Raw genomic sequence first — 56,085 nt, 5'->3', positions numbered from 1 at the left:
GGGGTTTGGTCTGTGCTTTTTGCATCTGCGGAACGTCAAAGGTTTTGGCTGGAACCACAAACGCGTGTACCGCATCTACCGCGAGTTGGAGCTGAACATGCGGATCAAGCCTCGGAAGCGGCTGCAGCGCGAGAAACCGGAACCGCTGGTCGTGCCTGAGGCCCCGAATGAGGTGTGGTCGATGGACTTTATGGCCGATCAGCTGGCTGACGGTCGGGCATTCCGCACATTGAACGTGCTTGATGACTTCAACCGCGAGGGCCTGGCCATCGAAGTGGACTTCTCACTGCCCGCCGAGCGCGTTGTTCGGGCGCTGGACCAGATCATCGCCTGGCGAGGCAAACCTCTGGCCATTCGCGTAGATAACGGCCCGGAATATGTCAGTGGCAGGCTCCAAACATGGGCCGAGAAGGCGGGGATCGGGCTGCTTTACATCCAGCCGGGCAAGCCCCAGCAGAACGCTTATATCGAGCGCTACAATCGGACAGTTCGCACCGAATGGCTCGGGCGATACCACTTCGAAAGCATTGAAGACGTGCAGGATCACGCAACGAAATGGCTCTGGACTTACAACAACGAAAGACCAAACATGGGCATCGGCGGCATGACCCCGATACAGAAACTGACAGCAGCTTAGATTCTACTGATACGCCCCTCTAAAAATGGGGGGATTACCGCAGGGGCGGCCGCTTCTGGTGCTCGGTGGAGAAAGTTTTGCCTGTCGCACGAGACTTGCCGCGCGGGCGGCCGAGGGGCGGCTCTTTAGCGCCAAACGGCCTTATAGTGCTGTGCCGGGCGAGGCGGGGGTGGCGCTCTTGCTCGATCCTGCGCCTCAGCTAGCGCCGCTTGCACACATCACCGGAACCGCGCACGAATTCGAGCCCATCGGCGCGCTCGAGGACGGCCACAGCACCTATGCTGCCCAGAGCGAGGCAGCGTATCAGGCACTCGAGTCTTCGGGTCGGGACGCAGTCGTCGATCACATCTGTACCGATTGGACGAATGGGCGCTATCGGGCCTCCGAGCTTGCGCATTGCTATCTGCGCCTTGGTGGACGGATTGCGCCGGAGTGCGAGTATCGCCATCTGGCGCTGACTTTTGGAGATACGGGCGTCGTCATGCTCGCTCTCGCTGTCGTACAAGCGCTGGCGCAGCCGGGGAGGCATTTATTCCTGGCCGGGTGTGACCGTACGAAGGCGCGTGTTGCGATGACGCTGACGGTGGCTGGGGCGTAAGCCTGTCGCTGATCCCGATTGGGCGATTTGGTTTCGAGGCCGCAGGTGCCGGAGCGGCAAACGGGCGCGTGGCCTCAGGAAATGGTTAATAGGTTTATCAATGGTGAATGCGGCCCGGGACTTTGGCAGAAAATGCGAAAAAACGCGGGGTGTACCGCGAGATGCACAGGTTTTCAGAGGTTGGGGGCGGCGGGCGACCGGCGCGCAGATCGGCTGCGACCGCAGGTTTCATGAAAAATCGAGCGATTGTCCGAATGAAAATATCCGGACTTAAATGAATCTTCACTCCTTGGCGGCATGGATCGTGAGGTACGGGGCACCTGTGCCCGAAAGCTGACCGATATATCGCTCGGGCCGCCTCTCACCGGAACGTGGAGCGGAACCGCGATGCCTGGAGACATGAGATGAAATTTTTTAGCAGGATCAAACTGGCGAAAAAGCTGCCGGCGATCATGATCGGACTGACCATCGTGACCATCGCGATTGCGAATCTCGTATCCTATCGCAATGCGTCGCAATCCTTGCTTGTCGAGGCGGAAGAGGCACTGATGACCGTGGCGGAAGCGCGGGCGCTCGAGTTGGAGGGCTGGCTCGAGGGGGTTGATATAGACCTGCGCAGCCAGGCGGAAAACCCGACGGTGCTTTCGGCGATCCGTGGCTTCGGGGAAGCCTGGGAGGCGCTCGACGGCGATCGCACGGCCTATCTCAAGGATTGGTACATCGACCGCAATCCCAGCGGGCAAGGCCTCAAGCAACAGCTCGATTACGCGCAGGACGGCTCGGCCTACAGCCAGGTGCACAAGCTCTATCACGGGTATTTTCGCAAGCTGGTCGAGGAAAAGGGCTATTACGATGTCTTCGTCTTCTCGCTCTCCGGCGATCTGATCTATTCGGTGTTCAAGGAACAGGATTTCGCCACCAATTTCCTGGAGGGAGAATATGCCGACACCGGGCTTGGGACGGTGCTGAAACAGGCCCTGGCTGCTGATGGGGCGGGCGTTTTCTTTGCCGATTTCGAGAAATACGCCCCCTCGCATGGCGCTCCGGCGGCTTTTCTGGCCGCCCCGGTTCTGGATCGTCGTGGCGAGATGCGCGGCGTGATCGCGTTCCAGATGCCTGTGGATCGGATCGACACGATCACCACGCGCCCGACGGGGCTCGGCAAGACCGGTGATTCCTATCTGGTCGGCACCGATCTTCTGTTGCGCTCCAACACGATCCACGGTGCGGGGAATGAGATTCTCAACGTCGCTCTGAGCACGGATTCGGCGAAAAAGGTGATCGCCGGAGAAACGGGCATTCTGCGCGAGAAAGATCAGGAGAGTGGCACCGGCAAGATTCACGAGCATCTCGCGGCTTTCTTTCCGGTCGACTACCACGGGGTGAGCTGGGGGCTGATCGCCGACCAGACCATCGAGGAAATCCTTGAGCCTGCGACGGCGCTGGCCCGGACCATGGCCTGGCAGGGCGCTCTGATGACTGCCGTGGTGGCGCTGATCGCCTATATGATCGCCCGGACCATTTCCCGCCCGCTGACCCGCGTGGAAACGGCGATGCGTACCGTTTCCGAAGGCAATTATTCGGTCGATGTTCCCGGCGTCGAGCGCGGCGACGAGATCGGGCAGATTGCCAACGCTCTGGACGATTTCCGCCATGCGCTCGGGCGTGCGGAACAGGCCACCCGTGACGGTCTGTTCAAGGGGGCGGCATTCGAAGGGTCGTCGGCGGCTCTGATGATGATCGACCAGAGTTTCACGATCACGTACATGAACAGCGCGGTGCATGACCTGCTCAAGCAGAATGAACCCGTCTTCCGGGAGATGTTCGGTAGCTTTGATGCGGATCACATCGTCGGTCAGAATATCGACATCTTCCACCACCATCCCGAGCGGATCCGCGCGCTCCTTTCCGATACGAGCAAGATGCCCTTCTCGACGGATATGAAGGTGGGGGACGTGCATTTCGCGCTGGATGTGAATGCGGTGGTCGATCTTGACGGCGAGCAGATCGGTTGCGTGATGGAATGGAAGGATGTCACCGACATCCGTACCAACGAGGCCGTCATCACGGCACTCGATGGCAATCAGGCCAAGGCCGAGTTCGGTGTCGATGGCAAACTCATGAAGGCGAATGCGAATTTTTCGCGTATGCTGGGGGTCGATCCGACCGAACTGGTCGGCATGAAACATGACGAAATCTTTGCCTTCAATGCCAAGATGGCCTCCGAGCGGGGTGATGTCTGGGAGCGCCTGAACAAGGGTGAAAGCATCTACGGACGATTCAAGCTGCTCGACAAGGAGGGCAACACCTCCATTCTGGAAGGCACGTTCAGCCCGGTGAAGGATTCCTCGGGGCGTCCGTTCCGCATCATTCTTCTCGGCACCGACATCACCGACAGTCAGGCGGCGCTGGTGGCGGCGGAAGCCGAACGCGAACGTATGAAGGAGCAACAGGACCGTGTCGTCGAAGGGCTTCGTGTCGGCCTCAAGAAACTGGCGCAGGGCGATCTGACCTCGCGCATCGACGAAAAATTCTCCGTCGAATACGAAACATTGCGTGGAGATTTCAACCAGGCGATCGAGAACCTCCTGTCGGCCATGCGCAATGTCGTCGAAAATGCCGACATGATCCGGGGCGAGGCCTCCGAGATATCGAACGCGGCGGACGACCTGTCGCGCCGGACCGAAAAACAGGCGGCGACACTTGAAGAAACCGCGACAGCGCTGGATGAATTGACCTCTTCGGTGCGCTCCGCCGCGGACGGAGCGAAACAGGCTTCCGAGATGGTGGAGACGGCCAAGGCCAACGCCGAAGCCTCCGGCAAGGTGGTGCAGGAAGCGGTCGAGGCGATGAGCCAGATCGAGACCTCCTCCGACCAGATCTCGAAAATCACCTCGGTGATCGACGACATTGCCTTCCAGACCAACCTTCTGGCGCTCAATGCGGGGGTCGAGGCGGCGCGGGCCGGTGAAGCGGGACGTGGATTCGCGGTCGTGGCCTCCGAAGTGCGGGCACTGGCGCAGCGGTCTTCCGAAGCGGCGCGGGAGATCAACGATCTGATTTCCAAATCCGGGACGCTGGTAAAACGCGGGGTGAGCCTGGTTGGCGAGACGGGCGAAGCGCTGCGCGGCATCGTGAAATCCGTGTCCGAAATTTCTCACAACGTGTCGGAAATCGCCATTTCTTCGCGCGAACAGTCCTCGGGTCTTGCGGAGATCAACGCGGCGGTCAATCAACTCGATCAGGTGACCCAGCAGAACGCCGCCATGTTCGAACAGACCACAGCCGCGAGCCACGCTCTGACCCGCGAGGCGGAGAATTTGAACGTTACCACGTCGCGTTTTGCCATCGGCAGCCTGCAGGGGCAGGCCCCGGAAGGCAACGCGCCCGTCCAGGTGGATTTCAAACGCCCGGCCAGCAAACCGGAACCGCGAAGCCCGAAGGCCGCTCCTGCCGCGACCCAGGCGCCGAAACCGCCCGCCAAACTTCCGGTCAAACAGGTTGTTAATGCCCCGGCGCCCGTTGCGCCGCCGATTGAGGACGATTGGGAAGATTTCTGAGCGACAGGCACACGCCATCCGGGCTGTTAAAAGGAGAATGGTTTGAAACCGTTACGTGTACTGATTGTAGACGACTCGGCCACGATGCGTCGCCTCATCCGGTCGATCCTCGAAGCCGACAGCCGCCTTGCCGTGGTGGCCGAGGCCGGGACGGCGCGCGAGGCACGGGATGCGGTGAACACGCATCGTCCGGATGTGATGACGCTCGATGTCGAAATGCCAAGCATGAGCGGGCTCGAGTTTCTCAAGCGCCTCATGCGGCATCGTCCGATGCCCGTGGTGATGGTCTCGACGCTGACCCGTCGGGGCAGCGATGTCGCGGTGGAAGCCATGGCCCTCGGGGCGGTCGATTGCGTAGAAAAACCCAAGCTCGGAGATGGGCTCGAAAATTTCTCGCAGCTCTCGGAAATGGTTGTTCTGGCGGCACGGGCGCGTCTTCCTGGGCCGCGCAGCGCCCAAGTGCCGCGGTCTCGACCGATCCGGGAGCAACAGTTTCACAGGATTTGCCTGATCGGAGGGTCGACGGGCGGGGTGGACGCAATTGAACGTGTGTTGCAACGCTTTCCCCCGGATTGTCCGCCGACCCTGATCACGCAACATATGCCCGAGCCGTTTCTGGTCAGCTTTGCCGCGCGGCTCGATCCTCTGGTTGCGCCCAGGGTTCGGCTGGCAACCGATGGCGCCGTATTGGAACCCGGGCTGGTGATGATCGCGCCGGGAGGGGCCACACATCTCAATCTGAGTGGTCCCGTCGATATGGGGGTCACCTTGCACAAGGGGCCACCGGTGTCCGGTCACCGCCCGTCTGTGGACTCGATGTTCCTCTCGGCCCTGCCGATGGCGCACCGGGTGGCGGCGGGCATCCTGACCGGTATGGGGCGCGACGGGGCGGAAGGCATGGCAGCGCTTCGCCAGGCCGGGGCCCGGACGCTTGGGCAGAGCGAGGAAAGCTGCATCGTATTCGGCATGCCGCGAGTGGCCGGAGAGCTGGGCGGTGTCGAACAATGGGCCGATCTCGACGTGTTCGGAGATGAGATCCTGCGTCTGTGCGAGAGCCCGGCACATGCGAGGGCGACATGACGACGATTTCCGAAAAACGTGCGTCCGGCAGCCGGACCTATATCGCTCAGGGGGAATATGCCATCGGGGATTGCGAGGCGGCGGTGATTTCCACCATTCTCGGCTCCTGCGTTGCCACCTGTCTCTGGGATCCGGTGGCGCGGGTCGGAGGGATGAACCATTTCCTGCTACCCGAAGGGCCACCCTCGCGCAGTGATGTCAGTTCCTTCGGAGCCAATGCCATGGAGCTTCTGATCAACGGGTTGATCCGGCACGGGGCACGGCGTGAAAGGCTCAGGGCCAAGGTGTTTGGCGGTGCAGAAATGTACAAGGGGCTGACGAATGCCGGGAACCAGAACGGCACCTTCGTGCTGTCCTATCTCGAGCGCGAGAACATTCCCTGTGACGGGCAGAGCCTTGGCGGGGCGCAGGCGCGGCGGGTCGAGTTTATGCCCGCGCTTGGCAAAGCCCGGCAAAAGCTGGTCTCCGATGCGTCGCAGATCGTTGAAAAACGGCCGACCCCGGAACGCACGAGCGATCTCGAACTGTTCTGAGGTCGCACCGTCAGGCGCCCTTTGCGCAGGGGGGGGGGCGATATTCCGCAGGCATAGGGGTGGGGTTGCCACAGGATTGCGGGGCGAGGCGTGTGGACGTGCCTCATTGAAGCGATGTGTCGGCGCGGGGGGCTTTGCGCGAGGATATGGCGCGGTGCAAGCGATGTGCGGAGCAAACGATGTGGTGTGGCGCAGTTTTACGACGGGCTGCGGCGGGTGTCAGGTCTGTGATCGGTCTGTCGTCCCGAAAACGAATGGCGCGATTTCGGTGTCTGTTGCCGCGGCAAGTGTGAGGCGGGGAAGCGAAGAGCGCAGAACGACATCCCGGCAGATCGGCCCGGTGAAAAAGGCCTTGGTCTTTGTCCTGAAGACGGGCAGGAACAGGGGATGAAACTGATCGATTCCATCCCCTTGTCGACATTTGTGATTGCGGCGCTGACGCTGGGGCTCGCGCCTTTCGTGCCGGAGCCGCATGTCTGGGAAAAGCTGAAAATGCTCGCCTCAGGGGCGCTGTCGCGCCCGATCGACATGTTCGATCTGGCGATGCACGGGCTGCCTTGGGTGTTGCTGATCGCAAAACTGCTCCACGGGGCGCGACCGGCGGAAGGCTGAGGCGTTTTTTTTGGGGGGGGCGCCGGTGCCATGCGTGTGGGCGGATGGTGCGAGGAGGCAGGCATCCGGGTGCCATGTTTTGACAGCGGCGCACAGGACGGCGCACAGAAATCTGCATAGAACGTGCCGTGTTCCCGGGCTGTTCCTGAGAGCCGTAGCTGGCTTTGATCTAAGGAGTTGCGGTGTCCGTTCCACGCGGTGGGGAAGGGAAAGCCTCCGGCACAGGATATGCCGGAGGCTTTTGAGTTTGTGGCCACAGGCAAGCGCCGCGGTCAGGCTTTCGATACCGCATCGAGAATGCGGGCCCAGCTTCGGATGCCCTTGTGGAAATTCTTGAGCCCGTATTTCTCGTTCGGCGAGTGAATGCGGTCGTCGTCGTCCGCATAGCCCACAAGCATGGAATCGAGGCCGAGAATGGTGGTGAAGAACCCGGCGATCGGGATCGAGCCACCCATGCCGGCAAACACCGCCTCGCGGTTCCATTCGTCCGAGAGCGCCTTACGGGCGGCTTCGAATTCCGGGCGCGCGGTGTTCATCACGGCGGCGGGGGAGCCTTCGAGATCCTGATCCCAGATGACTTTCGCATCGACCGGAAGGCGGGATTCGACATGAGCACGCAGGTTTTTGCGCATCTTGTCGGGGTCTTGTGTGCCGACCAGACGACAGGTGATTTTGCAATGCGCCTCCGCCGGGATCACGGTTTTCGAGCCGGGGCCCTGATAGCCGCCCCACAGCCCGTTGATCTCAAGTGTCGGGCGGGCCCATTGCTGCTCGAGGGCGGAATAGCCCGCCTCGCCATGGGCGACGGTCATGCCAGCGTTGCCGAGATATTCCGCCTCGTCGAAGCCGCAGCTTTCCCATTGTGCGAGCTGTTCCGCGGGGACTTCCTCGACACCCTCATAGAAATCCTTGACGGTGACGCGGCCTTGCTCGTCATGGAAGCTCGCGACAATTTGAGAGATTTCCTTGAGAGGGTTGAGCGCCGGGCCACCGTAATGGCCGGAATGCAGATCCATCGAGGGACCGATCAGGGTGAACTCGTCCTTCAGCATGCCGCGCAGTTGCGAGGCGATGGAAGGCACGCCCGGGGACACCATCGAGGTGTCGCAGATCAGGGCCAGATCGGCGGCAAGCTTGTCCTTGTTGGCTTCCATGAAAGGGATGAGCGAAGGCGAGCCGCTTTCCTCTTCGCCTTCGAAGAAGAAAGTGATGGTGCAGGGCAGGGTGCCATGTTCGGCGATCCAGGCGCGACAGGCCTCGACGAAGGTCATGAGCTGGCCTTTGTCGTCGGAGGCGCCGCGGCCACGGATCACTTTTCCGGTGTCGCGCTCTTCGATGAAGGGGGCAAACGGGTCGTGGTCCCAAAGCGACAGCGGATCGACCGGCTGGACGTCATAGTGGCCGTAGAACAGAAGGTGCGGCGCACCGGACCCGATCTTGCCCCAGACCATCGGATGGCCGGGGGTGTCGCAAAGCTCGGCCTCGGCACCAAGGGATTTCAGATCGGCGACAAGCCATTCCGCGGCAGTCCTGCAATCGGCCTTATGCGCCGGATCGGTGGAGATCGAGGGGATGCGCAGGAAGGACATCAGGCGTTCGAGAGTCGGTTCGAGGGTGTCGTCGATGCGCGACAGCACCGGATCGAGACGTGTGTTCATTATCGGAAACCTTTGATCGTGCTCTGGATGTTTTGCCGCAGCTTACGCCTCTCATTCCCGGTGTCCAGTCGAGACCATGGGTTGACATAGATCATTCAGAAGGGGTTTTTAGTCATTCTAAAAGGGCCGGACAGAATAAGGCTTGTTCAGCCCTTACGGGGTTTGGTGGCGGTATTATCTTGCGAATTGTGAATATGAGTCGCAATTTTCGTTTTATGCCGCTAAAAGAGGCAGACCCGAGACGCGCGAAAGGACAAAAAGTGGACTACACGGCGAAGCTTGACGAGGCGATTCAACGTTTGCACGACGAGGGGCGCTATCGCACCTTCATCGACATCGAGCGCAAGCGCGGGCAATTTCCGCACGCCACCTGGACCCGCCCCGATGGCACCGAGCAGCCCGTCACCGTCTGGTGCGGCAACGATTATCTCGGCATGGGGCAAAATCCCGTCGTGATCGAGGCCATGAAAGAAGCGGTGGATGCGACCGGTGCCGGGTCCGGCGGCACGCGCAACATCTCGGGCACCACGGTCTACCACAAACGTCTCGAAGCCGAACTGGCCGATCTGCATGGCAAGGAGGGCGCGCTTGTCTTCTCCTCGGCCTATATCGCGAATGATGCCACGCTTTCGACGCTCCCGACCCTGTTCCCGGGGCTGATCATCTATTCCGACGAGTTGAACCACGCGTCGATGATCGAAGGCATCCGCCGCAACGGTGGCGCCAAGCGGATCTTCCGCCACAACGATCTCGATCACCTGCGCGCGTTGCTGGCCGCCGACGATCCCGAGACGCCGAAACTGATCGCGTTCGAGTCGGTCTATTCGATGGACGGCGATTTCGGGCCGATCAAGGAATTGTGTGACATTGCCGACGAATTCAACGCGCTGACCTATCTCGACGAAGTGCACGCGGTGGGCATGTACGGCCCGCGCGGCGGCGGTGTGGCCGAGCGCGACGGTCTGATGGACCGGATCGACATCATCAACGGTACGCTGGGCAAGGCCTTCGGCGTGTTCGGCGGCTATATCGCGGCAAGCGCGAAAATGTGTGACGCCGTGCGCTCTTATGCGCCGGGCTTCATCTTCACGACCTCGATCCCGCCGGCGGTGGCGGCGGGTGCGGCGGCTTCCATCGCCTTCCTGAAAGGCGAGGGCGGGGTGAAACTGCGCGAAGAGCACCAGACCCAGGCGAAAATCCTCAAGACCCGGCTCAAGGGGTTGGGTCTGCCGATCACGGACAACGGCTCGCATATCGTGCCGCTGATCGTGGGCGATCCGAAGCACACGAAATTGATGTCGGACATGATGCTGGAGCAGTATGGTATCTACGTGCAGCCGGTGAACTTCCCGACCGTGCCGCGCGGCACCGAGCGCCTGCGCTTCACGCCCTCGCCGGTGCATGGTCCGAAGGAGATGGATCACCTGATCAAGGCGCTTGACGCTTTGTGGAGCCATTGTGCGCTGAATCGTGCCGAATTGGCCGGCTGAACCGCATATCTGCTGTGCGGCTGGTTTGAGCATGTGATAACACTGTTCCAAGGGGTTTCGGCGAATCGTCAGGAACCCCATCGGGACAGGATCAACTTGGGGCAGGCTCATGATCGGGCGGTGGAGCAAACCACCTGTCGAGGATACGGAACATCCTCGCGGGTTTGATGATTTCGAGTTGAAGCTCGGGGACATCATGCGTGGCGAACGCGCGACCATCGGCAAATCCCTTCTCGACGTGCAGCGCGAGCTGAAGATCAAGGCGACCTATATCGCCGCGATCGAGAACGCCGATCCTTCCGTGTTCGAAACCCAGGGTTTCATCGCAGGCTACGTGCGCTCCTATGCGCGTTATCTCGATCTCGATCCCGACTGGGCCTTTGCGCGGTTTTGTCAGGAAAGCGGTTTCGCTGTCGCCCATGGCATGTCGCCGCAGGCTTCCACGAAACGCAGCGGTCCCGCCAGGACGGCGCAGAAATCCACGGTCAGCGATCCGTTCGCCAATCCGAATGCCAGTTTCGTGCCGCGCGGGCAGAGCTTTATGTCGCGCATCGAGCCGGGGGCGCTCGGCTCCTCGGCGGTGCTTTTCGCGCTTCTGGGCGTGATCGGCTATGGCGGTTGGACCGTGTTGCAGGAAATTCAAAAGGTCAAACTCGCCCCGGTCGATCAGGCCCCCGGCGTGATCTCCGAAGTGGCGCCCTTGGGCGGGGACCAGATGGTCGTCGCGGGCATGGACGAAAGTGTGAGCTTGGCCACGCCTTCCGCCGAAGCGCTGGATCGGCTTTACCGGCCGCAGGCCCTCGACGTGCCGGTGCTGGTGCCGCGCGACGGGCCTATTGCCTCGCTCGATCCGCGCGAAGTGGGCGCTCTGGCTGGCGAAAGTGCCGCCGCCGATCGCGAATCCATTCTTAACGATATGTCGAATCTGATCGCCGATGCCGCTCTGTCAGGCTCGGAGGATTCGCCTGTGCAGGTCACTGCGGGCGACGCGCCGCAATTGGCGCTGGTGGCGGTTCTGCCGTCCTGGGTGCGGGTGCAGGCTGCCGACGGGTCGGTGATTTTCGAGAAGATCCTCGATGCGGGCGAACGCTATGTTGTGCCCGCGATGGAACAGCCGCCCGTGCTGCGCACCGGCAATGGCGGCGGCGTCTATTTTGCGGTGAACGGTCAGGCCTATGGGCCGGTCGGTTCCTCGGGCGAGGTGGTCAAGAATGTCGCGCTCTCCGTGGCCGATGTCTCTGACGGTTATGGCCCGGTCGATCTCGCGGCCAATGACAGCGTGGCGGAGATGTTCCGCGTGGCGCAAAACGCGGAATAAGTCGCAGGGGTGTGACGTGGAAAGCCAGGTCTGACGGCTTGCCCCCCGCGACGCAGAGGCCTATCTAAGGCCAAACGCGTTTCGCAAAAGAGGCTCCCATGTCGCACAATCCCGTCCGCCCCTGGCGCAATATCGACCGCCGTGTGAGCCGCAAGATCTGGGTCGGGAACGTGCCGGTCGGGGGCGATGCGCCAATCTCCGTGCAGACCATGACCAACACGCTGACCCATGACGTCAAGGCGACGCTGGATCAGGTGATCCGCGCTGCCGAGGCCGGGGCCGACATCGTGCGCGTCTCCGTGCCGGACAAGGAAAGTTCTGCCGCGCTCAAGGAAATCTGTCGCGAAAGTCCGGTTCCGATCGTCGCCGACATCCATTTCCATTACATGCGCGGCATCGAGGCGGCGGAGGCGGGCGCGGCCTGCCTTCGGATCAATCCGGGCAATATCGGCGACGAGAAGCGCGTCAAGGACGTGATCCAGGCGGCGCGGGACAACAATTGCTCGATCCGCATCGGGGTCAACGCGGGTTCTCTCGAAAAACACCTGTTGGAGAAATACGGCGAGCCGTGCCCCGACGCGATGGTCGAAAGCGGCATGGATCACATCAAAATTCTTGAAGACAACGACTTCCACAATTTCAAGATCTCGGTGAAAGCCTCCGACGTCTTCATGGCCTCCGCCGCCTATCAACAGCTGGCCGAGGCCACCGACGCACCTATCCACCTCGGCATCACCGAGGCGGGCGGGCTGATGTCCGGCACGATCAAATCCGCCATCGGCATGGGGCAGCTTTTGTGGATGGGCATCGGCGATACGCTTCGGGTTTCGTTGTCCGCCGATCCGGTGGAAGAGGTGAAGGTCGGCTATGAGATCCTGAAATCTCTCGGTCTGCGCCACCGCGGCGTGAATATCATTTCCTGTCCTTCCTGCGCGCGTCAGGGGTTTGATGTGATCAAAACAGTGGAGGAATTGGAAAAGCGGCTTGAGCATATCAAGACGCCGATGAGCCTCTCGATCATCGGTTGCGTTGTGAACGGGCCGGGCGAGGCGCTGATGACCGATGTCGGCTGGACCGGCGGGGGCGCAGGTCACGGCATGGTCTATCTCGGCGGGACCCAGTCGCATAAAATGTCAAACGACAACATGATCGAGCATATCGTCGAACAGGTGGAGAAAAAGGCCGCCGAGCTTGACGCTGCCTCTGTCGACGAGCCCGCCGAATAACTTCGGCGTTTCCTGTGCCGCCTCAAATACTCAAATAAAAACCCCGCCAAACCGGCGGGGTTTCTTGTTTCAGCACAGCATTGATAAACTCGGTGTGCCTCAGCGATTGGCGCGGACCTCTTTGACGATTTCGACCATGCCGTCATAGGGCACATAGCCGCGCAGCATCTGGTCGCCCAGGATGAACGCCGGCGTGCCGGAAATTTGCAACGCGGTGGCGAGCTGGTGGTTCTGGGCCAGAACCGCGGTGACCCCGTCGCTGTCCATCTCGGCGATCACCTTGTCGGCGTCGATGCCGAGATCCTTGGCGAGACGGCGCAGCGCGCCCTCGGAAATATCGCCACGGGCCTGCATCAACTCGTCATGGAGCTTGAGATAGGCTTCATCGCCTTCCACGAGTTTGGTCGCGACGGCAAAGCGCGCGGCCAGAACGGACGCGTCGCCGAGGATCGGGAATTCCTTGACGATCAGCTTGATGTTGCCGTCCTTCTCCAGAAGCGCCTGCACATCCGGGTAGGCTTTCTTGCAATAGCCGCACCGGTAATCGGAAAACTCGACGATCACGAGATCGCCGTCCGGGTTGCCATAGACCGCATCGTTGCTGTCGTCATAGATCGGACCGGCATAGGCGGCGATCAGATCGGCATCATTGGCAACCTGTTGGTCGGCCTGGCGCTGTTGGTAGACGTCGACGGCCTCCATCAGCACTTCCGGGTTGTCGAGAAGATAGGCGCGGACTTCGGCGCGGAAGGCCTCGCGCTCCGCATCCGACATGTCGGCCATGTCAAAAGCGCTTGCTGCAAGGGCGGTGGAGGCGGTGAAAAGCGCCGCGCCGCCGAGGCGGGTCAAGGCTTTGGCAAAAGGCATATCGTCTGTCTCCGTTTGAGGATCTGTTCAGACGCGTCTACCACATCCTGCGTCCGGTTCCACCCTACAGTTGCGTGACCCAAGGCCGCAGCGGAGGGAGATGCAACAGGCGCAGGTGCAGGGATGCAAACCGCCTGCGCGTGATCCGCCACATTGCAATTCCCGCCGGTGGCTGGCATGGGGTGGCCGATATGAAATTCAGGAGTCCCGTCATGAAAACCTCGCAACGATCCGTGGTCGACCCTTTCATCGTGATGGATGTGATGGAGGCGGCGCGGGCGGCCGAAGAGGCGGGGCGCTCGATCATCCATATGGAGGTCGGCCAGCCCTCAACGGGCGCGCCCTCGAAAGCGCGCGCGCGGGTGGAAGAGGCGATGGAGGCCGATCCCTTGGGGTATACCGTAGCTCTGGGCCTGCCGGAGCTGCGCAAGGCGATCGCGGCGCTTTACAAGGACTGGTACGGGGTCGATCTGGATTGGCAACGCGTGGTGATCACGCCGGGCTCCTCGGGGGCGTTCATTCTTGCCTTCACGGCGCTCTTTGATGCGGGGGCGAAAGTGGGCATGGGCGAGCCGGGCTATCCGTCCTACCGGCAGATCCTCACCGGTCTCGACATCACGCCAGTCGGCATTCCGACGAAAATGGAAAATCGTCTGCAACCGGTGCCTTCCGAGATCCCCGAAGGGCTCGACGGGCTGATCGTGGCCAGCCCCGGCAATCCCTCGGGCACGATGCTGGGCCATGAGGAGATGGGCGCGCTGATCAAGACCTGCCATGACAAGGGCATCGCTTTCATCTCAGACGAGATTTACCACGGCATCCAGTACGAGGGCCGGGCGGTCACAGCGCTTGAGCTGTCGAACGATGTCTATGTGATCAACTCGTTTTCGAAATTCTTCTCGATGACCGGCTGGCGGATCGGCTGGATGGTGGTGCCGGAAGATCATGTGCGGGTGATCGAACGCATCGCGCAGAACTTCTTCCTCTGCCCGCCGCATGCCTCGCAGGTCGCGGCTCTGGGCGCGCTGGAGTCTCGGCAGGAATGCCAGCAGATGGTCGATGTCTATGCGGAGAACCGTCGGCTGATGCTCGAGGAGCTGCCGAAGATCGGCTTCGACAAGATCGCGCCGCCGGACGGGGCCTTCTACATCTACGCCGATGTGTCGGACTATACCGATGACAGCAAGGCCTTCTGCGACGAGATTTTGGCCGAGGCGGGCGTGGCCGTCACACCGGGGATCGACTTCGATCCGGTGCGCGGCGCGCGGATGCTGCGGTTCTCTTATGCGCGCTCGACCGAGGACATTCGCGAAGGTCTGGCGCGGCTCAAGGCCTTTATGGCCTCACGGGTGGCGGGCTGACGGGGCAGACGCTTTAGTCGCCGAAAATGAGCTTTTGGGTCTCGTCATCCATTTGTTCGAAAAATGTGAACGGGCTGTCGAGGCCGCCGTACGACGAATATATGTTTTTCCTGAGCATTGAGTAGCCCTCTTCGACAAAAAGCGCGCGCTGCTCTTTCGGGGAAAGCTCCAATTCCGGGGATGTCAGGGGCTTGCCCTCTGTGGCTTGGTACAGCGCGGCGGCGAGCTTGTCGGTCATGCTGGCGGGAACGTCTTCGAGCTTTGCAATATTGAGCATCATCGTGGCGAGTTTCAGATCCTGATCCATATGCGGCCCCACTGTCAGCTGCATGCCAAGGTGATAGGCCGTCTCGCCATATCCGCCGACAATCGCGGCATGGAGAAAATAGATGCCTGTCTCCTTGTCCCTCGGAATGCCGTCGCAATCTCCCCGGATCTGGCAAAAGCCAAGGTTCGATTGCGAAATCGGATAGCCCATTTCGGCGGCCGTGACCAAATAGCTGACGGAGGCCAGCGCCATCCATTCACGGGTCTCTCCGGTCTTACAGTTGGTATAGATCCAGTTGAGCTCATGGATCGCCACAGCATCGCCGTTTTTCACGCCGTCGCGCAATTTGTTGTAGGCGATGTGGTCGCCCGCGCAGGTTCTGTCGCCGAGCTGGTTCATCGCCTCGCGTCGAACTTGCCATTCCTTCGGCAGCGGGTCTGCAACGGCAGGTGTGGCAAGGGCGGCGAGCAGAGCAAGAAACGTGAAGCGCATTGGGTGGGGAATGTCCTTTTCGGGGGGGGGCGAAACTTGTGGTGGCGTGGGAAAGGCAGAGGGGAGAGACTGCCATCTTAGTCGGTGTCGTTGCTGCCGTAGAGGCCTTCGTAGAGCCACTCGGCGAGTCTTCTCGTATCCACACCGTCCCAACTGGGGTCGATATGCGGCTCGCCGACCTCAGCGCCACCCAGTTCGGAGAGCTGCGTCCGGAGCGGGGCGAGCGTGGCGGCCTCGACGCCTTCGCGTTCGGCGACGGCGAGCAGGTCGGCCGCCTTGTCCAGATCGCGCGTCAGGATGTCGCCTTCGATCAGCGCACGGGCGTATTCCGAGGCGGCCTCGCCATAGCCGCCCTGAATCGCCTGATCGTACAGTGCTTCCGCCTCGTCGGGGTTCTGTTCGATGCCGTAATAGCCATGCAGGTAGCTGCCCGCGAGATTGCTCTGAGCAATGGGATAGGCCTGAAGCGCGGCCATCACCATCAGGCTGTTGGTGAGCAGATCGCCGTCCGGATTGTATTGCACGCAGCTTTCGGAAAGTACCATCCAGCGCAGCGCGATCATTGCGGGGGCGTTCGCCTCCTGAATCGCGGCGGTGATAAGCCTGTCGAAATCGCTGTCGTCAGCGCTGCCGACACAGGCGGCATCGGCGATCTCGTTGTAGAAATCGCGGTCGTCCTGCCAGTAGGACGGCAGCGGATCGGCCAGCGCGGGCAGGGAGAGCAGGGCGGTGAGGGCGGTCAGAACGGGCAGGCGCATGGTCGGCTCCCTTGTCATTTGCGCAAAGCCTGCGATGCAACGTCCACGGGGTCAACTGTTTGAGGGCTATCTGGGGTGCTTCACATGTCCGTGGCTGGTTTTCGGGCACAGACATGGTATCTCTTGCACAAAATAAGTCATGAGGGCGTGATGCGGGCGTTGGTTTTGAAATTCATTCTGGCTCTGCTTCTGATCGGCGGCGTTCTGGCCGCACGGGCGGAGGCGCAGGAGCAGCCGGGCGGGCTGACCGCGCTGGCACGGGCCGACAGCAGTGCCTCGGCGCTGGTCGATCAGGGCGACAGTCTCGAGATGATGCTGCGGCTGAGCCAGCCGGTGCCGTTTCGCATCTTCACGCTCGACGATCCGCGCCGCATGGTGGTGGATTTTTCCGAAGTGGACTGGACGGGGTTCGACACCGAAGCGTTCGACACGGCCGAAGGGGTGAGCGGGCTGCGGGTCGGAGGGTTCACGCCGGGCTGGTCGCGCATGGTGCTCGATCTCGCGAAACCCTATGCGCTTGTGCATGCCGAGATGAGCCGTGATGACAAGGGCGCGGTGCTGACGCTCAATCTCGATCCGACGGCCTCCGATGAATTCGCTCTGGGCGCGGGCACGCCGCCGGATGCGCAACTGGTGCGGCCCTCTGCGCAAGAGACAGGCGATGCGGCGGCAAAAACCGCCCCTCTGCGCAGGTTCGGCGATGGACCGCTGCGGGTGGTGATCGACCCCGGTCATGGCGGCATCGACCCGGGGGCAGAGCGTGACGGGGAGCGGGAAAAGGACCTGATGCTGACCTTCGGGCGCGAGTTGCAGGATGTGCTGAACCGGGCGGGCGGCTTTGACGTGGTGATGACGCGGACGGAGGATGTCTTCGTGCCGCTGGAAACCCGTCTGACGTTGGCACGGGAAGCGGGGGCGGATGTGTTCCTGTCGCTTCATGCCGATGCGATTGCCGAGGGGCGCGCCGAGGGGGCGACGATCTATACGCTGGCGGAGCGCGCCTCCGATGCCGCCTCGCAGAAGCTTGCGGAACGCCACGACCGGGCGGATTTGCTGGCGGGTGTGGACCTCACGGGGCAGGACGACGTGATCGCCGCCGTGCTGATGGACATGGCGCGGACCGAGACCATGCCGCGCACGGATCGGCTGGCGGACAGTCTGGTGAAATACCTCGACGAGAGCGTCGGCATGCACAAACGTCCGCGTCTGGAGGCCGGGTTTTCGGTGCTCAAGGCGCCGGACATGCCTTCGGTGCTGATCGAGCTGGGCTTCCTGTCCTCGGCCAAGGATCGGGCGAAGCTCAAGGATCAGGCCTGGCGGACGAAAGCGGCCTGGGCCATTCGCGATGCCTTGCTGGCGTGGGAAGAGGAAGAGGTGTCGCTTCGGGACAGGTTGCGGAAATAAATGCCCCGGAGGCACAGGGAACCTCCGGGACGGGGACAGGGCGATCATACCGGTGACATCAGAACCGATCCCTGTCCGGCTGTGCGACGGCGCTCAATGCGCCATCATGTCCTTTGCGACCTGCGCGGCGCTCAGATCGGCCGGGTAATAGGTCGGCCAGTTGGTCAACTCTTCGAGCACGGCGGCGCGGTCGTTGCCCCAGTAGAGGTGATAGTGATCGGCCTTTGACGGGAAAATCCGGTGGTCGCTGAACTGGATATACTGCGGCGCTTCCGCATCGCCCGCGATCTTTTCAAAGATGAAGCGCACGCCGCGATTGCCCTTGGAATAGGTCAGGATCTCGTAGCCGTCGCTTTCATATTGCGCATGGGGGGCGGAAGCGCCGCGATGGAAGGTCACGGTGTCGCCGTCGATCTCGATCTTGTCCACATCGGTGGCATAGCCCGTGGTGTAATAGGCGGTGTACTCTGCGGCACTCTTGTCGCCATGCTCGGCCTTATGGGCCATGACCGCATCGAGTTTGCCCTCGGTCAGCAGCGGATAGACGGATTGCCAGTCGCCGGCCCAGTCGGACAGCGGGCGATCCTCGACCTGAGCGTCTTCGAAATAGCCGTTGTAGATCTGTTCGTCGTGATCATGCGCGTGGGCGCTGTGATCGTGGGCTTGAGCCGGGGCGAAGGACAGGGCTGCCGACAGGGTGCTCGCAAAGGCCAGAGCGATGGTGGTCTTGTGCATTGGGGTCTTTCCTTGGTCTTGGTGACAGATTTTGATACGTGATAACATAACAAAACCTCCCTAAAGAGATGCCGACAGCGACGCAAGAGAGAAACAGCGGGACACGCTTGGCAACGCATCGCGGCTTAAAGTGTTCCGCCAAAACCCGAGACACAGCTTTTGGCGGAACGCAGTACGAGATATAAGCGTTTCACATGCCTCGCCTTTGTCTGATGTCTCTGGTCAAAGGCGTGAGCTTTAATCGAGGTATTTGCTCTTCTGGTGCGGCGTTCAGTTCCGGGTGCTGATAATAGACCGCGCCGATCATGCAGCCGACATTGTGAAGCCGCGTCATTTGGCTTTCGATCAGGATATTCTCTGCGTCCAATTTCACGTGCCAGTACTGTTCCATGAAATTGAGCAGGCTCTGGTAAAAGTCGAAGAACTGGTAGTCACGCGTTGTGAGGATCACGGCTTCGGCGGCGCTATATTTCAGCGGGTCTCCGGGCAGGCCCAGCGGCCCTTTACACCGCCCATGTTCCAGAAAAGCCAGCGGCGTTTGGTGGGGGGATACTGGCGCAGCGCGCGATATACCCGGCGAAATCCTCGTAAGACACCGCAATTCTGAGCGCGGTACAGTTTGCTGCGGTAAACTTTTCCGCCTGTGTCGGGCAGGTCAGCTCCGTCAGATTTTCCGCCCCAAGGGCGTTTGGAACCACCATCGCAGACAGGGAAAATATTCAACCTTGGGGATAGGGCAAGAAGGAGCCGGCAAACCTGCGCGGCGTTTCCGTGTCCTCTAGCCGGTTTTCCGCGCCAGCCAGACCGAATGCCCGGTGCAACCGGGGTCTTCGGGGGTGAAGGCGATGACCTCGATCCCCTGATCGGCCATCAGACGGCGGTACTCGTCGGGAGACAGGGACGCGTGATAGACGGTCTCGTGTTCGACGCTGCCGATTGCCTCGCCCGCGTCGGGACCGGTGGTGAACAGCAATGTGCCGCGCGGGGTCAGGTGCCGGGCGAAGGTGGCAAACATGGTGCGCTGATCTTCGGCTGCGAGATGAAAGAAACTGTCCCATGCGATCACCGCATCGAAGCTCTCGCCCAGATCGAGCCCGCGCATGTCGGCCCGGATCGCCCGGGCCTTCGGCAGGTTCTGCTGAAACAGCGCCACCATGGCGGCGGCCCCGTCCACCCCGGTCACTTCACAGCGCCGGTCCGAGAGATATTGCGCAATCGGGCGCCCCGACCCGCAGCCGAGATCGAGCACATGGCGCTTGCCGCCGGTCTGGGGGGTGTAACCCAGCATCCGGTCGAGCCAGGGCCGCTCAAACAGGGTCTTCGCGCGCGCCAGATCGAAAGCGCGGGCCTGACGTTCATAGGTGGGAAGGATGTCTTCGGGTTTCATGCCCCCGGACATAGGCCCGTGCGCACAGGGCGGCAAGGGGGCGGCAAGCGGCGCCGTTCACGGGCGGCGTCTTTCTGCTCACAATTGCGCGCGATCCGGCCGGGGATGTTTTGACCATCGCGTCGACCCTGTATAAGGAGGGGCAGGTATGTGCCGGGGACGCGAGTCAGCCGGGCGCACGGGTGTGGGAACGATTGCAGGAAACCTCAGTGCTCAGATTCATCCTTTCTTTCTTCGGGACGATTTTTTCGTGGATCACCACGGGGCTGTTCCTTGTGGCCATCGTCATCGGTGGCATCTTCTGGATGTACGGGCGCGATCTGCCGAACCACGAGGCGCTGGCGCAGTATCAGCCGCCGACGATCTCCCGCATCTATTCGGGCGAGGGCCGGATCATCGACGAGTTCGCCAAGGAACGCCGCCTCTATACCCCGCCGGAGGAAATCCCCGATCTGGTGAAGAACGCCTTCATCTCGGCGGAGGACAAGAATTTCTACAAACACCACGGTTATGACCTGCGCGGCATGGCCTCGGCGGCGCTGACGGCGGCCAGGGGCGGGCCGCTTCGTGGTGCGTCCACCATCACCCAGCAGGTGATGAAGAACTTCCTTCTCGACGGATCGCGGTCTGCGGAACGCAAGATCAAGGAGCTGATCCTGGCCACCCGTCTGGAACAGACCCTGACCAAGGACCAGATCCTCGGGCTGTATCTCAACGAGATCGACCTCGGCGTGCGCTCTTTCGGGGTGACGGCGGCGGCGCAGAGCTATTTCAACAAATCGCTCTCCGAGCTGGCGCCGGAAGAGGCGGCCTTCCTCGCGATCCACCCGAAGGCACCCTATTCCTACAACCCGGCGAAGAACTATGACGGCGCGCTGGAACGGCGCAACTATGTGCTGCGCGAGATGTATGAAAACGGCTACCTGAGCCAGGAAGACTACGAAACCGCGCGGGCCAAGCCGATCAAAACGGTGCAGACTGGCGATTACCCGTCCTATCGCGAAAGCCTGCCGCCGCGGGATTATTTCACCGACGAGATCCGCCGTCAGTTGTCGAAAGACTTCGGCGAAGAGGAATTCTTCGAAGGGGGCCTGTCGATCCGCGCCACCATGGACCCGGAGATGCAGACGGTGGCGGCGCATTCGCTGCAACGCCGTCTCGAAGAGCTCGACCGCTCGCGCGGGAGCTGGCACGGCACGGGCAAAACCATCGACCCCGCCACGCTCGACACGGACGCATGGCAGGCGGCGCTTGGCGCACTTCAGGTGGCGCGGGACATCTCGCTCGATGGCACATGGTATGTGGGGGCGGTGAACGAGATCGGCGATGCCTCCATGACGGTCATGGTCGAGGACGGGATCGGCGAGGTCACCGTGCCACGCGAGGACATCAAGTGGATCAAGGGCAGTTTCCGGGACAATTTCACCCGGGGCGATGTGGTGCACATCCGGCGTATGACCACGGGCAACGATGGCGAAGGCGATCTGATCCGCTGGAGCCTGCGGCAGGTGCCGGAGGTCGAGGGCGCCTTCGTGGCGATGGACGTCAACACGGGCCGCGTGATCGCGATGCAGGGCGGGTTCTCCTATGAGCACTCCGTGTTCAACCGCGCCACCCAGGCGACGCGCCAGCCGGGCTCTTCGTTCAAGCCCTTCGTCTATGCGGCAGCGCTCGACAGCGGCTTTACCCCCGCGACGATCATCGTCGACGCGCCCATCGAGGTGAACACGCCACAGGGCGTCTGGCGGCCCAAGAACGCGTCGAACAAATTCTACGGCCCGACCCCGCTCAGAACCGGGATCGAGCAATCGCGGAACCTGATGACCATCCGTCTCGCGCAAGAGGTCGGCATGGACACGGTGGCGCGTTATGCCGAACGCTTCGGGGTCTACGATCACATGGGGCAATACCTTGCCTCCGCTCTGGGCGCCGAAGAAACCACCGTGTTCAAGATGGTTTCGGCCTATGCGATGTTCGCCAATGGCGGCGAGCGGGTCGAGCCGACGCTGGTCGACCGGGTGCAGGACCGTTACGGCCGGACGATTTACCGCCACGACGCGCGGATCTGCGAGGATTGCGACATGGCTTCGCTCGATCCCGGCGTCGCGCCGAAGATCGTGTCGAACCGCGAACGCATGATCAACGCCATCACCGCCTATCAGCTCACCTCGATGATGCAGGGCGTGGTGCAGCGCGGCACGGCGGCGGGCCGGGTCAACCTTCCGGTGCCGGTGGCGGGCAAGACCGGGACGACGAACGACGGCAAGGATGCGTGGTTCATCGGCTTCACCTCGAACATCGTGGCCGGCTGCTACATCGGCTACGACACGCCGCGGGCGATGCGCGGGGCTTCGGGCGGCGGTTATTGCGGCCCGGTGTTCAACAGCTTCATGCAGGAAGCCGTCAAGAAATACGGCGGGGGCAAGTTCAAGGTCCCGCCGGGGGGGCATTTCATCAAGATCGACCGGTTCACCGGCGCGCGCCTCTCCGACAGCGCTTCGGGGCCGAACGTGGTGGCGGAGTATTTCCGTGACGGCGAAGAACCGATCTTCGGCCTGATGTATGACGGCGGTTTCGCCATGGGCGCCGATCTGCCGCTGTTCTCGGCAGGCGAGCGCGACAGCGAAGACGGCACGCGCGAGGTCCAGACCTCGACCGGCCGGACGATCACCGTGCCGGAGAAAGCGACGATCAACTCTCTGTCGTCGGGCGGGCTGTATTAGAGCGGGTTAGGTCAGGCTGCGATTCTGTGCTATCCTCGGGGCATTGATTGAATGCCTTGAGGCCTGCCATGGAAAACGACGTCTTTTTTCAATACCTGAAACTTTTCACCGAATATGTACCGCTCTGGGTGCTCTTGCTCGGCGGGGTTGTGATCTGGCTGATCCGCCATCCTGAAAAACTCGAAGCTCTGACACGCAACGTCGAAAGCGCCAAGATCGGCGAGTTCGAGATCAAGCTGCGGGAGGTCAAGGAAAAGCTCGAAACCACCCAGGCGCAGGTCGAGGAACTGGAAGCGGAAAACACGCGGCTGACCAGCTTGTACAACGATTTCGATGCGAATGCCGGGGCGGATGTGCTTCACGCGGTTCGCCAGCAGGTTCATCACCGGGCACGTGAGTTGGGCGATCTGTCGCCGGTGCGCGAGGGCTTGCGCCCCGGTGCCGAACCGGAAGAGATTTTCGTCGCCGCCGAGATGCTGCGCGAGCGGCGCGACATCGACAGTTTCGAGGCGCTGATCGACTGCATCGCGCGGATCGCGGCAGATCCGATGCTGGAGGGGCTACGTTATCAGACGGTCTGGAGCCTTGCCTCGGCGGTGCACAAGACCGTGCTGTCGGATGTCAGTCACAACACGCCGCCGCGCCTGACGGTGGACCAGCTCAAGCGCGCCCGTCATGTGATGGAAAGCCTGATGCAGAATGCCCATGTCCAGGAGGACCGCCCGGATGCGCCGCAGGCGGGGATCCGGGGACCGGCGCAATTCGCGCTGAACTGGATCGAGAAGGGGTTGAAAAAGCACGAGCGTGCGGGAAGAGCCGTTTTTGAGTAATCTGTGATCGCGCCGGGCTTTGTCCGGGTCTTGTGTCTCGACCGTTTGCCGCGTATCTCTCTGCAAACTTTCGAAGACCGACAGGTGAACCCGTGCGCGCTGAAATCCAGAATACCGTGGCCAAGATCGAGAAATCCGTGGCGTTGCTCAAGCAGCGGATGGATTGGGAGACCGCGCCGCACCGGCTCGAAGAATTCAACGCCATGATCGAGGACCCGACGCTGTGGGACGATCCGGCGCGGGCGCAGAAGCTCATGCGCGACCGTCAGATGTTGATGGATGCGGTCAAGACCGCGACCTCGATCGAGACGGAGATGACCGACAATATCGAGCTCATCGAACTGGGCGAGATGGAAGAGGACGAGGAAGTCGTCGCGGATGCCGAGAATGCTTTGAAGGCGCTGGCCGAGACCGCCGCTGAGAAGGAGCTTGAGGCTCTGCTCGATGGCGAGGCCGACGGCAACGACACCTTCCTCGAGATCAACGCCGGTGCGGGTGGCACGGAGGCCTGCGACTGGGCCTCGATGCTGCAACGCATGTATGTGCGTTGGGCGGAGAAGAAAGGCTACACCGTCGAGCTTCAGTTCGAGGAAGCCGGGGCCGAGGCCGGGATCAAATCCTGTGGCTATAAAATCTCCGGGCCCAACGCCTATGGCTGGCTCAAGTCCGAGAGCGGCGTGCACCGTCTGGTGCGTATTTCGCCCTTCGGCAAGGGCACGCGCGAGACGTCGTTTGCCTCGGTCTGGGTCTATCCGGTGGTCGACGACAATATCGAGATCGAGGTGAACCCCGCCGACATCCGCATCGACACCTATCGCTCCTCAGGCGCGGGCGGTCAGCACGTCAACACGACGGACTCGGCGGTGCGGATCACCCACCATCCGACCGGCATCGTGGTGACCTCCTCCGAGAAGTCGCAGCACCAGAACCGCGACATCGCCATGAAAGCGCTGAAATCCCGGCTCTATCAACTGGAGCTTGAGAAACGCTCGGCGGCGATCAACGAGGCGCATGAAAACAAAGGCTCGGCGGGCTGGGGCAACCAGATCCGCTCCTATGTGCTTCAGCCCTACCAGATGGTGAAAGACCTGCGCACCAATTACGAGACCTCGGACACTCAGGGCGTGCTCGACGGCGACCTCGATAAATTCATGGCGGCGACGCTCGCGATGGATGTGGCCGGGAAATCCCGCGCCGACGCGCAGGGCGAATAAGCCCCAAACGATCAGGCGTCAGTCGGTGAGAACGTCCATCGCCGCCTCCCGTTGCGGCGAGGCGGGGGCGCGGCCTTGTTGCAGTTTCAGCATGTGGAAGGTGATCCGCCAGAGGTGATAACTCACCCGGAGGAGCCAGCGCATCGCGTCGAGCCGGAGCCCCATCTCCTCGGCGGAGAGGCCCCGTCCGGGCGTTTGCTCCATCGTATGGAGGCGGAAAATTTCCCGCTGATCCTGCATCAGATGGCGCAGGCGTTTGAACCGGCTTTCCGAGGCGCTGAGGCCTTCATCTCTGCCGGTTTGCGCCACGCATAGCGCCAGCACCCGGGCCAGACGGCTGAGGCGGCGATCCCGCGCCAGGGCTGCGATGCGACTGTCCTGGGTGCAGCGGAACTGCAACCGGCTCAGGTGGTCGAGCACATGCAGGATCGTGGCGCGTTGCGCGATGCGGGCCGGATCATCGGTGGCGGCAATCCCTTCGACATAGGCGCGCAGCTCGGTGATCGCCTCGCGCAATTGGCGCAGATGGGCGGCCTCGTCGCGGCTCATCTCCGGATGCAGGATGCGGCGGGACAGACAGGTGAAATGCGCCCGCGCCAGCATGTCGAGGGTCGTGGCGGCGGCATCGTAGGCGAGGTTCGGATCGGCCAGCAATTCCTTGCCCAGAGCGCCGGTCAGCACCGTGCTGCGGTCGCGCACGATCCATGTCACCAGCCGCGCGAAAGGTGTGGTGAAGGGCAGGATCAGCAGCACGCCCAGAAGGTTGAATCCGGTGTGAAAGGCCACGAGCGCGATCTGCGGATCGACGGGCACGGAGGGCAGGGCGATCAGCGTGCTATAAGGTGTGAGCAGGAAAAACGCCATGGTCGCGGTCAGCAGGTTGTAGATCACATGCGACAACCCGGTGCGCCGCGCCGCCGTGGAACCGCCCAAGGTGGCGAGCGCTGCGGTCACGGTGGTGCCGACATCCATGCCGATCACCAGCGCCAGAGCCTGTGGCAGGTTGATCGCACCGGCGCCCAGCACGGCAAGCGCCGTGGCGACACCCGCACTTGAGGATTGCGTGACGATGGTGATGGCCATGCCGATGCCAATCAGGGCGAGGCGTCCGAAGATTGTGTCGCGTGGAAAATCCTCGGGTGTGATCAGCCCTTCGAAACCGCTGAGGCTCGATTTCATCACGTCGATACCGAGGAACAGAAGCGCAAAGCCAGCGAGCGCCAGGCCGGCGAATTTGAGCCTCGGCCCGCCGAACATCCGCGCCAATGCGCCGAGAAACACGAGGGGCAGGGTGATCTGCCCCAAATCCATCTTGAAACCCAGAACGGCGGTGATCCAACCCGTGATGGTGGTGCCGATATTGGCGCCGAAGATGATGCCAAGCGCCTGCGGAAAGGTCAAAAGCCCGGCGCTGACAAAGCCCACGGCGGTCACGGTGGTGGCGCTTGAGGACTGGATCAACGCCGTGGTCACCGCACCGGTCGCGGCCCCGCTCAGCGGCGTGCGGGTGAAATGCGCCAGCGCATGGCGCAGCGCCGGACCCCCGAGTTCGCGAAGTCCTTCGGTGAGCCAGATCATGCCGAACAGGAAAAGCCCGACACCGCCGAGTGCGTTTACGATATCTGCGAACATGATGTTTAGAACACTCCCAAAGGTATTTCATAACGGGCGTTTGATGACGTCAAGCATAGGGATAAGTCGAGCCGGGGGCTTTGATCTATGGCCGATAGGACGGGAATGGGACCATTCACGGCCCTGTGATCGCTGCCTGTGTGACAAACTCACCGACAGAGGCTTGAGGGTTCGCATACTAAGGTCGACAAAGTGGGAAAACCCATAAGACAAAAGGAAACGCACAATGACGAAGCTCTTTGGGGGCCAATGGCCCGAGGCGGCTCTTCGTTCGGGAGGAGCATGCAGATGACGGAGATTAATCCGACGGAATTCACCCCATGGGTCTCGTTGATCGGCGGGGCGCTGATTGGCTTGGCGGCGGTGCTTTTGATGGCGATTCAGGGCCGAATTTTCGGTGCGACGGGCATTCTTGCCGGGTTTATCAGCCCGGCGAACTCGTCGGACTGGGCTTGGCGGGCGGTGCTTTTGGCCGGGATGGTGACCGGGCCTTTGGTGTTCATGCTGTTCACCGGACATATGCCCGCAGTCGAGGTGCCGGTGTCGAAGCTGGCGCTGATCGTTGGCGGGGTCATCGTCGGCATCGGTGTAACATATGGCTCTGGCTGTACCTCCGGGCATGGCGTTTGCGGCAATGCCCGGCTCTCGCCGCGTTCCATTGTGGCGACGCTGTCCTTTATGGCCTCCACGGCCGTGACGGTGTTTATCATCCGCCATGTGTTGGGAGGGGAATGAGATGAAACTGATCCTGACCTATGTCATCGGCCTGATCTTTGGCGTCGGCATCTCTATGTCCGGCATGGCGAACCCCGCAAAAGTCCTTAATTTCTTTGACTTTTTCGGGGTCTGGGATCCGTCCCTGATGTTCGTGATGGGCGGCGCTGTCACCGTGAGCTTCTTTGGCTACCGCTGGCTGTTCAAACGCTATGAGACCCCTGCGTTCGAGCCGAAATTCATCGTGCCGACCTCGCGTGAGATCGACGCGAAACTGGTGGGCGGATCGCTTGTCTTCGGCGTCGGCTGGGGCATCGCGGGCTTTTGTCCGGGCGGTGCACTTCCGGCGCTTGGCACCGCAGATTCGAATGTCTGGGTGTTCTTTGTCGCATTGGTGGCGGGGATTTTTGCCGCCAAATTCATGATGAAGCTGACCGCAAGCCGCGGCTTGAAAAAGGCGTAAGCCACGGTCGGCAAACCGTCGGATTTGTGTCGGACTTTTGTCGGGCACAGGCCGACCCGAAAACCGTAGCGGTGTGCCAGACCGGCGTGCCGGTGTCGCAACAGATACTGAGACACAGAAGAGATACAGAGGAGAAACCCATGGGTTCCAACTACCCCGTCGACATGTCGGTCAAACCCGACGTCAAAGCCTTTTTCGATCCGGAGACCTGGACGATTTCCTATGTGGTGAAAGACCCGAAATCGGACGCCTGCGCCGTGGTCGACAGCGTCATGGACATCGACTATGCCGCCGGTCGCATCACCTATAAGAGCGCCGACGAAATCATCGCCTATATCAAAGAACAGGGGCTCAAGCTGGAGTGGCTGATCGAGACCCATGTCCATGCCGACCACCTGTCGGCGGCGCCCTATATCCAGGACGCTCTGGGGGGCAAGATCGGCATCGGCGAGCATATCGTCACGGTGCAGGAAACCTTTGGCAAGGTGTTCAACGAAGGCACTGAGTTCCAGCGTGACGGCTCGCAGTTCGACCGTCTGTTCAAGGATGGCGACACCTACACCGTCGGCACGATGCACTGTTTCGCCATGCACACGCCGGGCCATACGCCCGCTTGCATGGTGCATGTGATGGGCGATGCGACCTTTACCGGCGACACGCTGTTCATGCCCGATGGCGGTTCGGCGCGGGCCGACTTCCCGGGGGGTGATGCCTCCACGCTGTATGACTCGATCCAGAAGGTTCTGGCGCTGCCGGACGACATGCGCCTGTTCATGTGCCACGACTATGGCCCGAACGGTCGCGACATCGCGTGGGAAACCACGGTGGGGGCCGAGAAGGAACACAACATCCACGTCGGTGGCGGCAAGTCGAAAGACGATTTCGTCAAATTCCGCACCGAACGCGATGCGCAGCTCGCCATGCCGCGGCTGATTATTCCCTCTTTGCAGGTGAATATGCGCGCCGGTGAATTGCCGCCGCCGGATCAGGACGGTAAGACTTTCCTCAAAGTTCCGGTGAACGGCCTCTGATCGCATCTCTGACGCGTGGGGCCATCCGGTCCCACGCACAGGAGACGCGACAATGGATTTCAACAAGATCAACGACCAGCTCACGGTCAGCAGCCAGATCACCCCCGAAGAGGTGACGATCCTCAAAGAGAAGGGGTTCAAGACCCTGATCTGCAACCGCCCGGATATGGAAGTGGAGGGCGAGATCTCGTCGGAGGTCATGGAGAAAGCGGCGCTCGAGGCGGGGTTGAACTTTGCCTATCTGCCGATCTTCCCCGGCCAGTTCCCGGAAGAGCTGATCGAGGAAACCGCCCGGATTTTCGCGGAAGAGGCGGGGCCGGTTTACGCCTATTGCCGTTCGGGCACGCGCTCGACGACCGCTTGGGCCCTGTCGCAATCGGGCCGGATGGACCCGGAGGAGATCATCTCGCAAGCGGCGGGTGCGGGCTATGACATGCGGGGGTTGCGCCCCTATCTGGCGGGATAACGCGCGCTGTTCGTACGTCGTCCCGCCGCCACAACGGTTTTCGGGACGACCGCCTGAGGGGGGCGAACCGTCCCCCAATAAGGAGACGCACGAATGGAACTCAAGAAGATCACGGACGGCCTGTCGGTCTCCGGTCAGATCCAGCCCGAGGACATGGAGAAGCTCAAGCGCCGCGGTTTCCGCGCGGTGGTGTGCAACCGTCCGGATGGCGAAGCGGCGGACCAGCCGACCCATGAGGAGATGGAGCAGGCGGCGAAGGCCGCGGGGCTCGAATTTCTCTACCTGCCGGTGACGCCGGGCATGGTGACCGAAGAAACCGCCACCGCGTTTCGCCACGCCCTGACCGAACTGCCGGGGCCGGTGTTCGGGTTTTGCCGCACGGGCACGCGGACGACGACGCTGTGGTCCTTGGCGATGGCCAAGGAGAAATCCGTGGTCGACATTCTCGCCGCGACCAAGGCCGCGGGCTACGACATGACCGGCGTGGCGCGTCGGATCGCCAATGGCGGCGTGACGCCCACGGACTCTGTCGAAGATGCCAAGCATGACGTGGTGATCGTCGGCGGCGGGGCTGCGGGCGTGGCCGTGGCGGCCTCGCTGAAGTCGCGCAAGCCCGATCTCGACATTGCGATCATCGACCCGGCGGATATTCACTATTACCAACCGGGCTGGACCATGGTCGGCGCGGGCGTGTTCGAACCGGCGACTACGGCGAAGACCATGGGCTCGCTGATCCCGCGCGGGGTGCATTGGCTCAAATCCGCAGTCGCGGCGTTTGAGCCGAAGAACAACGCGGTGATCCTCGATGGTTGCCGGGTTGTGAAATACGACCGGTTGATCGTTTGTCCGGGTCTGAAACTCGATTGGGACAAGATCGAAGGCCTCGTGGAGACGCTCGGCAAGAACGGCGTGACCTCGAACTATCGCTATGACCTTGCGCCCTACACCTGGGAGCTGGTGAAGGGGCTGAAGGGCGGCAAGGCCGTGTTCACCCAACCGCCGATGCCGATCAAATGCGCCGGTGCGCCGCAAAAGGCGATGTACCTCTCCGCCCATAACTGGGAACAGGCGGGGGTTCTGAAGAACATCGACATCCAGTTCATGAATGCGGGCGGGGTGCTGTTCGGCGTGAAGGACTATGTGCCTGCGCTGGAGAAATACGTCGAGCGCTACGGGGCGAACCTGAATTTCTTCCACAATCTGAAATCCATCGACGGCCCGGCGAAAAAGGCGACCTTTACGGTGGCGAAGCCGGACAGCGAGCCGACGGAAGTGACGGTCGATTTCGACATGATCCATGTGGTCCCGCCGCAGAGCGCGCCGGATTTCATCAAGGTGTCGCCGCTCTCGGATGCCGCCGGGTGGGTCGATGTGGATCAGATCACGCTGCGCCACAAGGAGTATGACAACATCTGGTCCTTGGGCGATGTGATGAATGCGCCGAACGCGAAAACCGCAGCCGCCGCGCGGATGCAGGCGCCGATCGTGGCGGAAAACGTCGCCGCCGACATCGATGGCAAAGGACCGCAGGCGGGCTACAACGGTTATGGGTCCTGCCCGCTGACCGTCGAGAAGGGCAAGATCGTTCTCGCGGAGTTCGGCTATGGCGGGGTGCTTTTGCCGTCCTTCCCGAAATGGGTACTCGATGGCACGAAACCGACGCGCAAGGCGTGGTTGCTCAAGGAACAGATCCTGCCGCCGATCTATTGGAAAGCGATGCTGCGCGGCAAGGAATGGATGATCAAACCGGAAAAAGTTTCGGCGAAATAATGTGAACCGGGCCGGGGGCGAAGGTGACTTCGCCCCTTGTTGCCCGCAAGAACAGAAAGGACAGGCACGCCGTGTCGTTCGATCCTCGCGTTTTCAAACGCTACCTCCCCATTCTCGACTGGGGTTCGAAATACAACGCCAACGCTTTCGCCAATGACGGCATCGCCGCGATCATCGTGACGATCATGCTGATCCCGCAGTCGCTGGCCTATGCCTTGCTTGCGGGGCTGCCGGCGGAGGCGGGGCTTTATGCCTCCATTGTGCCGATCATGCTCTATACGGTGTTCGGCACCTCGCGGGCGCTGGCCGTCGGGCCGGTGGCCGTGGTGTCGCTGATGACCTCCGCCGCCGTGGGGGCCGTGGCGGAGCAGGGCACGGCGGGTTACGCCACCGCCGCCATCACGCTTGCCTTCCTGTCGGGGGCGATGCTGGTGACGCTCGGGCTGTTCCGGCTCGGGTTTCTGGCGAATTTCCTGTCGCACCCGGTGATCGCGGGCTTTATCACCGCGTCTGGCGTGCTGATCGCGGCCTCGCAGCTCAAACATATCCTCGGCGTCAGTGCTGGCGGGCATACGCTCGTTCACTTGCTCGAAAGCCTCTGGACCCATCTGAGCGAGATCAACTGGATCACGCTGGTGATCGGGGTGCTGGCGACCGCCTTCCTGTTCTGGGTGCGCAAGGGGCTCAAACCGCTTCTGCGCAAAGCGGGTCTCGGTCCGCGTCTGGCCGATGTGGTGACCAAGGCGGGGCCGGTGGCCGCCGTGGTGGTGACGACGCTGGTCGTCGGTGTGTTCCGCCTCGATCAACACGGCGTGCGGATCGTCGGCGAGGTGCCGCAGAGCCTGCCGCCCTTCACCTGGCCGATCAGTTCGCTGGCGCTGCTGAAGCAACTGTTCATTCCGGCGCTGCTGATCTCGATCATCGGGTTCGTGGAATCCATTTCGGTCGCGCAAACGCTCGCGGCCAAGAAACGTCAGCGGGTCGATCCCGATCAGGAATTGATCGGTCTGGGCGCGGCCAACCTCGGTGCCGCGTTCACCGGTGGTTTCCCGGTGACGGGCGGGTTCTCGCGCTCGGTCGTGAACTTCGACGCGGGCGCGGAAACCCCGGCAGCGGGGGCGTTCACCGCCGTCGGTCTCGCCATCGCAGCACTCTTCCTGACGCCGCTGATCTACTTCCTGCCGCAGGCCACGCTGGCCGCGACGATCATCGTGGCTGTGCTGTCTCTGGTGGATTTCAAAATCCTCAAGACCACATGGGGTTATTCGAAAGCCGATTTCACCGCCGTGCTCGCGACTATCGTTCTGACGCTGATCTCCGGCGTCGAGGTGGGCGTGTCGGCGGGGGTGATCCTGTCCATTGCGCTGCACCTCTACAAGACCTCGAAACCGCATATCGCGGAGGTGGGTCTTGTTCCGGGCACCGAGCATTTCCGCAATATCAAGCGGCACGAGGTGCTGACCACGCCGGAGCTGGTGACCATCCGCGTCGACGAGAGCCTGTATTTCGCCAATGCGCGCTTTTTGGAGGATTACATCCTCGACCGCATGGCGGAGGACAAGGCGCTCAAACATGTGGTTCTGATGTGTACGGCGATCAACGAGATCGACAGCTCGGCGCTTGAGGCGCTGGAAGAGGTCAACAGCCGCCTTGCCGACAACGGCATCAAGTTCCACCTGTCCGAGGTCAAAGGGCCGGTGATGGATCGCCTGCAACGCTCGCATTTCCTGCACGACCTGACGGGGCAGGTGTTCCTTAGCCAGTTCGCGGCGATGAAGGCGCTGGGGGATGTGACAGGTCCGACCCCCGCAACCGACGCGGCTTAAGAGTGAAAGCGCCCTCCACTGGAGGGCGTTTTCTTTTGTGTGGTCAGGAGCGGAGAGGACGGCTTTGGGCATATTGCCCAAGCCAGACCGAGCCGAAAATCAGGGTCATGCCGATGATCTGCGGCAGGGACAGGGTTTCGCGCGCCACGAGAACGCCCAAGAGTACGGCGGTGACGGGGCTGAGAAAGCCGAGCGGCGCGACGCGCTCCGGCCCGATGGTGGCGATGCCACGAAAAAACAGGAAATAGGCCAGCGCGCCGCCGATCAGCCCGAGGAACAGAAAGCCCGAGACATTGGCGAGGCTGAGCGCCGGAAGCGGCGGGTCGATCAGGAGCGCGAGCGGCAACAGCAGCACGCCACCTGCAATCAACTGCCATGAGGTGAACACCAGAGGCGGCACGGGTGGGGACCATTTGCGGCTCAGAACCGTGCCGGTCGCCATAGAAAGCGCCCCGATCAGCGCGGCGGTGATGCCGACGGGATCGAGGGCGGCATCGGGCGAGAGCACGAGACAGGCGACACCGATCAGCCCGGCAATCCCCGCGAGGACCGCCAGAGGCCGGATTGCATAGCCCAGCAGCAGGCGCGCGAGGATCAGAACGATGAGCGGCTGGGTTGCGCCCAGAGTGGCGGCCACCCCGCCGGGCAGGCGGTAGGCGGCGATGAACAGGCAGATGAAGAACAGGGTGAAATTGAGCCCGCCCAGAACCAAGAGTTTCGGCACCCAGTCCCAAGTCGGCAGCTTGCGCAGGATCAGGAGCAGCAAAAGCCCCGCTGGCAGGGCGCGCAAGAGCGCGACGGTGACCGGAATGCCCTGGGGCAAAAGCGTGGTGGTGACGAGATAGGTCGCGCCCCAGATCGTGGGCGCAAGGGCGGTCAGGGCAATGTCGCGGGGGTGTGCGGGGTGGGGCATATCGGGTCTTTCGTTTTATCTTGACGTCAAGATAAGTCGTGAAATCTTGACGTCAAGATAAATTTCTGAGACCGTGACCGGATGGAAGATACGACACTCACACTCGACGATATTCGCGCACAATGGGCGCGGGAACGGCCCGATCTCGACACCGGGCCGATGGCGCTTTTGGGGCGCATGGCGCGACTGACGCGGTTGCTTGGTGCGGAGATGGAGGCCACTTTCGCGCGCCACGGTCTCAATCAGGCGAGCTTCGATTTGCTCGCGACGCTGCGCCGGGCGGGGGCGCCCTATGCGCTGAGTGCGGGGCAGTTGATGGCGCGGATGATGATCACATCGGGATCGGTGACCAATCGGATCAACAGGCTTGAGGCGCAGAACCTTGTCGAGCGCCGGGCGGACGAAGGGGATGCGCGCAAGGCGATCGTGGCGCTGACGGAGGCGGGATTTGAGGTGATCGAGCGGGCGGTGGCGGACCATGTTGCGACGCAGAAACGGCTGACGGATCGGCTCAGTGCGGAGGAATTTTCCGCCCTCGACGGGCTTTTGCAGGGCTGGCTGGAGCGGCTTTAAAACCGGGCTCTGAGGATGCGGGCGACGAGCTGGGCATGGTCGGGTTCGATCTGCCAGCTTGCGGCGACTTCCCATGCCAGGGCGGCGGTTTTCTCGGCGGCCGTGGCGGTCTCGGGCCGGGTGCGGAGCCGGTCATAGGCGCGGTGATCGACGCGGGCCTCGTCCCAGTCGATCAGCGCCGGGCCTTGGTCGGTGTGGATCAGATTGCCTGCGGTGAGATCGCCATGGATGACGCCGGTTTCACTGCCAAGCGCTTGCCACGCGCAGCGGCAAAGCGCCATGAGATCGGCGGGCAGGGCGGTAAGATCGACATCGCCGCCGGTGGTTTCTGTAAGGAGTTCGCATGACGAACAAAATTCAGGGCGTTGCGGGAGGTTTGCCGTGGCGGCGTGGAACGCGTCGATGCGCTCGGCGATTTGCGGCAGGTCTTCGGGCTGAAACGGGCGGCCTTCGATAAAGGGTTCGCAGGTCCAGCCATCGGCGTTGAGCCGTCCGGTCCGGTCGGGGATCAGCCGGGGAGTGACAAAGCCCGCAGTCTCGGCGGCGGCGTGGACGGGGGCAAGCCAGCGCAGTTGCGCCTCCGTGCGGCGGGTGGATTTGAAGACCAGATCTCGCGCCAGCTCGGAGGTGCGAAAGACCGCATTGCGATGCCCACCGCCCAAGGGTTCCAGAGGGGCGGAGATGCCCCAGAGGTGAATGGGCGGCAGCATCAGTATACCAGTCGCACGAGGCCGAGGGTCAGGATCGGGAAGGCGACGAGGATCGCGACGCGGATCAGGTCGGTGAGGACGAAGGGCAATGTGCCTTTGAAGGTCTCGGCGATTGGCACTTCGGGGTCCAACGCGTTGATGATAAATAGGTTCATGCCAACAGGCGGCGTGATCAACCCAACCTCGACGACGATCAGAACGATGACGCCGAACCAGAGGCCGAATTCGCCCGGCGGCAGGCCGAAGTCCAGCCCGGACATGATCGGGTAGAGGATCGGGATGGTGAGGAAGATCATCGAGAGACTGTCCATGACGCAGCCGAAGGCGAGATACATCAGGAGAACGGCCACGAGGATCAGCCATGGCGAGAGGGTCAGCCCCTCGGCCCATCCGGCGGCGGCCATGGGCAGGCCGGAGAGGGCGAGGAAATTGTTGAACATTTTCGCGCCCAAGAGGATCAGGTAGATCATGCCGGTGGAGGATGCGGTTTCAAGAATGGCTTCGCCGATCCCGCGCCATGTGAGCGCGCCGGAGAACAACGCCACAAGCCCGGTGCCAGCCGCGCCGACGGCGGCGCCTTCGGTCGGGGTGAAAACGCCGAGATAGATGCCGCCGACGACCGCGCCGAAAATCACGAGGACGGGCCAAACCCTGGCGAGCGCGGTGAGGCGTTCGGACCATGTGGCAGGGGCGCGAGAGGTGCAGCAATCGGGCCGGAGGCGGACATAGATCGAGATGCAGATCATGTAACCGATGGCGGCGAGAAGGCCGGGGACGAAGGCGGCCATGAAAAGCTTGGCGATGTTTTCCTCGGCCAGCATGGCATAGACCACGAGGATGAGAGAGGGCGGGATCAGGATGCCCAGCGTGCCGCCCGCCGCCAGAGAGGCGGTGGCGAGGCGGCCGGAATAGCCGTAGCGTTTGAGTTCCGGGAGGGCGGTCTTGCCCATGGTGGCGGCGGTCGCGAGCGAGCTGCCGCAGATCGCGCCAAAGCCCGCGCAGGCGCCGACGGCGGCCATGGCGACGCCGCCCTTGCGATGGCCGAGCCATGTTTCTGCGGCCTTGAACAGCCCCGCCGACATGCCGCCCAGAGTGGCGAAATGGCCCATCAGCAGAAAGAGCGGGATGATCGAGAAGGAATAGGAGGAGAACTCGCCATAGGTCAGATGTTTGAGCTGGCTCAGCATCATCAGGGAGTTGCCGTTCAGGAGATAAGCTCCACCGAAGCCCACGACCGCCATGGCGACCCCGATCGGAATGCGCAGGAAGATGAGCAGGAGAAGGACGGGGAAGGACCAGAGGCCGATCTCGATGCGGCTCATGCGCGTGCCTCCCGCAGAACGAGGGCGCGGGCGGAGCGGATCACGCAGAACCCGGCGGTGATCACGGCGACGACCATGGCGGCCATGGCGGCACGATAGCCCCAGACCATCGGGATTTGCAGGATGAACGAGGTCTCGCCGTAAGCCGCCTTGTCGAGCGTGCCGAGCCAGAGCCGCCAGGTGAGCCCGGCGGTGAAGCCGAACATGAGCAGATCGCCTGCGAGATCAAGGAGGCGGTTGGGCAATGCGCCGAGCGCCGGTCGGATCAGATCGACCCGGGCATGGGCGCGGGCATATTGCGCGTAAGGCAGGGCGGTGAAAACGGCGAAGCCGATGCCAAGCTCGACCAGTTCGATGTCGCCGGGCAGTGGCCCGAGCCCGATCCCCCCGAGCGCGCGGCCCGTGACCGAGACGCAGGTGACTGCGATCACCGCGAACAATCCGAAACCACCCAGATAGGCCGTCAGCCGCGCCAACTGGCCGACCCGTTTCGACAGGATGTCATACATGAGAACTACCCTCATTGCTGAGACGGGTTTACCGGCTGCACTTGGGCGGTCAACCGCAAAACGCCGGTGGCGAAGGGTTCAAAACGCTTTGAAAGATGTTTGACTGTCGGGTCAAAACTGGGTCTGATAGCGCCAACAGGGACCTTCTGCCGCTTTGTGTGTCCAGACGGGGTGCGGCAGAAGGGGCGCGACAGAAAACTTCAGGGAGCCACGCGCATGTCGCAGAGATCAGAACGGACTTTGGAGACAGGGTGGCGGCTGTCGGATGGTCAGGGGCATGAGATCGAGGTCTCTTTGCCCTTCGATGCGGTGTCGTCTCTGGCCGCGGCGGGGCTGATCCCGGAGCCTTATGCCGGTCGCAATGCCGAAGATTTGCGCTGGATTGCCGAGCGGGACTGGGTGCTGTCGCGGACGGTGACACTGGACGACAGGACGGTGGAGCTGGTGCTTGAGGCGCTCGACGGGGTGGTCGAGGTGCAGGTGAACGGGCAGCTTGTGCTGACGGCGGACAATGCGTTTCGGACATGGCGTGCGGACCTGTCGGAGGTTGCGCGGGAGGGGGAGAACGAGATTGAATTGCGCTTTCTCTCCGTGGTGCGGGAGGCGGCGCGGCGGCAGGCGGAACAGCCGGTCGAGGTGCCCTATCACAAGGGCAATTGCCCGATCCCCGACATCAACATGCTGCGCAAACAGCAATGCGATTTCGGCTGGGACTGGAACCCGGCTCTGGCGCCGTTCGGGGCGGGGGCTGTGAGTATTTGTCCAGCAAAGGAAACCCGGTTCGGACGCATCGAGGTGGTGCAGGCGCATCATGACATCGAGAGCGAAAGCGTGTCGGTGACCGTGCGGGCGCATGTGGCGCATGGGGAAGGGGCATCCGTTGAGATGCGCTTTGCAGATCGGGTGCGGGAGGCGGTTGTCGAGGCTGGCGTGGCGGAGGCGAAGTTTTTCGTCGAGGTGCCGGAGTTCTGGTGGCCTGCAGGACAAGGCGCGCAGAGGCTTTACGATCTTGAGGTGATTTGCGGGGCGGCTGTGGCGACGCGTCGGATTGGTCTCCGGCGGATCGAACATGTGTGCTTGCGCGACGATCGGGGGCTTGGGTTCAAGTTTCGGGTCAACGGGCGCGATGTCTTTGCCAAGGGGGCGAACTGGGTGCCGGCCGAGGCGCTGTCGGGGCGTGTGGACCGTGCGAAGGTGCGCGATTTGCTGCAATCGGCGGTGGAGGCGCATATGAACATGATCCGGGTCTGGGGCGGCGGGCGTTATGAACCGGATTGGTTCTATGATCTTTGCGATGAGCTTGGGCTGATGGTGTGGCAGGACTTTATGTTCGCCTGCAATCTCTACCCGGCGGATGCGGCGTTTCTCGACAATGTGGTGGCGGAGGTGCGGGAGCAGGTTGAGCGCCTGTCGCATCACGCCTGTCTGGCGCTGTGGTGCGGCGACAATGAGATCATCGGTATGCTCGATGAGTTGACCGGGGGCGGGGCGGAACGGGACCGGCATCTGGTGGCCTATGATCGGCTGAACCGGACGATTGAGACAGCGTTGAAAGAGGTCGATCCGGAGGCGAATTGGTGGCCGTCCTCGCCGTCGCGCGGGCGGCTTGATTTTGGCGATGGCTGGCATGACGGCGGCTCGGGGGACATGCATGTCTGGGAGGTCTGGCACGAGAACAAGCCGTTTGCGGCGTATCGGGATGTACGTCCGCGGTTTGTATCGGAATTCGGGTTTCAGTCCTTTCCGTCACAGGGGGTGGCGGCGGAGTGGATCGGCGATCTGAACCCGTCCTCGCCCGCGATGGAAAGCCATCAGAAGAATGCGGGCGGCAACGCGCGGATCGTGACCACGATGATGCGGGAGTTTCGCCTGCCGCAGCGCATGGAGGATGTGATCTACCTGAGTCAGGTGCAGCAGGGGTTGGCGCTCAAGACCGCGATCTCCGCGTGGCGGGCGCAGAAGGGATCGTGTTGGGGCACGCTTTATTGGCAACTCAACGACACATGGCCCTGTGCGAGTTGGTCGACGCTGGATCATGGCGGCGGATGGAAGCTGTCACATCATATGGCAGCGCGGTTTTATGCGCCGATTTCGGTGTTGGTCGTGCCCGAGGGTGAAAAGGATGTTTTCTTCATTGTCAATGACTTCGGAGAAAATGTCGATGTGACGGTGCAGGTGGCCGCCGTCGATCTGGCGGGCCGGGCGCGGCCCTTGGCGGAGGTCGAGGTGTCGACCTGGCCGTCAAAGGCGCTGGAGCTGTTCGATCTGCCGACCGGGACGCTGAAGGACGATGAGATTTACGTCTTTACATGGCAGTATGAAGGCGGCGCCGGAGGGGATTTCTATGCTCCGAAGGCATGGAAGGAATATGACCTTTGCGACCCAAGAATTTCGATGAATATCAAAGAGACGGAAGGCGAAGTTGAGATTGCGTTGGAGGCGAAAGCGCTCGCGCCCTTCGTGGCGCTTGAGGCCGATGTGCCGGGGCGGTTTTCGGCCAATGCGGTGACGCTTTTGCCGGGGATGTCTGTGAAGATCAGGTTTGTGCCGGAAGAGATTGGAAAACCTGTGAATTTCACCTTGAGAGACCTGTATTCCGCAACCATGGGAGGCACGCTGTGAAACGCTCGACCGTCAATGAGATCATCCGCGAGGCGGATGCGTTTATGAAGTCTTTCGGCTTTGTCCTGCCGCCCTTTGCCTATCTGACGCCGGAGGCGTTGCAGGCGCATGTGGCGGGCGGTGGTGCGGTGATCCGGGATCACATGATGGGCTGGGACATCACGGATTACGGTCAGGGGGATTTCGAACATCTCGGGCTGTTTCTGTTCACGCTCAGGAACGGTAATGCGGCGAATGTGGCGCGAGGCATGGGGCCGCTCTATGCGGAGAAATTGCTGATTTCGGAGGAGAACCAGATCAGCCCGATGCATCACCACATCAAGAAGACTGAGGACATCATCAACCGCGGTGGCGGGACGCTGGTGTTGGAGCTTTGGACCCGGTCTGACGACGGCGGCTTCGATGAAACTGCGCCGGTGGAGGTACTGACCGACGGTCAGGTGCGCCGGTTGAAGCCCGGCGAACATCTGGCGCTGGCGCCCGGCGAGAGCGTGACGCTGGAGCCGTGGCACTGGCATGCGTTCTGGGGCGAGGGCGGCAAGGTTTTGATCGGCGAGGTGTCGAATGTGAATGACGACCGCACGGACAACATCTTTCGCGACCCCATTGGGCGGTTTTCGCAACTGGACGAAGACGCGGCCCCGCTGCACCTTTTGGTCAGCGATTACGACGACTGGCTTTGAGGGAGGATGCCATGAGCTATGTGCCGGCAGAGACGCGGTATGACAAGATGATCTACAATCGGTGTGGGCGATCCGGGCTGAAACTTCCGGCGATCTCCTTGGGGTTGTGGCACAATTTCGGCCATGACACGCCGCATCAGGTGAAGCGCGAGATCCTGCACACGGCTTTCGATCTGGGCATCACGCATTTCGATCTGGCGAACAATTACGGCCCGCCGCCGGGCAGCGCCGAAGAGGCGTTCGGCGAGATTTTGCGAAGCGATTTTAAAGGCTACCGGGATGAGATGATCATTTCCTCGAAGGCGGGGTATGAGATGTGGCCGGGGCCTTATGGCGAATGGGGATCGCGCAAATATCTGATGGCCTCCTGCGATCAATCGCTGAAACGCATGGGGGTCGAGTATGTCGACATCTTCTATTCTCACCGTTTCGATCCCGAGACGCCCTTGGAGGAAACCATGGGCGCGCTCGATGCGATTGTCCGGCAGGGCAAGGCGCTCTATGTCGGGATTTCGTCTTACAATACCGAGCGGACGCGGCAGGCGGTGGCGATCCTGAACGATCTCGGCACGCCCTGTGTGATCCATCAGCCGTCGTACAATATGCTCAACCGCTGGGTGGAGCGCGACGGGTTGAAGGATACTTTGAAAGAGCTGGGCGTCGGCTCCATCGCCTTTACGCCGCTGGCGCAGGGCATGCTGACGAACAAATATCTCAAGGGCATTCCCGAAGGTTCGCGCGCCACGCAGCACAAATCGCTCGATCCGAAAATGCTGTCAGATCATGCCATTGCAAGCCTCAATGCGCTCAACGAGATCGCCGCCGCGCGGGGGCAGACGCTGGCGCAGATGGCGCTCGCTTGGGTGTTGCGCGAGGGCGGGATCACCTCGGCGCTCATTGGCGCGTCGAAATCGTCTCAGGTGGTCGATTGCGTCGGTGCGCTCGACACTCTGAGCTTTACGGCGGAGGAACTGGCGGCCATTGACGCCCATGCCGACGAGGAAAAGATCAACCTCTGGGCAACGTCTTCCGAAGGGCGCGGTGAAAAGGCGTAACCGCCTGTGATACAAGCCATTGTGGGCGTGCGCGCCTCGGTGTAGCCTTGGGGAACAACGTTTCGGGAGGGTGCCATGTCGGGTTGGGTCTCGCGTCTGATGATCTACGATCTTGAGGAGGGGCAGGTCATGCCCGTTCTGGAGACCGGGTTGGAGATTGCCGCGCCGAACTGGGTGCCGGATGGCTCGGCGCTCATCGTCAATGGCGATGGCAGCCTGTTTTGGGTCGAGCTGGACGACCCGGAGCTTTTGGAGATCGACACCGGGCTTTGCGTCAACGTCAACAACGATCACGGCCTGTCGCCCGATGGCGATACGCTCTATTTTACCGATCATTCCTACGGCGGCGCGGCGCGGATCTGGCGCATGGCGCTTGGCGTCGATGAGGCCGATCCTGTCGAGGTGACGGCCAAGCAACCGTCGTGGTTCCATGGCATTTCGCCGGACGGGCGGATGATCTGCTATACGGCGGTGCGCGAAGGGTTGTTCGGGATTTACACGGCGAAGGCGGATGGCTCGGGCGAGACCTGTATCATCGAGGGGGCGCATCGCTATGACGGGCCGGATTTCTCGCCCTGTGGCGAATGGATCTGGTTCAACTCGGACCGTCTGGGCGAAAGCGAGCTTTGGCGCGTGCGGGCGGATGGATCGGGGCTTGAGCGGATGACGGAGGACGCGATGGTCAATTGGTTCCCGCATCCGGGGCCGGATGGGCAGGTGGTCTATCTGGCCTATCCCGAGGGCACCATCGGCCATCCTTCGGGGTTTCAGGTCGAGCTTCGGCTCTGGACTGGCAAGGACCGGGCGGTGGAAAGCCTCGTGCAGCTGACCGGCGGTCAGGGGACGATCAACGTGCCGTCCTGGTCGCCCGATGGCAAAGCTTTTGCCTATGTCGAATATGCGGGTTGATCTGACGCTGTGTCTTGTTCTGCTCGGCGGGGCCGCCGGGGCGTTTGACCTGCCCGCGCCCGTGACGGATGCCGATTACCTGCCGGTGAGCGAGGCTGAAGCCGCATTGGGCCAGCTTTTGTTCTACGACCCGATCCTGTCGGGCAACGAGAATATCTCCTGTTCGACCTGCCATCATCCGCGCTTTGGCACCTCTGACGGGCTGTCTTTGGGCATGGGCGAGGGCGGCATCGGATTGGGGCCGGATCGGGTCGCGGACCCGGCGAATGTGCCGGAGGACCGGGTGCCGCGCAACGCGCCCGCGCTTTACAATCTCGGCGCGCGCGCGTTCACCCATATGTTTCATGACGGGCGGGTCGAGCGGGTGAATGGAGCGCTGCGCGTGCCGATCGAGGACGGGTTTTTCGCCGAAGTCTCCGGCATTCTGGCGACGCAGGCGGCGTTTCCGGTGCTCTCGCCCGATGAAATGGGCGGCAATGTCAGCGAGAACCCTCTGTCGAAAGCGATCCGCATGGGGCGGTTTTCCGGCGAGGGCGGCGCGTGGGACATGATCGCCGCCAAGGTTGCGGGCATTCCCGAATATCAGGCGCGGTTCGAGGCGGTCTATCCCGAGATCGCGGCGGGGCGGGAGATCGGCTTTGCCGATATTTCCAACGCCATCGCCGGGTTTATGGCCTTCGAATTTCGCGCCGATGACAGCGCGTTTGACCTTTTTTTGCGGGAAGAGGCGGCGCTTTCGGATCAGGCCGCAGAGGGCATGGCACTGTTTTATGGTGAGGCGGGATGCGCCGCCTGCCATGCCGGGTCGTTCCAGACCGATCACGATTTTCACGCCATGGGTCAGCCGCAATTCGGCCCCGGCAAGACGCTCGATTTCGAACGCGGCAGCCGCGACGAGGGCCGGTTTCGCGTCACCGGCAAGGCGGAAGATCTCTATGCGTTTCGCACGCCCTCCTTGCGCAACGTGACGCTCACAGCGCCCTATGGCCATGCCGGGGCCTATCGCGATTTGCGGAGTTTCATCGTGGCCCATCTCGCGCCTGCCGACAGTCTTTTGCACTATGATCGGGCGCAGGCGATCCTGCCGGATTTGCCGGTGGAGGACTGGGAGGTTATGGACACGGAGGCGGATGTGGCGGCGATCCTGTCGGCCATCGAGGTCGAGGATCGGACGCTGCCGGAGGCCGGGATCGACGCGCTGATGGCGTTTTTGGCGGCGCTTGAGGACGATCCGAAACGATTGGGCATCCCGGAGCGGGTGCCCTCGGGGCTGTCTTTCGAGAAATAAGCTCAGCGCGCCAGTTGCACCCAGCGATTGAGCCGGTCGATCCCGACCCAGTCCGTTTGAGTGCCATCCGGCCATGTCACCCGAACCCGCGCCGTTTCTGTCGCGCCAAGACCGAAATGCAGCGGCACCGCCTTGCCGGAGCCATGCGAGCCGCCGACGGTGATCTCCTGCATCTGGGTGGCCGCGTCGGTCGCAATCTCGACCACCGCGCCGACGCCGCGCGGGTTGACCCCCGGCTGTGTCAGGCTGATGTCGAGCCAGTTTCCCGAAGGGGTGACGTTTTCATAAAGCTCCATCGGGCTGTCGCGGTTGACCACCACCAGATCGAGCCGCCCGTCGCCATTGAAATCCACCATATGCGCGCCGCGGGATTTGGCGAAAGAGGCCACCCCCGCCGCAATGGAGACCTCGCGGAAGGTGCCATTGGGCTTTTGCTGCAAAAGGTTGTTCGGGTCGCGCGCGGCATTGTTGGGCATCTGTTCGACATTGCCCTTGGCGATGAACAGATCGACGCGTCCGTCATTGTCCAGATCGCCCCAATCCGCCGCCCAGCCGGTCGAGGCGCGCCCGTCATCGCCCAGGTGAGGCCGGTGCGCATAGGTGCCGATGTCGAAAGGCGCGGGTTCATAGGTGCCGCCCGGGTGGCCGAATTGCAAAAGCTGATCGCCCATCGAGGTCAGCATGACATCCGGCACCGCGTCGCCGTTGATGTCGCGCTCGGCGATGCCCATGCCCCAGAGCGAGACCCGCTCCCAGCCGTCGCTCACGTCGAGAAAACGATTTTTTTGAAGGTCATAGACCTGCTCATAGCCGCCTTTGACGTAGTAATGCCGGTCGTTCGACAGCCGCAGGCTCTGGACGCCGCGCGCGCCTTTGGAGATCAGGGCGGAGAGGGTGCAAAAGCCGGGGCTGAGCGGGGTTTTGTCCCAACCGTGCACGGCTGGGCGGTGCAATTCATTGCTGTCGCAGGCCTCGAACGGGCCGTTCGGGTCGTCGCGGTTGACGTAATTGCCGAAGAACAGCGTTGGGCGGTCAGTGTCGCCCTCCCAACCGGCCGCGAAAGCGGTGGTCCAGCGGTCTCCGCCGTCAAAGCCCCAAGCGTCGTTTGCCACCTCGAAGCGGCAGTCGCCCATGCCTTTGAGCAAGAGATTTTCGCCCACGCGCAGCACGGCGAGATCGAGCGTGCCGTCGCTGTCGATGTCGAGCGGGTAGGCCCCGGTGACGCCGGAGATTAGCGGCAGGGGGGCGCGGTCGAACCGAAGCGCGCGCCCCTGACCGGAGCGGTTGAGCATCAGGCTGGCCGGGATCGCACCGCCCGCTGCGAAGATCTCCGGTAGGCCGTCGCCGTTGCAATCGAACACCGCCAGCCCGCCGCCGACGTAAAATTCCCAGCCTCCGGCGTAGATTTGCGCCGGGAGGGCGTCGGAGCGGTCTTGGAATTGCGGGATGGTCTGGGCCTGTGCCGCGACGGGCAGGGCAAGGACAGGCAGGGCAAGGGCTGCGGCGAAAAAGCGGGCGCGGGTCATCCGACCAATGTCTCCGTGGCAAATTCAAGCGCCAGCGCCCCCGCGCCCCGTGCCCAGACCAGATCGCCCCAGGCGTGGATTTCCACGGGCGTGGGCGGTCGACCGGGACGATGGGTGAGCGCGCGGGTCTCGCTCAGCACCTCTTCGGCATAGAGAAAATCGTAGCGCAAACGGTCGCCGGAGAGAAGGATCAAGGCCGGATCGAACAGCGTCACCACATTGGCAAGCCCGACGGCAAGATAGCGCCCCGCGCGGGAAAAGATCGTCCGGGCCAAGGCGTTGCCCTCCTTGGCCTGTCGGTAGAGGGTTTCCAGCATCACGTCGGCGCAGGTGCTTTGATGGCCGAGGTTGAGCGCGGTGTGCGCCTCGCGCACCAAGGCGTAATCGGCGACATAGGCCTCAAGGCAGCCGCGCTGACCGCAGCGACAGAGCGCGCCGTCGAGCTGCACCTTCGTGTGACCGATCTCCATGCCATGCCCCATGCCGCCGCGATGCAGGCGGTGGTTGATCACAAGCCCCATGCCGACGCCATGCTCGATGGAGACCACGGCGAAGTTGTCGAGACCGCGCCCCTCGCCGAACCACAGCTCCGCGAGCGCCAGAAGGTTGGCGTCATTGTCGATCCGCACCGGCGCGCAGAGACGGGCGGTCAGCAGATCGCGGAGCGGAATGTCGGATTCTTCCATGAAGGGGCACCAGAGCACGCGGCCGAGATCGAAATCGACCATGCCGGGCAGGCCGAGGGCGATGGCGTCGGGGCGGGCGTCGATGCGTCCGGCGTCTTGCAGGGCGGCCTGTACGAGCACCTCCGCTTCGGTCAGGATCTCTTCGGTGCTGCGCGCGGTGGGCGGCGCGGGCAGGGTGGCGGAGCCGAGAAGCTGACCGGCGAGATCAAGCACCACGGCGGAGTTCGAACGGTCGGAGATTTTGACCCCGACGACCATCCCGGCGCAGGGCCGGATCTTGAGGCCGACGGGCGGGCGACCGCGCCCGCCATCGCCTTCGCGGCGCGGCAGGTCGGTTTCCTCGATCAGCCCCGTGGCGATCAGGTCGGCGGCGGTTTGGGTCACGGTGGCGGGGGAAAACCCGGTCTGGCGCGACAGATCCACGCGCGGGATCGCGCCTGCGGCGCGTACCGCTTCGAAAAGCTGTTGACGTGTCGATTTGGCGCTGCTGTCCGGCGTTGGAAACAGCGGTCCGCAGCCGGTGCCTTGTGCCCGATGCTCCGGGGAGGTGTCCGAGGCGAGGTCCGTGGTCGTGGGATCGGGCGCGGCGGGCGTATCTGGCAGTCCAGTGTCGGGCATTATAGTTTACCTGTCTAATTAAATGCCGCCCTGCAGCATGAAATTTCACGGTTTTCATCTGTTTGATGATTCATTTACACCTAATTTTTCGGCAAAAGCGAGATTATTTTTTTGACAGGTGAATTAAATATGGCATGCTTTTGACATCCGGCTGCGAGTCGGGCTGTCGTTTGGTCTCTTGAGGAGGAGGGCGGCGACGGTGTGAATCTTTGGGAGGAAATTCATGCGTAAATCCATGTTGATGGCGGCCACGATTGTGGCGGCCGGTTTCACGGCGTCTGCCACGACGTCCGCCATGGCCGAAGGGCTGACGGTGGGCGTGAGCTGGTCCAACTTTCAGGAGGAGCGCTGGAAGACGGACGAGGGCGCGATCAAGGCGGCTCTTGAGGCGGCGGGCGCGACCTATGTCTCGGCGGACGCGCAATCGTCCTCGGCCAAACAGCTTTCCGACATTGAAAGCCTGATTGCGCAGGGCGTCGATGCGCTGATCGTTCTGGCGCAGGACACCCAGGCGGTGATCCCGGCGGTGCAGATGGCCGCCGACGAGGAGATCCCGGTGATCGCCTATGACCGGCTGATCGAGGACCCGCGCGCCTATTACCTGACCTTCGACAATGTCGAGGTCGGGCGGTTGCAGGCGAAAGCGGTCTATGAGGCCCAGCCGACCGGCAATTACGTGATGATCAAGGGCTCGCCGACCGATCCGAACGCCGACTTCCTGCGCGGCGGTCAGCAAGAGGTGTTGCAGGCGGCGATTGACGCGGGCGACATCACCATTGTGGGCGAGGCCTATACCGACGCCTGGCTTCCGGCCAATGCGCAGCGCAACATGGAATCGATCCTGACCGCCAATGACAACAAGGTGGATGCGGTCGTGGCCTCGAATGACGGTACGGCGGGCGGCGCTGTGGCCGCGCTCATGGCGCAGGGCATGGCGGGCATTCCGGTCTCCGGTCAGGATGGCGATCACGCCGCCCTTAATCGTATCGCGCTTGGCACCCAGACGGTGTCGGTGTGGAAGGACTCGCGCGAGCTGGGCAAGAATGCCGCCGAGATCGCGGTTGAACTGGCAGGGGGGATGATGGCGTCCGATGTCGAGGGCACGGTCGATTTCACCACCCCGGGCGGCAAGGAGATGAAGGCCATGTTCCTCGCGCCGATCCCGATCACCCGCGACAACCTCGACGTGGTGGTGGATGCCGGCTGGATCACCAAGGATGCGCTGTGCCAGGGCGTCACGGACGGCCCGTCGCCCTGTAACTGATCCGCACTTGAACTGGGACCGAAAGACCTGCGCGGGTGTGGCCTGCGCAGGTCCTGCCGGGGAACCGGCGGGACTGAGACGCCTTTGGGAGGGGCGAAAAGGATCATGACGATGACAGATCACAGGGCAGATCAGGGAACAGGCCCGGACAGCGGCCTGCCGGCAATGCGCAAGAGCCTGTTGGGGCAACTGGAACTCGACATGCGTCTCATGGGGATGGTGGGGGCCTTCATTGCCATTGCGTTGGCCTTCAATTTCTTCACCGAGGGGCGGTTCATCACGCCGCGCAACACCTTCAATCTGACGGTTCAGACCGTGTCCGTGGCGATCATGGCGACCGGCATGGTGTTCGTCATCGTCACCCGTCATATCGACCTTTCCGTCGGCGCCGTGCTGGCCATCGCCTCTGCCATGGGCGCGATGATGCAGGCGCGCTGGCTGCCGCAAGTGATCGGTCTCGACTACGGCAATCCGATGATCGCGCCCTTGGCGATCCTGACATGCCTGACCGTGGGCACGCTGATCGGTGCTTTCAATGGCTGGCTCATCGGCTATCAGGGCATCCCGGCCTTCATCGTCACCCTTGGGGGGCTGCTGATCTGGCGCTATGTCGGCTGGTATGTCACCGACGGCCAGACGATTGCGCCTCTGGACAAGACCTATCTCGTTCTGGGCGGGGCGGAAGGCACGCTTGGGGTGACCTTGTCCTGGATCGTTGGCGCTTTGGCCGTCGCGGCCTCTGTCTATGCGCTTTATAACGCGCGCAAGGCCAAGAAGAGCCACGGGTTCCCGACGAAGCCGCTCTGGGCCGAATTCACTGTGGGTGGCCTGATCGTTGCGGTCATTATCGGCTATGTCGCCACGCTCAACGCCTATGACATTCCGACCGGCAAGCTGCGGCGCATGTTCGAAGCGCGGGGCGAGGTGCTGCCCGATGGCTATACCGAGGCCTACGGCCTGCCGGTGTCGGTCATTGTGCTGATCGTGGTGGCGATTGCCATGACGATGCTCGCCAAGAAGACGCGGCTCGGCAAATATATCTTCGCCACCGGCGGCAACCCGGATGCGGCGGAGCTGTCGGGGATCAACACCAAACTGCTGACGGTCAAGATTTTTGCGTTGATGGGGTTTCTCTGTGGCCTCTCCGCGGTGATCGCCTCCGCGCGTCTGGCGTCGCATGCCAATGACATCGGCACTCTGGACGAGCTGCGCGTGATCGCGGCGGCGGTGATCGGCGGCACGGCTTTGTCCGGTGGCATCGGCACTATTCACGGGGCGATCCTGGGCGCGCTGATCATGCAATCGCTGCAATCCGGCATGGCGATGGTGGGTGTCGATGCGCCGCTTCAGAACATCGTCGTCGGCTCGGTCCTCGTGTTCGCGGTCTGGATCGACATTCAGTACCGCAAGAAACTTGGCATCAAGGTGTAAGGAGAGACGATCATGAGCAGCAATCCGAACACCGGCACGCCTCTTGTCGAATTGAAAGACATCTCCATCGCCTTCGGCGGCGTCAAGGCGGTGGATCATGTCACGATTGATCTCTATCCCGGCGAGGTCGTGGGCCTTCTGGGCCATAACGGCGCGGGCAAATCGACCCTGATCAAATGCCTCTCCGGTGCCTATCAGAAGGATGCGGGCGAGATTTTTATCAATGGAGAGAAAGCCGAGATCCGCAACACCCGCGATGCGCGGCGTTACAATGTCGAAACGATCTACCAGACGCTGGCGCTGGCGGACAATCTCGATGCGGCGTCGAACCTGTTCCTGGGCCGCGAGTTGGTGACGCCTCTGGGCTTTGTCGACGAGCCGGCGATGGAGGCCGAGACCCGCAAGATCATGGGGCGGCTCAACCCGAACTTCCAGAAGTTCAAAGTGCCGGTCTCCGCACTTTCGGGCGGTCAAAGGCAATCGGTGGCCATCGCCCGGGCGGTCTATTTCAACGCCAAGATCCTGATCATGGATGAACCCACCGCCGCGCTGGGCCCGCATGAGACCCAGATGGTCGCGGAGCTGATCGAGGAACTGAAGGCGCAGGGGCTGGGGATTTTCCTCATCGAGCACGACATTCACAACGTCATGCGGCTTTGCGACCGGGCGATGGTGATGAAGAACGGTCAGAAGGTCGGTACGGTCAACGTGGGCGAGGTCACGGACGAGGATATTCTCGGCATGATCATCATGGGGAAAAAGCCGCCGCAGGCGTATTGAACCCGGCGCATTGATAAAACGGGGCAGGTGTCCCGTTCTCAACCAACGGATGTCACATGTATATCGGACTTGATCTCGGGACCTCCGGTCTCAAAGCCCTTCTGATCGACGCGGATCAGAGCGTCGTGGCGGAGGCGAATGCGGCGCTCACCAACGAGCGCCCGCAGGATGGCTGGTCGGAACAGGACCCGGCCAGTTGGCTTGCCGCCTGCGACACGGTCATGGCGGCTTTGGGCGACAAGGCGGACCTGTCGGGCGTGAAGGGCATCGGTCTGTCGGGGCAGATGCACGGCGCGACGTTGCTTGATGCCTCAGATCGGGTCTTGCGTCCCTGCATCCTGTGGAACGACACGCGGTCCTACCGCGAGGCTGCCGCGCTCGACGCCGATCCGCAGTTTCGCGCCATCACCGGCAATATCGTCTTTCCGGGCTTCACCGCACCCAAGCTTGTGTGGGTAAAACACAATGAGCCGGACACTTTCAAAGCGACCGTCAAGGTCTTGCTTCCGAAAGATTATCTGCGCCTCTACCTCACCGGAGAGTTCGTCGGTGAGATGTCCGACAGCGCTGGCACCGCCTGGTTCGACACCGCCGCACGGAATTGGTCGGATGCGCTTTTGGCGGCTACAGACATGGATCGCAGTTACATGCCGCGTCTGGTCGAGGGCTCCGAAGTTTCCGGTCAATTGCGCCCGGAACTGGCGGCCCAATGGGGCCTGTCCCCGTCATGCGTGATCGCGGGCGGTGGCGGTGACAATGCCGCCTCGGCCATCGGGGGGGGCGTCGTCAAAGCCGGACAGGCTTTCGTGTCGCTCGGCACCTCCGGCGTGTTGTTCGCGGCCAATGACGGCTATCAGCCGGATGCGGAAACTGCCGTTCACACCTTTTGCCATGCTCTGCCGGAGACCTGGCACCAGATGGGCGTGATCCTGGCCGCGACCGATGCGCTCAACTGGTACGGTCGCTTTGTCGGCAAAGGTGCGGCGGAGCTGACGGCCAATCTGGGATCGCTCAAAGCGCCGACCAGGACACAATTCCTGCCCTATTTGGGCGGCGAACGCACGCCATTGAACGATGCCGCGATCCGGGGCGCTTTCACGGGCCTCGAACACGCGACCGACACGGCGGCGGGTACCCGCGCGGTGCTCGAAGGGGTCACCTTTGCGATCAAAGACTGCGCCGAAGCACTGGCCGCGACCGGGACCAGGATCGACCGGCTTCTGGCCGTCGGTGGCGGCTCGAAATCGCATTACTGGCTGGAGGCGATTGCCACCGCTTTGGGCGTGCCGGTGGACCTGCCCGTCGCTGGCGATTTTGGTGGCGCCTTCGGTGCCGCGCGTCTGGGCATGATGGCCACGACCGGCGGCGGTGCGGAGATCGCCACCGCGCCGCGCATCCAGGCCACCATTGACCCGATTTCCGATTTGACGGCGGCTTATGACGACGGGTTCGCCCGCTTCAAGGCCGCACAACATGCACTCAAGAGGCTGACATGACAGAGTTTTTCCAGAACATCCCGAAGATCACATATGAAGGCCCGGCGAGCGACAACGAGTTCGCTTTCAAACATTACAACCCCGACGAGGTGGTGATGGGCAAGCGGATGGAGGAGCATCTGCGCTTTGCCGTCGCCTATTGGCACAGCTTTGCCTATGAGGGCGGCGACCCGTTCGGCGGGCGGACCTTTGATCGTCCGTGGTTCGGCGAGGGCATGGAGAAGGCCAAAATGAAGGCCGATGTGGCCTTCGAGATGTTCGACATCCTGCAAGCGCCGTTCTTCTGTTTCCACGACCTCGATGTGCGGCCCGAAGGCGCGAGTTTTGCCGAGAGCAAACGCAACCTCGAAGAGATCGTCGATTATTTCACCGAGAAGATGGAAAGCTCGAAAACGAAACTGCTTTGGGGCACCGCGAACCTCTTTACCCATCGCCGGTTCATGGCCGGATCGGCGACCAACCCGGACCCGGAGGTGTTTGCCTACTCTGCGGCGACGATCAAGAGCTGCATGGATGCGACGATCAAGCTGGGCGGCGAGAATTACGTGCTTTGGGGCGGACGCGAGGGCTATGAGACGCTGCTCAATACCGATCTGACGCGCGAGGCGGATCAGGCTGCGCGGATGCTGGAAATGGTGGTGGAATACAAACACAAGCGGGGTTGGAAAGGCGCCATTCTGGTGGAGCCGAAGCCGCAGGAGCCGTCGAAACACCAGTACGATTTCGACGTGGCAACGGTTTATGGCTTTCTGAAACGCTATGGCCTTGAGGGCGAGGTCAAGATGAACATCGAGCAGGGGCATGCCATCCTCGCGGGGCATTCCTTTGAGCATGAGCTGGCGCTGGCGGCCTCTCTGGGGATTTTCGGCTCGATCGACATGAACCGCAACGATTACCAGTCCGGCTGGGACACGGACCAGTTCCCGAACGCGCCGCATGAGGTGGCGCTGGCCTATTACGAGGTGTTGAAAGCGGGGGGCTTCACCACCGGCGGCACCAATTTCGATGCGCGCATTCGGCGGCAATCGCTGGACCCTGAGGATTTGATTTTGGCCCATGTCGGCGGCATGGATATGTGCGCGCGGGGGCTGAAAGCGGCGGCGGCGCTGTTGGAGGACGGGCGGCTGGAGGCCAACCGGGCGGCGCGCTATGCCGATTGGGGGCGGCCGGAGAATGCGGATATGTTGGATCACGGCGATCTCGAAGGGATCGAGGCGCGGGTGCTGGCCGACGCGATCAACCCGGAGCCGCGCTCGGGGCGGCAGGAGCGGTTGGAGAACCTTGTGAGCGGGTTCATCTGATGGGAAAGGCGGGGAAAACCCCGACTTTTTGAGTATTTAGGCCATCAGAAAACCCTTAGCGCGTCAGCGTGCGGCGGATGGCGTCGGTCCAGCCACTGTATTTCGCATCACGGGTGGCGGCGTCCATTTCGGGGCTGAAGGTGGCCTCCGCGCGCCAGTTTGCGGTGAAGGCCTCGGGCTCCGGGCAGAGACCGGTCGCGAGCCCCGCGAGATAGGCGGCGCCCAGGGCTGTGGTTTCCAGATTGGCGGGGCGGTCGACGGGCGCGCCGAGGATGTCGGCGAGGAATTGCATCGCGAAAGGGTTGGCCGAAAGCCCGCCATCGACGCGCAGCGTCGTGTCCTGCGGCGCGGTCCAATCGGCGTGCATGGCCTCTATGAGGTCCCGTGTCTGGTAGCCGACGCTTTCGAGCGCGGCGCGGGCGAACTCATTGGGGCCGGTGTTGCGGGTCATAGATCGCGCCGCGCGCGTCCGCGTCCCACCACGGTGCGCCGAGGCCCGTGAAGGCGGGGACGAGGTAGAGCTGTTGCTCGGGATCGGCCTGTTGCGCCATGGCGAGCGTGTCGGCGGCGTTTTCGATCACGCCCAGCCCGTCGCGCAGCCATTGCACCACGGCACCGGCGACAAAGATCGACCCTTCGAGCGCGTAGGTCGGCGTGCCGTTCAACTGGTAGGCCACGGTGGTGAGCAAGCGGTGTTGCGAGGCGATCGGCTCGGTGCCGGTGTTCAGCAGCGCGAAACAGCCGGTGCCATAGGTGGATTTCATCATGCCGGGGGTAAAGCAGGCCTGACCGACGGTCGCCGCCTGCTGATCGCCCGCGACGCCGCGGATCGGGAGGGGCGCGCCGAAGAGCGTGGTCTCACCGAAATCGCCGGAGCTGTCGCGCACTTCGGGGAGCATTTCCATCGGAATGTCGAGGCGGTCGCAAATGGTCCGGTCCCAGCGCCCCTCGTGGATATTGTAGAGCATGGTGCGGCAGGCGTTGGTGGCATCGGTGGCATGCACCCGGCCTTCGGTGAGGTTCCAGATCAGCCATGTGTCGACCGTGCCAAATTTCACCCGGCCCGATTTGGCAGCCGCACGCGCGCCTTCGGTCTGGTCGAGAATCCACGCGAGTTTGGTGGCGGAGAAATAGGGGTCGAGCAGGAGGCCGGTGCGCGATGTGATCTCGTCCTCGAAGCCCTCCGCCCGCAGTTTGGCGCAGACTTCAGAGGTGCGGCGGTCCTGCCAGACGATGGCGGGGGCCAGAGGCTTGCCGGTCTCGGCGTCCCAGACCACGGTGGTTTCGCGTTGGTTGGTGAGGCCCAGGGCGGCGGGGCGGGCGTCTTTCAGCACTTCTGCGAGACAGCGGCGCGACGTCTTCCAGAGGTCCATCGCATCGTGTTCGACCCAGCCGGAATGCGGGTAATGCTGGGCGAATTCCTCCTGCGCGCTGGCCATCGGGGTCAGATTGGCGTCGTAGAGGATGGCGCGCGTGGATGTGGTGCCCTGATCGAGGGCGACGAGTGTGTCAGTCATGGTGCCTCCCGCGCTCACGATAGGCTGAGGTTTAGAGATCGGCAAGCAGAGGGACGTTCTGGCGCATCCAGTCGTCGATGGCGGCGATCTCGGCCGCCGTCAGGCGCAGGCCCAGCTTGGTGCGCCGCCAGATCACATCGGCCACGTCGCGGGCGAATTCCTCGCGGATGAGATAGCGCAGCTCGGCCTCCGTCAGACCATGGCCGAAATCGCGGCCCATGTCGGAGGGGCCAACCACATCCTCGAAGATCGCGGCGGCGTTGCGGCCATAGAGATGCACGAGCCGGTCGGCGGCCTCGGGCGACAGGAAGGGAAATTGCAGGGTGAGCGAGGTCACCTGTTCGAGATCGTGGCCATAGGTGAAACCGCCGGGGAGCGGCGCGCCTTTGGTCCACGGATTTTTCATGACGAAAAACGGCGTGAGCTTGGCAAGCGCCGCCTCGGCGAGTTTGCGGTAGGTGGTGATCTTGCCGCCGAAGACATTGAGCAAGGGCGGGCCGTTTTCATCGAGCGACAGGACATATTCGCGGGTCGCTGCCGTGGCCGTCGAGGCGCCGTCTTCATAGAGCGGGCGGACGCCAGCGAAGCTATGGACCACATCGGCCTGCGTCAGTGGTGTTTTGAGATATTGGTTTGCGAAATCAAGCAGGTAGCGCTTTTCCTCAAAAGTCGCCTCGGCCACCAGAGGGTCGGCCTCATGGGGCGCTTCCGTGGTGCCGATCATGGTGAAATCGCGCTGATAGGGCAGGAAAAAGATGATGCGGCCATCGGAGCCCTGAAGGAAATAGGCCTTGTCGTGTTCGTAGAGCCGATTGACGACGATATGCGAGCCGCGCACGAGGCGCACGCGTTCGGTCGAATTGACGCCGATGACGCCGGTGAGGATGTCGGCGACCCAAGGCCCGCCCGCATTGACCAGTGCCTTTGCGCGGAAGGTGCCTTGGCCCTCGACGTCGATTTCCCAGTGATCCGCCTCACGCCGCGCCGAGGTTACTTTGGCGCGGGTCATGATTTTCGCGCCGAGAGCGCGGGCGTCCATGGCATTGAGCACGACGAGACGCGCGTCATTGACCCAAACGTCGGAATATTCGAACGCGTGTTTGAACATGTCTTTCAAAGGCGCGCCCTCGGGGCGACCCGTGAGATCATAGCCGGTGGTTCCGGGTAGAATTTTGCGCTTGCCGAGGTGGTCATACATCCAAAGCCCGACGCGGATGATCCAGCCGGGGCGCTGGCCTTTGAGCCAGGGCATGGTGTATTTCAACAGCTTCGAGATCGGCGTGTCGGCGTCGAACCGCATTTCTTTCGAGATCGGCAGGACAAAGCGCATCGGGAAGGCGATATGCGGCATGGCGTTGAGCAACACTTCGCGTTCCTCCAAAGCCTCGCGCACCAGCCGGACCTCGCCATATTCGAGATAGCGCAGACCGCCATGAAAGAGTTTGGACGAGGCCGAGGAGGTCGCCTGCGCCAGATCGCCCATTTCGGCCAGAGCCACCTTGAGGCCCCGGCCCGCCGCATCGCGGGCGATGCCACAACCATTGACGCCGCCGCCGATGATGAAGAGATCGAGAAGATCGTCGTTTTGAGTGTCAGAGGCGGGGGAGGCCGGGTTGGGGGAGGTCATGTCACGCTTTGCAAAATGAAACTTGTCGGGGTTCACGGTGACCCTAGGCTCGAAATTGTCAAGAAAAGGTTTTTTGACCAGAGCTTTAGGTCCTCGATCGCAGGGGTCTTGGGCGCGCACGGGTAAAAAACAGGTTAAGACCGGTGCGCAAAAGAGACAGGCTTGTCATTTCCGGGCCAATGGGAGACCTTGGGTGAAAGTCCATCAAGAGGCCGCGCCCTATGAAATTCTTTCCCATGTTCCTGCGCATGACCGGGCGCGATGTCGTGATCATCGGCGGCGGTGAGACGGCGGCGCAAAAGGCGCGGCTGATGCTCAAGACCGAAGCGCGGATCGTGCTGGCGGCCCCTGAGCTGGAGCCGGAACTGGCGGCTTTGGTGGCCGAGGGGCGGGCGGTTCAGCTTGCGGAGGAGATCACCGCAGAAACGGCTGCGGATGTTTTCGCCAATGCGGCCTTGGTCTTTGTCTGTACCGAGGATGAGGATTGCGATGTGCGCATGGCGCAGATTGTTCGCGATGCGGGCGCACTGGTGAACGTCGTGGATCGGCCCGATCTTTGCGAAGCGAACACGCCGTCGCTGGTGGATCGCGATCCTTTGGTG

The 56,085-nt window shown here is 62.4% G+C and carries 47 protein-coding genes and 1 pseudogene (1 of these 48 running past the window's edge); 32 read left to right on the top strand and 16 right to left on the bottom strand.

Going from position 1 to position 56,085, the window contains the following annotated elements; all coding sequences use genetic code 11:
• From NH195_RS16590 to NH195_RS16565, 6 genes are all read left to right on the top strand, one after another.
• Positions 1 to 637 (top strand): IS3 family transposase (locus tag NH195_RS16590; RefSeq protein ID WP_066701789.1); only part of this gene is annotated, 637 nt, incomplete at its 5' end.
• A 25-nt stretch (positions 638 to 662) separates the two neighbouring features.
• Positions 663 to 1,235 (top strand): hypothetical protein, encoded by a 573-nt coding sequence (locus tag NH195_RS16585; RefSeq protein WP_066709458.1) that lies wholly within the window; start codon positions 663 to 665, stop codon positions 1,233 to 1,235.
• Positions 1,236 to 1,639: 404 nt separating this feature from the next.
• Positions 1,640 to 4,795 (top strand): methyl-accepting chemotaxis protein, encoded by a 3,156-nt coding sequence (locus tag NH195_RS21805; protein ID WP_066709455.1) that lies wholly within the window; start codon positions 1,640 to 1,642, stop codon positions 4,793 to 4,795.
• Between the two features lie 42 nt (positions 4,796 to 4,837).
• Positions 4,838 to 5,875: a protein-glutamate methylesterase/protein-glutamine glutaminase gene (locus NH195_RS16575; RefSeq protein WP_081423985.1), complete on the top strand. Its 1,038-nt coding sequence runs from the start codon at positions 4,838 to 4,840 to the stop codon at positions 5,873 to 5,875.
• Positions 5,872 to 6,408, top strand: coding sequence for a chemotaxis protein CheD (locus NH195_RS16570; RefSeq protein ID WP_066709452.1), 537 nt, complete (start codon positions 5,872 to 5,874; stop codon positions 6,406 to 6,408). The genes NH195_RS16575 and NH195_RS16570 overlap by 4 nt, the downstream gene beginning before the upstream one ends.
• Before the next feature lie 387 nt (positions 6,409 to 6,795).
• Positions 6,796 to 7,020 (top strand): RND transporter, encoded by a 225-nt coding sequence (locus NH195_RS16565; protein ID WP_066709449.1) that lies wholly within the window; start codon positions 6,796 to 6,798, stop codon positions 7,018 to 7,020.
• 272 nt (positions 7,021 to 7,292) lie between these two features.
• Here the strand turns inward: NH195_RS16565 and NH195_RS16560 are convergent, their stop codons facing one another.
• Positions 7,293 to 8,678 (bottom strand): dipeptidase, encoded by a 1,386-nt coding sequence (locus tag NH195_RS16560; RefSeq protein ID WP_066709446.1) that lies wholly within the window; start codon positions 8,676 to 8,678, stop codon positions 7,293 to 7,295.
• A 260-nt stretch (positions 8,679 to 8,938) separates the two neighbouring features.
• Here NH195_RS16560 and hemA point away from each other — a divergent pair, with 260 nt between their 5' ends.
• The 3 genes from hemA (at position 8,939) to ispG (ending at position 12,712) form a co-directional block, all read left to right on the top strand.
• Complete coding sequence (gene hemA, locus NH195_RS16555; protein WP_066709443.1) at positions 8,939 to 10,168, top strand: 5-aminolevulinate synthase; 1,230 nt, start codon at positions 8,939 to 8,941, stop codon at positions 10,166 to 10,168.
• Between the two features lie 109 nt (positions 10,169 to 10,277).
• Complete coding sequence (locus NH195_RS16550) at positions 10,278 to 11,486, top strand: helix-turn-helix domain-containing protein (RefSeq protein ID WP_066709440.1); 1,209 nt, start codon at positions 10,278 to 10,280, stop codon at positions 11,484 to 11,486.
• Between the two features lie 98 nt (positions 11,487 to 11,584).
• Positions 11,585 to 12,712, top strand: coding sequence for a flavodoxin-dependent (E)-4-hydroxy-3-methylbut-2-enyl-diphosphate synthase (gene ispG, locus NH195_RS16545; protein WP_066709437.1), 1,128 nt, complete (start codon positions 11,585 to 11,587; stop codon positions 12,710 to 12,712).
• 99 nt (positions 12,713 to 12,811) lie between these two features.
• Here ispG and NH195_RS16540 read toward each other — a convergent pair whose 3' ends face one another.
• On the bottom strand, positions 12,812 to 13,579 hold the full coding sequence (locus NH195_RS16540) for a DsbA family protein (RefSeq protein WP_066709434.1): 768 nt from the start codon (positions 13,577 to 13,579) through the stop codon (positions 12,812 to 12,814).
• A 212-nt stretch (positions 13,580 to 13,791) separates the two neighbouring features.
• On the opposite strand from NH195_RS16540, the gene NH195_RS16535 reads away from it, so the two are divergent.
• Positions 13,792 to 14,940: a pyridoxal phosphate-dependent aminotransferase gene (locus NH195_RS16535; RefSeq protein ID WP_066709432.1), complete on the top strand. Its 1,149-nt coding sequence runs from the start codon at positions 13,792 to 13,794 to the stop codon at positions 14,938 to 14,940.
• Between the two features lie 13 nt (positions 14,941 to 14,953).
• On the opposite strand, the gene NH195_RS16530 is transcribed toward NH195_RS16535, so the two are convergent.
• A complete protein-coding gene (locus NH195_RS16530; protein WP_066709430.1) occupies positions 14,954 to 15,700 on the bottom strand; it encodes an SEL1-like repeat protein in 747 nt (248 codons plus the stop codon).
• A 77-nt stretch (positions 15,701 to 15,777) separates the two neighbouring features.
• Positions 15,778 to 16,458 (bottom strand): SEL1-like repeat protein, encoded by a 681-nt coding sequence (locus NH195_RS16525; protein ID WP_066709428.1) that lies wholly within the window; start codon positions 16,456 to 16,458, stop codon positions 15,778 to 15,780.
• A 150-nt stretch (positions 16,459 to 16,608) separates the two neighbouring features.
• On the opposite strand from NH195_RS16525, the gene NH195_RS16520 reads away from it, so the two are divergent.
• On the top strand, positions 16,609 to 17,862 hold the full coding sequence (locus NH195_RS16520; protein WP_066709425.1) for an N-acetylmuramoyl-L-alanine amidase: 1,254 nt from the start codon (positions 16,609 to 16,611) through the stop codon (positions 17,860 to 17,862).
• A gap of 93 nt (positions 17,863 to 17,955) precedes the next feature.
• Here the strand turns inward: NH195_RS16520 and NH195_RS16515 are convergent, their stop codons facing one another.
• The 3 genes from NH195_RS16515 to NH195_RS16505 all read right to left on the bottom strand — a co-directional run bounded on the left by NH195_RS16515 (position 17,956) and on the right by NH195_RS16505 (position 19,984).
• Entirely contained in the window at positions 17,956 to 18,597 is a 642-nt protein-coding gene (locus NH195_RS16515) for a metal-binding protein ZinT (protein WP_066709422.1), read from the bottom strand.
• Between the two features lie 190 nt (positions 18,598 to 18,787).
• Positions 18,788 to 19,048, bottom strand: a complete 261-nt coding sequence (locus tag NH195_RS16510) for a hypothetical protein (RefSeq protein WP_066709419.1) — start codon at positions 19,046 to 19,048, stop codon at positions 18,788 to 18,790.
• A gap of 327 nt (positions 19,049 to 19,375) precedes the next feature.
• Positions 19,376 to 19,984, bottom strand: coding sequence for a class I SAM-dependent methyltransferase (locus NH195_RS16505; RefSeq protein WP_066709491.1), 609 nt, complete (start codon positions 19,982 to 19,984; stop codon positions 19,376 to 19,378).
• A gap of 209 nt (positions 19,985 to 20,193) precedes the next feature.
• On the opposite strand from NH195_RS16505, the gene NH195_RS16500 reads away from it, so the two are divergent.
• The 3 genes from NH195_RS16500 (at position 20,194) to prfB (ending at position 24,751) form a co-directional block, all read left to right on the top strand.
• On the top strand, positions 20,194 to 22,707 hold the full coding sequence (locus tag NH195_RS16500) for a penicillin-binding protein 1A (RefSeq protein ID WP_066709416.1): 2,514 nt from the start codon (positions 20,194 to 20,196) through the stop codon (positions 22,705 to 22,707).
• 68 nt (positions 22,708 to 22,775) lie between these two features.
• Positions 22,776 to 23,537, top strand: a complete 762-nt coding sequence (locus tag NH195_RS16495) for a hypothetical protein (protein ID WP_066709413.1) — start codon at positions 22,776 to 22,778, stop codon at positions 23,535 to 23,537.
• Positions 23,538 to 23,629: 92 nt separating this feature from the next.
• The gene (gene prfB / locus NH195_RS16490) at positions 23,630 to 24,751 is read left to right on the top strand and encodes a peptide chain release factor 2 (protein ID WP_066709406.1); all 1,122 of its coding nucleotides are present in this window, start codon (positions 23,630 to 23,632) and stop codon (positions 24,749 to 24,751) included.
• An 18-nt stretch (positions 24,752 to 24,769) separates the two neighbouring features.
• Here prfB and NH195_RS16485 read toward each other — a convergent pair whose 3' ends face one another.
• Positions 24,770 to 26,383, bottom strand: coding sequence for a Na/Pi cotransporter family protein (locus tag NH195_RS16485; RefSeq protein ID WP_066709404.1), 1,614 nt, complete (start codon positions 26,381 to 26,383; stop codon positions 24,770 to 24,772).
• Positions 26,384 to 26,671: 288 nt separating this feature from the next.
• Here NH195_RS16485 and NH195_RS16480 point away from each other — a divergent pair, with 288 nt between their 5' ends.
• The 6 genes from NH195_RS16480 to NH195_RS16455 all read left to right on the top strand — a co-directional run bounded on the left by NH195_RS16480 (position 26,672) and on the right by NH195_RS16455 (position 32,653).
• The gene (locus NH195_RS16480) at positions 26,672 to 27,118 is read left to right on the top strand and encodes a YeeE/YedE family protein (protein WP_202906520.1); all 447 of its coding nucleotides are present in this window, start codon (positions 26,672 to 26,674) and stop codon (positions 27,116 to 27,118) included.
• 1 nt (position 27,119) lies between these two features.
• The gene (locus NH195_RS16475) at positions 27,120 to 27,560 is read left to right on the top strand and encodes a DUF6691 family protein (protein WP_066709398.1); all 441 of its coding nucleotides are present in this window, start codon (positions 27,120 to 27,122) and stop codon (positions 27,558 to 27,560) included.
• A 140-nt stretch (positions 27,561 to 27,700) separates the two neighbouring features.
• A complete protein-coding gene (locus tag NH195_RS16470; protein ID WP_066709391.1) occupies positions 27,701 to 28,591 on the top strand; it encodes an MBL fold metallo-hydrolase in 891 nt (296 codons plus the stop codon).
• Between the two features lie 52 nt (positions 28,592 to 28,643).
• Positions 28,644 to 29,057, top strand: a complete 414-nt coding sequence (locus NH195_RS16465; RefSeq protein WP_066709388.1) for a protein tyrosine phosphatase family protein — start codon at positions 28,644 to 28,646, stop codon at positions 29,055 to 29,057.
• 93 nt (positions 29,058 to 29,150) lie between these two features.
• Positions 29,151 to 30,827, top strand: coding sequence for a bifunctional protein tyrosine phosphatase family protein/NAD(P)/FAD-dependent oxidoreductase (locus NH195_RS16460; RefSeq protein ID WP_066709384.1), 1,677 nt, complete (start codon positions 29,151 to 29,153; stop codon positions 30,825 to 30,827).
• Positions 30,828 to 30,898: 71 nt separating this feature from the next.
• Positions 30,899 to 32,653: a SulP family inorganic anion transporter gene (locus tag NH195_RS16455; RefSeq protein ID WP_066709381.1), complete on the top strand. Its 1,755-nt coding sequence runs from the start codon at positions 30,899 to 30,901 to the stop codon at positions 32,651 to 32,653.
• Between the two features lie 43 nt (positions 32,654 to 32,696).
• Here NH195_RS16455 and NH195_RS16450 read toward each other — a convergent pair whose 3' ends face one another.
• Positions 32,697 to 33,566, bottom strand: a complete 870-nt coding sequence (locus NH195_RS16450) for an EamA family transporter (RefSeq protein WP_066709377.1) — start codon at positions 33,564 to 33,566, stop codon at positions 32,697 to 32,699.
• 81 nt (positions 33,567 to 33,647) lie between these two features.
• On the opposite strand from NH195_RS16450, the gene NH195_RS16445 reads away from it, so the two are divergent.
• The gene (locus tag NH195_RS16445) at positions 33,648 to 34,139 is read left to right on the top strand and encodes a MarR family winged helix-turn-helix transcriptional regulator (RefSeq protein WP_066709374.1); all 492 of its coding nucleotides are present in this window, start codon (positions 33,648 to 33,650) and stop codon (positions 34,137 to 34,139) included.
• Here NH195_RS16445 and NH195_RS16440 read toward each other — a convergent pair.
• From NH195_RS16440 to NH195_RS16430, 3 genes are read right to left on the bottom strand one after another with little or no spacing between them, the layout of a single operon-like run.
• Entirely contained in the window at positions 34,136 to 34,849 is a 714-nt protein-coding gene (locus NH195_RS16440; RefSeq protein WP_066709371.1) for a phosphotransferase enzyme family protein, read from the bottom strand. The genes NH195_RS16445 and NH195_RS16440 overlap by 4 nt on opposite strands.
• Positions 34,849 to 36,171: a TRAP transporter large permease gene (locus tag NH195_RS16435; protein WP_066709369.1), complete on the bottom strand. Its 1,323-nt coding sequence runs from the start codon at positions 36,169 to 36,171 to the stop codon at positions 34,849 to 34,851. Before NH195_RS16435 ends, NH195_RS16440 begins: the two co-directional genes overlap by 1 nt.
• Complete coding sequence (locus NH195_RS16430) at positions 36,168 to 36,695, bottom strand: TRAP transporter small permease (protein WP_155846208.1); 528 nt, start codon at positions 36,693 to 36,695, stop codon at positions 36,168 to 36,170. Before NH195_RS16430 ends, NH195_RS16435 begins: the two co-directional genes overlap by 4 nt.
• A 201-nt stretch (positions 36,696 to 36,896) precedes the next feature.
• On the opposite strand from NH195_RS16430, the gene NH195_RS16425 reads away from it, so the two are divergent.
• The 5 genes from NH195_RS16425 to NH195_RS16405 all read left to right on the top strand — a co-directional run bounded on the left by NH195_RS16425 (position 36,897) and on the right by NH195_RS16405 (position 43,237).
• Positions 36,897 to 39,302 (top strand): beta-mannosidase, encoded by a 2,406-nt coding sequence (locus NH195_RS16425; RefSeq protein WP_066709364.1) that lies wholly within the window; start codon positions 36,897 to 36,899, stop codon positions 39,300 to 39,302.
• Entirely contained in the window at positions 39,299 to 39,985 is a 687-nt protein-coding gene (locus tag NH195_RS16420; protein ID WP_066709361.1) for a D-lyxose/D-mannose family sugar isomerase, read from the top strand. The genes NH195_RS16425 and NH195_RS16420 overlap by 4 nt, the downstream gene beginning before the upstream one ends.
• A gap of 11 nt (positions 39,986 to 39,996) precedes the next feature.
• A complete protein-coding gene (mgrA, locus tag NH195_RS16415; protein ID WP_066709358.1) occupies positions 39,997 to 41,040 on the top strand; it encodes an L-glyceraldehyde 3-phosphate reductase in 1,044 nt (347 codons plus the stop codon).
• Positions 41,041 to 41,115: 75 nt separating this feature from the next.
• Positions 41,116 to 41,949: a TolB family protein gene (locus NH195_RS16410; RefSeq protein WP_066709354.1), complete on the top strand. Its 834-nt coding sequence runs from the start codon at positions 41,116 to 41,118 to the stop codon at positions 41,947 to 41,949.
• Positions 41,939 to 43,237: a cytochrome-c peroxidase gene (locus NH195_RS16405; protein ID WP_066709489.1), complete on the top strand. Its 1,299-nt coding sequence runs from the start codon at positions 41,939 to 41,941 to the stop codon at positions 43,235 to 43,237. Before NH195_RS16410 ends, NH195_RS16405 begins: the two co-directional genes overlap by 11 nt.
• A gap of 2 nt (positions 43,238 to 43,239) precedes the next feature.
• Here NH195_RS16405 and NH195_RS16400 read toward each other — a convergent pair whose 3' ends face one another.
• Entirely contained in the window at positions 43,240 to 44,763 is a 1,524-nt protein-coding gene (locus NH195_RS16400; RefSeq protein ID WP_066709351.1) for a CRTAC1 family protein, read from the bottom strand.
• Positions 44,760 to 46,067, bottom strand: coding sequence for an ROK family transcriptional regulator (locus NH195_RS16395; RefSeq protein WP_081423983.1), 1,308 nt, complete (start codon positions 46,065 to 46,067; stop codon positions 44,760 to 44,762). The genes NH195_RS16400 and NH195_RS16395 overlap by 4 nt, the downstream gene beginning before the upstream one ends.
• 223 nt (positions 46,068 to 46,290) lie before the next feature.
• On the opposite strand from NH195_RS16395, the gene xylF reads away from it, so the two are divergent.
• The 5 genes from xylF (at position 46,291) to xylA (ending at position 52,339) form a co-directional block, all read left to right on the top strand.
• Complete coding sequence (xylF, locus tag NH195_RS16390) at positions 46,291 to 47,331, top strand: D-xylose ABC transporter substrate-binding protein (protein WP_096805083.1); 1,041 nt, start codon at positions 46,291 to 46,293, stop codon at positions 47,329 to 47,331.
• Positions 47,332 to 47,442: 111 nt separating this feature from the next.
• Positions 47,443 to 48,762, top strand: coding sequence for a sugar ABC transporter permease (locus NH195_RS16385; RefSeq protein WP_066709348.1), 1,320 nt, complete (start codon positions 47,443 to 47,445; stop codon positions 48,760 to 48,762).
• 12 nt (positions 48,763 to 48,774) lie between these two features.
• The gene (locus NH195_RS16380; protein WP_066709345.1) at positions 48,775 to 49,542 is read left to right on the top strand and encodes an ATP-binding cassette domain-containing protein; all 768 of its coding nucleotides are present in this window, start codon (positions 48,775 to 48,777) and stop codon (positions 49,540 to 49,542) included.
• 56 nt (positions 49,543 to 49,598) lie between these two features.
• The gene (gene xylB / locus NH195_RS16375) at positions 49,599 to 51,038 is read left to right on the top strand and encodes a xylulokinase (RefSeq protein WP_066709343.1); all 1,440 of its coding nucleotides are present in this window, start codon (positions 49,599 to 49,601) and stop codon (positions 51,036 to 51,038) included.
• A complete protein-coding gene (gene xylA / locus NH195_RS16370; protein ID WP_066709340.1) occupies positions 51,035 to 52,339 on the top strand; it encodes a xylose isomerase in 1,305 nt (434 codons plus the stop codon). The genes xylB and xylA overlap by 4 nt, the downstream gene beginning before the upstream one ends.
• Before the next feature lie 55 nt (positions 52,340 to 52,394).
• Here xylA and glpK read toward each other — a convergent pair.
• Positions 52,395 to 53,856: pseudogene (gene glpK / locus NH195_RS16365) on the bottom strand (glycerol kinase GlpK).
• A 31-nt stretch (positions 53,857 to 53,887) separates the two neighbouring features.
• Entirely contained in the window at positions 53,888 to 55,483 is a 1,596-nt protein-coding gene (gene glpD, locus NH195_RS16360) for a glycerol-3-phosphate dehydrogenase (RefSeq protein ID WP_066709481.1), read from the bottom strand.
• Positions 55,484 to 55,704: 221 nt separating this feature from the next.
• Between glpD and NH195_RS16355 the strand changes: the two genes are divergently transcribed.
• Positions 55,705 to 56,085, top strand: partial view of an NAD(P)-dependent oxidoreductase gene (locus NH195_RS16355; protein ID WP_066709338.1) — the 5' end (the start) only. Its footprint extends 612 nt past the window's final position; 381 of the gene's 993 nt are visible here — the first part of the coding sequence; the start codon lies at positions 55,705 to 55,707; its stop codon lies beyond the right edge, outside the window.

The sequence above is a fragment of the Celeribacter ethanolicus genome (assembly GCF_001550095.1).
GTDB classification, from domain to species: domain Bacteria; phylum Pseudomonadota; class Alphaproteobacteria; order Rhodobacterales; family Rhodobacteraceae; genus Celeribacter; species Celeribacter ethanolicus.
Note: the sequence above shows the minus strand (reverse complement) of the source record. Positions and strands in the feature narration are given on the sequence as shown.

Excerpts from the sequence above, each read along its gene's own strand:
- xylB (WP_066709343.1), top strand. The coding sequence starts at position 49,599 with ATGTATATCGGACTTGATCTCGGGACCTCCGGTCTCAAAGCCCTTCTG.
- mgrA (WP_066709358.1), top strand. The coding sequence starts at position 39,997 with ATGAGCTATGTGCCGGCAGAGACGCGGTATGACAAGATGATCTACAAT.
- NH195_RS16430 (WP_155846208.1), bottom strand. The coding sequence starts at position 36,695 with ATGAGGGTAGTTCTCATGTATGACATCCTGTCGAAACGGGTCGGCCAG.
- xylA (WP_066709340.1), top strand. The coding sequence starts at position 51,035 with ATGACAGAGTTTTTCCAGAACATCCCGAAGATCACATATGAAGGCCCG.
- NH195_RS16470 (WP_066709391.1), top strand. The coding sequence starts at position 27,701 with ATGGGTTCCAACTACCCCGTCGACATGTCGGTCAAACCCGACGTCAAA.
- NH195_RS16505 (WP_066709491.1), bottom strand. The coding sequence starts at position 19,984 with ATGAAACCCGAAGACATCCTTCCCACCTATGAACGTCAGGCCCGCGCT.
- NH195_RS16400 (WP_066709351.1), bottom strand. The coding sequence starts at position 44,763 with ATGACCCGCGCCCGCTTTTTCGCCGCAGCCCTTGCCCTGCCTGTCCTT.
- NH195_RS16460 (WP_066709384.1), top strand. The coding sequence starts at position 29,151 with ATGGAACTCAAGAAGATCACGGACGGCCTGTCGGTCTCCGGTCAGATC.
- NH195_RS16525 (WP_066709428.1), bottom strand. The coding sequence starts at position 16,458 with ATGCGCCTGCCCGTTCTGACCGCCCTCACCGCCCTGCTCTCCCTGCCC.
- NH195_RS16425 (WP_066709364.1), top strand. The coding sequence starts at position 36,897 with ATGTCGCAGAGATCAGAACGGACTTTGGAGACAGGGTGGCGGCTGTCG.
- NH195_RS16515 (WP_066709422.1), bottom strand. The coding sequence starts at position 18,597 with ATGCACAAGACCACCATCGCTCTGGCCTTTGCGAGCACCCTGTCGGCA.
- NH195_RS16560 (WP_066709446.1), bottom strand. The coding sequence starts at position 8,678 with ATGAACACACGTCTCGATCCGGTGCTGTCGCGCATCGACGACACCCTC.
- NH195_RS16540 (WP_066709434.1), bottom strand. The coding sequence starts at position 13,579 with ATGCCTTTTGCCAAAGCCTTGACCCGCCTCGGCGGCGCGGCGCTTTTC.
- NH195_RS16410 (WP_066709354.1), top strand. The coding sequence starts at position 41,116 with ATGTCGGGTTGGGTCTCGCGTCTGATGATCTACGATCTTGAGGAGGGG.
- NH195_RS16435 (WP_066709369.1), bottom strand. The coding sequence starts at position 36,171 with ATGAGCCGCATCGAGATCGGCCTCTGGTCCTTCCCCGTCCTTCTCCTG.
- xylF (WP_096805083.1), top strand. The coding sequence starts at position 46,291 with ATGCGTAAATCCATGTTGATGGCGGCCACGATTGTGGCGGCCGGTTTC.
- NH195_RS21805 (WP_066709455.1), top strand. The coding sequence starts at position 1,640 with ATGAAATTTTTTAGCAGGATCAAACTGGCGAAAAAGCTGCCGGCGATC.
- NH195_RS16570 (WP_066709452.1), top strand. The coding sequence starts at position 5,872 with ATGACGACGATTTCCGAAAAACGTGCGTCCGGCAGCCGGACCTATATC.
- NH195_RS16380 (WP_066709345.1), top strand. The coding sequence starts at position 48,775 with ATGAGCAGCAATCCGAACACCGGCACGCCTCTTGTCGAATTGAAAGAC.
- NH195_RS16465 (WP_066709388.1), top strand. The coding sequence starts at position 28,644 with ATGGATTTCAACAAGATCAACGACCAGCTCACGGTCAGCAGCCAGATC.
- NH195_RS16485 (WP_066709404.1), bottom strand. The coding sequence starts at position 26,383 with ATGTTCGCAGATATCGTAAACGCACTCGGCGGTGTCGGGCTTTTCCTG.
- NH195_RS16475 (WP_066709398.1), top strand. The coding sequence starts at position 27,120 with ATGAAACTGATCCTGACCTATGTCATCGGCCTGATCTTTGGCGTCGGC.
- NH195_RS16550 (WP_066709440.1), top strand. The coding sequence starts at position 10,278 with ATGATCGGGCGGTGGAGCAAACCACCTGTCGAGGATACGGAACATCCT.
- NH195_RS16385 (WP_066709348.1), top strand. The coding sequence starts at position 47,443 with ATGACAGATCACAGGGCAGATCAGGGAACAGGCCCGGACAGCGGCCTG.
- NH195_RS16395 (WP_081423983.1), bottom strand. The coding sequence starts at position 46,067 with ATGCCCGACACTGGACTGCCAGATACGCCCGCCGCGCCCGATCCCACG.
- NH195_RS16405 (WP_066709489.1), top strand. The coding sequence starts at position 41,939 with ATGCGGGTTGATCTGACGCTGTGTCTTGTTCTGCTCGGCGGGGCCGCC.
- NH195_RS16535 (WP_066709432.1), top strand. The coding sequence starts at position 13,792 with ATGAAAACCTCGCAACGATCCGTGGTCGACCCTTTCATCGTGATGGAT.
- NH195_RS16565 (WP_066709449.1), top strand. The coding sequence starts at position 6,796 with ATGAAACTGATCGATTCCATCCCCTTGTCGACATTTGTGATTGCGGCG.
- NH195_RS16450 (WP_066709377.1), bottom strand. The coding sequence starts at position 33,566 with ATGCCCCACCCCGCACACCCCCGCGACATTGCCCTGACCGCCCTTGCG.
- NH195_RS16520 (WP_066709425.1), top strand. The coding sequence starts at position 16,609 with ATGCGGGCGTTGGTTTTGAAATTCATTCTGGCTCTGCTTCTGATCGGC.
- glpD (WP_066709481.1), bottom strand. The coding sequence starts at position 55,483 with ATGACCTCCCCCAACCCGGCCTCCCCCGCCTCTGACACTCAAAACGAC.
- ispG (WP_066709437.1), top strand. The coding sequence starts at position 11,585 with ATGTCGCACAATCCCGTCCGCCCCTGGCGCAATATCGACCGCCGTGTG.
- NH195_RS16480 (WP_202906520.1), top strand. The coding sequence starts at position 26,672 with ATGACGGAGATTAATCCGACGGAATTCACCCCATGGGTCTCGTTGATC.
- NH195_RS16445 (WP_066709374.1), top strand. The coding sequence starts at position 33,648 with ATGGAAGATACGACACTCACACTCGACGATATTCGCGCACAATGGGCG.
- NH195_RS16440 (WP_066709371.1), bottom strand. The coding sequence starts at position 34,849 with ATGCTGCCGCCCATTCACCTCTGGGGCATCTCCGCCCCTCTGGAACCC.
- NH195_RS16585 (WP_066709458.1), top strand. The coding sequence starts at position 663 with ATGGGGGGATTACCGCAGGGGCGGCCGCTTCTGGTGCTCGGTGGAGAA.
- NH195_RS16495 (WP_066709413.1), top strand. The coding sequence starts at position 22,776 with ATGGAAAACGACGTCTTTTTTCAATACCTGAAACTTTTCACCGAATAT.
- NH195_RS16530 (WP_066709430.1), bottom strand. The coding sequence starts at position 15,700 with ATGCGCTTCACGTTTCTTGCTCTGCTCGCCGCCCTTGCCACACCTGCC.